Source organism: Azospirillum thiophilum (assembly GCF_001305595.1).
GTDB classification, from domain to species: domain Bacteria; phylum Pseudomonadota; class Alphaproteobacteria; order Azospirillales; family Azospirillaceae; genus Azospirillum; species Azospirillum thiophilum.
In genome coordinates this window covers 266,566-322,436 of record NZ_CP012402.1, presented here as the reverse complement: position 1 = coordinate 322,436, position 55,871 = coordinate 266,566, and the positions used below count along the sequence as shown (strand labels likewise).

At 66.6% G+C, this 55,871-nt stretch carries 51 protein-coding genes and 2 pseudogenes (1 of these 53 running past the window's edge); 27 read left to right on the top strand and 26 right to left on the bottom strand.

Features of this window, described 5'->3' with window-relative positions:
• Positions 1–140 precede the first annotated feature (140 nt).
• On the top strand, positions 141–707 hold the full coding sequence (locus tag AL072_RS15335; protein WP_045586205.1) for a cupin domain-containing protein: 567 nt from the start codon (positions 141–143) through the stop codon (positions 705–707).
• Between the two features lie 50 nt (positions 708–757).
• Here AL072_RS15335 and AL072_RS15330 read toward each other — a convergent pair whose 3' ends face one another.
• The 6 genes from AL072_RS15330 to AL072_RS15305 form a co-directional block, all read right to left on the bottom strand.
• Positions 758–1,039, bottom strand: coding sequence for a hypothetical protein (locus tag AL072_RS15330; protein ID WP_045586293.1), 282 nt, complete (start codon positions 1,037–1,039; stop codon positions 758–760).
• An 85-nt stretch (positions 1,040–1,124) separates the two neighbouring features.
• On the bottom strand, positions 1,125–1,955 hold the full coding sequence (locus AL072_RS15325) for an ABC transporter permease (protein WP_045586204.1): 831 nt from the start codon (positions 1,953–1,955) through the stop codon (positions 1,125–1,127).
• Positions 1,952–3,202, bottom strand: a complete 1,251-nt coding sequence (locus AL072_RS15320; RefSeq protein ID WP_045586292.1) for an ABC transporter permease — start codon at positions 3,200–3,202, stop codon at positions 1,952–1,954. The genes AL072_RS15325 and AL072_RS15320 overlap by 4 nt, the downstream gene beginning before the upstream one ends.
• Positions 3,203–3,372: 170 nt before the next feature.
• Positions 3,373–4,419: an ABC transporter substrate-binding protein gene (locus AL072_RS15315; RefSeq protein ID WP_045586203.1), complete on the bottom strand. Its 1,047-nt coding sequence runs from the start codon at positions 4,417–4,419 to the stop codon at positions 3,373–3,375.
• A gap of 66 nt (positions 4,420–4,485) precedes the next feature.
• The gene (locus tag AL072_RS15310; protein ID WP_045586202.1) at positions 4,486–5,595 is read right to left on the bottom strand and encodes an ABC transporter ATP-binding protein; all 1,110 of its coding nucleotides are present in this window, start codon (positions 5,593–5,595) and stop codon (positions 4,486–4,488) included.
• Between the two features lie 327 nt (positions 5,596–5,922).
• Positions 5,923–7,017: a TRAP transporter substrate-binding protein gene (locus AL072_RS15305; RefSeq protein WP_045586201.1), complete on the bottom strand. Its 1,095-nt coding sequence runs from the start codon at positions 7,015–7,017 to the stop codon at positions 5,923–5,925.
• A 436-nt stretch (positions 7,018–7,453) separates the two neighbouring features.
• On the opposite strand from AL072_RS15305, the gene AL072_RS15300 reads away from it, so the two are divergent.
• A complete protein-coding gene (locus AL072_RS15300; protein WP_052710492.1) occupies positions 7,454–9,133 on the top strand; it encodes a sensor domain-containing diguanylate cyclase in 1,680 nt (559 codons plus the stop codon).
• A 16-nt stretch (positions 9,134–9,149) separates the two neighbouring features.
• Here the strand turns inward: AL072_RS15300 and AL072_RS15295 are convergent, their stop codons facing one another.
• The 3 genes from AL072_RS15295 to AL072_RS15285 form a co-directional block, all read right to left on the bottom strand.
• Positions 9,150–10,220, bottom strand: coding sequence for a zinc-binding metallopeptidase family protein (locus AL072_RS15295; RefSeq protein WP_060721717.1), 1,071 nt, complete (start codon positions 10,218–10,220; stop codon positions 9,150–9,152).
• 56 nt (positions 10,221–10,276) lie between these two features.
• Positions 10,277–12,634, bottom strand: a complete 2,358-nt coding sequence (gene glgX / locus AL072_RS15290) for a glycogen debranching protein GlgX (RefSeq protein ID WP_045586200.1) — start codon at positions 12,632–12,634, stop codon at positions 10,277–10,279.
• 108 nt (positions 12,635–12,742) lie between these two features.
• Positions 12,743–13,690, bottom strand: a complete 948-nt coding sequence (locus AL072_RS15285; RefSeq protein WP_045586199.1) for a LysR substrate-binding domain-containing protein — start codon at positions 13,688–13,690, stop codon at positions 12,743–12,745.
• A 136-nt stretch (positions 13,691–13,826) separates the two neighbouring features.
• On the opposite strand from AL072_RS15285, the gene AL072_RS15280 reads away from it, so the two are divergent.
• The 3 genes from AL072_RS15280 to AL072_RS15270 all read left to right on the top strand — a co-directional run bounded on the left by AL072_RS15280 (position 13,827) and on the right by AL072_RS15270 (position 17,146).
• The gene (locus tag AL072_RS15280) at positions 13,827–15,278 is read left to right on the top strand and encodes a catalase (RefSeq protein WP_045586198.1); all 1,452 of its coding nucleotides are present in this window, start codon (positions 13,827–13,829) and stop codon (positions 15,276–15,278) included.
• A gap of 170 nt (positions 15,279–15,448) precedes the next feature.
• Complete coding sequence (locus AL072_RS15275; RefSeq protein WP_045586197.1) at positions 15,449–15,880, top strand: hypothetical protein; 432 nt, start codon at positions 15,449–15,451, stop codon at positions 15,878–15,880.
• A 198-nt stretch (positions 15,881–16,078) separates the two neighbouring features.
• Positions 16,079–17,146 (top strand): transglycosylase SLT domain-containing protein, encoded by a 1,068-nt coding sequence (locus AL072_RS15270; RefSeq protein ID WP_045586196.1) that lies wholly within the window; start codon positions 16,079–16,081, stop codon positions 17,144–17,146.
• Positions 17,147–17,275: 129 nt separating this feature from the next.
• Here AL072_RS15270 and AL072_RS15265 read toward each other — a convergent pair whose 3' ends face one another.
• The 3 genes from AL072_RS15265 to AL072_RS15255 are packed head-to-tail and all read right to left on the bottom strand — an operon-like array spanning position 17,276 to position 20,047.
• Positions 17,276–18,250 carry a DctP family TRAP transporter solute-binding subunit gene (locus AL072_RS15265; RefSeq protein ID WP_045586195.1) on the bottom strand — a complete coding sequence of 325 codons (975 nt, stop codon included), beginning with the start codon at positions 18,248–18,250 and terminating at the stop codon, positions 17,276–17,278.
• Between the two features lie 31 nt (positions 18,251–18,281).
• Positions 18,282–19,565, bottom strand: coding sequence for a TRAP transporter large permease subunit (locus AL072_RS15260; RefSeq protein ID WP_342669609.1), 1,284 nt, complete (start codon positions 19,563–19,565; stop codon positions 18,282–18,284).
• Positions 19,562–20,047, bottom strand: coding sequence for a TRAP transporter small permease (locus tag AL072_RS15255; protein WP_045586193.1), 486 nt, complete (start codon positions 20,045–20,047; stop codon positions 19,562–19,564). The genes AL072_RS15260 and AL072_RS15255 overlap by 4 nt, the downstream gene beginning before the upstream one ends.
• A gap of 421 nt (positions 20,048–20,468) precedes the next feature.
• Between AL072_RS15255 and AL072_RS15250 the strand changes: the two genes are divergently transcribed.
• Entirely contained in the window at positions 20,469–21,536 is a 1,068-nt protein-coding gene (locus tag AL072_RS15250) for a LacI family DNA-binding transcriptional regulator (RefSeq protein ID WP_200909865.1), read from the top strand.
• A 79-nt stretch (positions 21,537–21,615) separates the two neighbouring features.
• Here AL072_RS15250 and AL072_RS15245 read toward each other — a convergent pair whose 3' ends face one another.
• Positions 21,616–22,677 carry an L-idonate 5-dehydrogenase gene (locus AL072_RS15245; RefSeq protein WP_045586191.1) on the bottom strand — a complete coding sequence of 354 codons (1,062 nt, stop codon included), beginning with the start codon at positions 22,675–22,677 and terminating at the stop codon, positions 21,616–21,618.
• Between the two features lie 11 nt (positions 22,678–22,688).
• On the bottom strand, positions 22,689–23,636 hold the full coding sequence (locus AL072_RS15240; RefSeq protein WP_045586190.1) for a 2-hydroxyacid dehydrogenase: 948 nt from the start codon (positions 23,634–23,636) through the stop codon (positions 22,689–22,691).
• A gap of 98 nt (positions 23,637–23,734) precedes the next feature.
• Here AL072_RS15240 and AL072_RS15235 point away from each other — a divergent pair, with 98 nt between their 5' ends.
• From AL072_RS15235 to AL072_RS15220, 4 genes are read left to right on the top strand one after another with little or no spacing between them, the layout of a single operon-like run.
• Positions 23,735–24,493 (top strand): SDR family oxidoreductase, encoded by a 759-nt coding sequence (locus AL072_RS15235; protein WP_045586189.1) that lies wholly within the window; start codon positions 23,735–23,737, stop codon positions 24,491–24,493.
• Complete coding sequence (locus tag AL072_RS15230) at positions 24,462–25,004, top strand: gluconokinase (RefSeq protein ID WP_045586188.1); 543 nt, start codon at positions 24,462–24,464, stop codon at positions 25,002–25,004. Before AL072_RS15235 ends, AL072_RS15230 begins: the two co-directional genes overlap by 32 nt.
• Entirely contained in the window at positions 25,001–25,888 is an 888-nt protein-coding gene (locus tag AL072_RS15225; RefSeq protein ID WP_045586187.1) for an NAD(P)-dependent oxidoreductase, read from the top strand. The genes AL072_RS15230 and AL072_RS15225 overlap by 4 nt, the downstream gene beginning before the upstream one ends.
• Complete coding sequence (locus AL072_RS15220) at positions 25,885–26,217, top strand: hypothetical protein (protein ID WP_045586186.1); 333 nt, start codon at positions 25,885–25,887, stop codon at positions 26,215–26,217. The genes AL072_RS15225 and AL072_RS15220 overlap by 4 nt, the downstream gene beginning before the upstream one ends.
• A 213-nt stretch (positions 26,218–26,430) precedes the next feature.
• Here the strand turns inward: AL072_RS15220 and AL072_RS15215 are convergent, their stop codons facing one another.
• Positions 26,431–27,435 (bottom strand): LysR family transcriptional regulator, encoded by a 1,005-nt coding sequence (locus tag AL072_RS15215; protein WP_063840409.1) that lies wholly within the window; start codon positions 27,433–27,435, stop codon positions 26,431–26,433.
• A gap of 309 nt (positions 27,436–27,744) precedes the next feature.
• Between AL072_RS15215 and AL072_RS15210 the strand changes: the two genes are divergently transcribed.
• The 10 genes from AL072_RS15210 (at position 27,745) to AL072_RS15165 (ending at position 39,889) form a co-directional block, all read left to right on the top strand.
• Positions 27,745–29,067, top strand: coding sequence for a M20 family metallopeptidase (locus AL072_RS15210; protein ID WP_045586185.1), 1,323 nt, complete (start codon positions 27,745–27,747; stop codon positions 29,065–29,067).
• A gap of 41 nt (positions 29,068–29,108) precedes the next feature.
• Positions 29,109–29,900 carry a class II aldolase/adducin family protein gene (locus AL072_RS15205; RefSeq protein ID WP_045586184.1) on the top strand — a complete coding sequence of 264 codons (792 nt, stop codon included), beginning with the start codon at positions 29,109–29,111 and terminating at the stop codon, positions 29,898–29,900.
• 86 nt (positions 29,901–29,986) lie between these two features.
• On the top strand, positions 29,987–31,642 hold the full coding sequence (locus AL072_RS15200) for an ABC transporter substrate-binding protein (protein ID WP_052710491.1): 1,656 nt from the start codon (positions 29,987–29,989) through the stop codon (positions 31,640–31,642).
• A 164-nt stretch (positions 31,643–31,806) separates the two neighbouring features.
• A complete protein-coding gene (locus tag AL072_RS15195; protein ID WP_045586183.1) occupies positions 31,807–32,787 on the top strand; it encodes an ABC transporter permease in 981 nt (326 codons plus the stop codon).
• Positions 32,784–33,626, top strand: a complete 843-nt coding sequence (locus AL072_RS15190; RefSeq protein ID WP_082109437.1) for an ABC transporter permease — start codon at positions 32,784–32,786, stop codon at positions 33,624–33,626. The genes AL072_RS15195 and AL072_RS15190 overlap by 4 nt, the downstream gene beginning before the upstream one ends.
• 49 nt (positions 33,627–33,675) lie before the next feature.
• Positions 33,676–35,337, top strand: coding sequence for an ABC transporter ATP-binding protein (locus AL072_RS15185; protein WP_045586287.1), 1,662 nt, complete (start codon positions 33,676–33,678; stop codon positions 35,335–35,337).
• Positions 35,338–36,321, top strand: a complete 984-nt coding sequence (locus AL072_RS15180) for a ketopantoate reductase family protein (protein ID WP_045586182.1) — start codon at positions 35,338–35,340, stop codon at positions 36,319–36,321.
• A gap of 193 nt (positions 36,322–36,514) precedes the next feature.
• Positions 36,515–37,756 (top strand): Zn-dependent hydrolase, encoded by a 1,242-nt coding sequence (locus AL072_RS15175; protein WP_045586181.1) that lies wholly within the window; start codon positions 36,515–36,517, stop codon positions 37,754–37,756.
• A 154-nt stretch (positions 37,757–37,910) separates the two neighbouring features.
• The gene (locus tag AL072_RS15170; RefSeq protein ID WP_045586180.1) at positions 37,911–38,975 is read left to right on the top strand and encodes a histone deacetylase family protein; all 1,065 of its coding nucleotides are present in this window, start codon (positions 37,911–37,913) and stop codon (positions 38,973–38,975) included.
• A complete protein-coding gene (locus tag AL072_RS15165) occupies positions 38,972–39,889 on the top strand; it encodes a DMT family transporter (RefSeq protein ID WP_045586179.1) in 918 nt (305 codons plus the stop codon). Before AL072_RS15170 ends, AL072_RS15165 begins: the two co-directional genes overlap by 4 nt.
• Here AL072_RS15165 and AL072_RS15160 read toward each other — a convergent pair whose 3' ends face one another.
• Positions 39,890–40,915: a hypothetical protein gene (locus tag AL072_RS15160; protein ID WP_045586178.1), complete on the bottom strand. Its 1,026-nt coding sequence runs from the start codon at positions 40,913–40,915 to the stop codon at positions 39,890–39,892. It lies immediately after the preceding gene.
• Between the two features lie 181 nt (positions 40,916–41,096).
• Between AL072_RS15160 and AL072_RS15155 the strand changes: the two genes are divergently transcribed.
• A complete protein-coding gene (locus tag AL072_RS15155; protein WP_045586177.1) occupies positions 41,097–42,425 on the top strand; it encodes a GH1 family beta-glucosidase in 1,329 nt (442 codons plus the stop codon).
• On the opposite strand, the gene AL072_RS15150 is transcribed toward AL072_RS15155, so the two are convergent.
• Positions 42,358–43,131 (bottom strand): hypothetical protein, encoded by a 774-nt coding sequence (locus tag AL072_RS15150; RefSeq protein ID WP_045586176.1) that lies wholly within the window; start codon positions 43,129–43,131, stop codon positions 42,358–42,360. The two genes, AL072_RS15155 and AL072_RS15150, sit on opposite strands and share 68 nt — an antisense overlap.
• Before the next feature lie 295 nt (positions 43,132–43,426).
• On the opposite strand from AL072_RS15150, the pseudogene AL072_RS15145 reads away from it, so the two are divergent.
• A pseudogene (locus tag AL072_RS15145) lies at positions 43,427–43,924 on the top strand (ISKra4-like element ISAzba1 family transposase); the annotation flags it as partial.
• A 51-nt stretch (positions 43,925–43,975) separates the two neighbouring features.
• On the opposite strand, the gene AL072_RS15140 reads toward AL072_RS15145, so the two are convergent.
• Positions 43,976–45,010, bottom strand: a complete 1,035-nt coding sequence (locus AL072_RS15140; RefSeq protein WP_082109435.1) for an NAD(P)-dependent oxidoreductase — start codon at positions 45,008–45,010, stop codon at positions 43,976–43,978.
• Positions 45,011–45,579: 569 nt separating this feature from the next.
• A pseudogene (locus tag AL072_RS15135) lies at positions 45,580–46,844 on the bottom strand (ISKra4-like element ISAzba1 family transposase).
• 194 nt (positions 46,845–47,038) lie between these two features.
• Between AL072_RS15135 and AL072_RS15130 the strand changes: the two are divergent.
• Positions 47,039–48,154 (top strand): NADH:flavin oxidoreductase, encoded by a 1,116-nt coding sequence (locus AL072_RS15130; protein ID WP_045586173.1) that lies wholly within the window; start codon positions 47,039–47,041, stop codon positions 48,152–48,154.
• A 235-nt stretch (positions 48,155–48,389) separates the two neighbouring features.
• Here the strand turns inward: AL072_RS15130 and AL072_RS15125 are convergent, their stop codons facing one another.
• Positions 48,390–49,466, bottom strand: a complete 1,077-nt coding sequence (locus tag AL072_RS15125; RefSeq protein WP_045585403.1) for an IS5 family transposase — start codon at positions 49,464–49,466, stop codon at positions 48,390–48,392.
• Positions 49,467–49,797: 331 nt separating this feature from the next.
• Here AL072_RS15125 and AL072_RS15120 point away from each other — a divergent pair, with 331 nt between their 5' ends.
• Positions 49,798–50,205 (top strand): VOC family protein, encoded by a 408-nt coding sequence (locus tag AL072_RS15120; protein WP_045586172.1) that lies wholly within the window; start codon positions 49,798–49,800, stop codon positions 50,203–50,205.
• 67 nt (positions 50,206–50,272) lie between these two features.
• On the opposite strand, the gene AL072_RS34935 is transcribed toward AL072_RS15120, so the two are convergent.
• Both AL072_RS34935 and AL072_RS15115 read right to left on the bottom strand, forming a co-directional pair.
• The gene (locus AL072_RS34935; RefSeq protein WP_158511066.1) at positions 50,273–50,416 is read right to left on the bottom strand and encodes a hypothetical protein; all 144 of its coding nucleotides are present in this window, start codon (positions 50,414–50,416) and stop codon (positions 50,273–50,275) included.
• A gap of 22 nt (positions 50,417–50,438) precedes the next feature.
• Positions 50,439–51,164 (bottom strand): SDR family NAD(P)-dependent oxidoreductase, encoded by a 726-nt coding sequence (locus AL072_RS15115; RefSeq protein ID WP_045586171.1) that lies wholly within the window; start codon positions 51,162–51,164, stop codon positions 50,439–50,441.
• Positions 51,165–51,278: 114 nt separating this feature from the next.
• Here AL072_RS15115 and AL072_RS15110 point away from each other — a divergent pair, with 114 nt between their 5' ends.
• Positions 51,279–51,671 carry a winged helix-turn-helix transcriptional regulator gene (locus AL072_RS15110; RefSeq protein WP_045586170.1) on the top strand — a complete coding sequence of 131 codons (393 nt, stop codon included), beginning with the start codon at positions 51,279–51,281 and terminating at the stop codon, positions 51,669–51,671.
• A 189-nt stretch (positions 51,672–51,860) separates the two neighbouring features.
• On the top strand, positions 51,861–52,460 hold the full coding sequence (locus tag AL072_RS15105; RefSeq protein WP_082109434.1) for a GNAT family N-acetyltransferase: 600 nt from the start codon (positions 51,861–51,863) through the stop codon (positions 52,458–52,460).
• 433 nt (positions 52,461–52,893) lie between these two features.
• Here AL072_RS15105 and AL072_RS15100 read toward each other — a convergent pair whose 3' ends face one another.
• Positions 52,894–53,526, bottom strand: coding sequence for a LysR substrate-binding domain-containing protein (locus AL072_RS15100; RefSeq protein ID WP_245636902.1), 633 nt, complete (start codon positions 53,524–53,526; stop codon positions 52,894–52,896).
• 100 nt (positions 53,527–53,626) lie between these two features.
• Here AL072_RS15100 and AL072_RS15090 point away from each other — a divergent pair.
• A protein-coding gene (locus AL072_RS15090; RefSeq protein ID WP_425388601.1) for an IS3 family transposase occupies positions 53,627–54,786 on the top strand; the annotation gives its coding sequence in 2 pieces (ribosomal slippage) (positions 53,627–53,906 and positions 53,906–54,786; 1,161 coding nt in all).
• Positions 54,787–54,808: 22 nt separating this feature from the next.
• Here AL072_RS15090 and AL072_RS36000 read toward each other — a convergent pair.
• The 3 genes in view from AL072_RS36000 to AL072_RS15075 are tightly spaced (at most 55 nt apart) and all read right to left on the bottom strand, a layout consistent with a single transcriptional unit that may run on beyond the window.
• Positions 54,809–55,099, bottom strand: coding sequence for a LysR family transcriptional regulator (locus AL072_RS36000; protein ID WP_045586168.1), 291 nt, complete (start codon positions 55,097–55,099; stop codon positions 54,809–54,811).
• Positions 55,100–55,154: 55 nt separating this feature from the next.
• On the bottom strand, positions 55,155–55,565 hold the full coding sequence (locus AL072_RS15080; RefSeq protein ID WP_045586167.1) for a cyclophilin-like fold protein: 411 nt from the start codon (positions 55,563–55,565) through the stop codon (positions 55,155–55,157).
• Positions 55,566–55,608: 43 nt separating this feature from the next.
• Positions 55,609–55,871 carry the final stretch of an alpha/beta hydrolase gene (locus tag AL072_RS15075; RefSeq protein ID WP_082109432.1) on the bottom strand. Its footprint extends 850 nt past the window's final position, so 263 of the gene's 1,113 nt are visible here — the last part of the coding sequence; its start codon lies off the right edge, out of view; the stop codon is at positions 55,609–55,611.

Here is a 55,871-nt window from a genome sequence, read left to right as displayed (position 1 = left end):
CCGGCTCAGGGGCCTCGATGTTGGAAAGAAGCGTACCATGTTTAATAAATTAAACAACCCCTGTTTAACTGTTCATATTCTAATGACGGGGTTGTGCGAATCGGCTATTGCGTTAACCGGAGTGGAGCAGGAGTCCGGTGATGGAATTCGATGTCGGCGCCAGGTTGAAGCAGATCCGCGAGCAGCATGGGCTGTCTCAGCGGGCGCTCGCCCAGCTGGCCGGAGTGACCAACGGCACCATCTCGCTGATCGAGCAGAACCGCAGCAGCCCGTCGGTGTCGTCCCTGCGCAAGGTGCTGCAGGGCATCCCGATGACGCTGGCCGAGTTCTTCTCCTCCGACGACCTGCCGCCGCCCGAGCAGATCTTCTTCAAGGGCAGCGAGCTGATCGAGCTGGCCGGCGAGTTGAAGGGCACGGTCGGACAGGTTTCCTTCCGGCAGGTCGGCGACCTGCGCAGCCGCAACCTGCAAATCCTCCATGAACGCTACGCCCCCGGTGCCGATACCGGCCGGACCATGCTGCAGCATGAGTCCGAGGAGGGCGGCATCGTCGTCAGGGGCCAGATCGAGCTGACGGTCGGCGACCGCAAGCAGTTGCTCGGCCCCGGCGACGCCTATTTCTTCGACAGCCGCATCCCGCATCGGTTCCGCAACATCGGCGACGTGGAGTGCGAACTGATCAGCGCCTGCACGCCGCCGTATCTGTAAAGTGGCACCGCCTAATTTCTAATTTTTCCCTATTGCCAGCTCCCACAGGGCTAGACGAATTTGACGATCGCCGTGGCAATGCCAAGCAGCCCGGCGATGGCCGTCAACTGCCATGCCATCATTTTGCCGAACCAGATTTTCAGGTCGCGCTCCATGATCTGCATGTCGTTGCCCAATCCAGTGCGCAACGCCGCGATGTCCGATTTGGTGGCGATTTCCTCACTGGTTGCTTCGGCAAAGGCTTCAGCCGCCGCACGTGCCTGCTCGACCGAGAAGCCGCCGGCTTGCAGTTTCGTCGCAAAACGGAGTGTATCGAACGGCACGGCAGACATGCGCGGCTCCCTGACGACATGGCCATCCTGAAGGTAGGGCAAAAGCGGCGCGGTTTCCAGATTACCTACGCCGCACGCCACTCCCCTACCCCGCGTTCCCCTTCAGCCGCTCGTTGCGCCGGCGCAGGAGCTCCAGCGTCGACAGCATGCAGACTGAGATCACCGTCAGCACCACCGCCACCGCGGTGATGGTCGGGCTGATGTTCTCGCGGATGCCGCTGAACATCTCCCTGGGCAGGGTGCGCTGCTCGGGCCCGGCGAGGAACAGCACGGTCACCACCTCGTCGAAGCTGGTGGCGAAGGCGAACAGGGCGCCCGATGCCAGGCCCGGCAGGATCAGCGGCAGGATCACCTTGCGGAAGGTCAGCAGCGGCGGCGCCCCCAGCGAGGCCGCGGCGCGCGCCAGCGTCATGTCGAAGCTCTGCAGGGTGGCCGACACGGTGATGACGACGAAGGGTGTCGCCAGCGCGGTATGCACCAGGATCAGGCCGAGATAGTTGCCGGTCAGCCCGAGCGGCGCGAAGAAGAAATAGACGCCGACCGCGGTGATGACGACCGGAACCACCATCGGCGACAGCACGATGGCCAGCACCAGCGGCTTCCACTTGCTCTTCCACTGCGCCAGCCCCAGCGAGGCCAGGGTGCCCAGCACCATCGACAGCACGGCCGAGGCCACGCCGATGATCATGCTGTTCTTCAGCGAGTTCATCCAGCGCGCCGAGCCGAGGAACTCCTCGTACCAGCGCAGCGAGAAGCCCGGCAGCGGATAGGTCAGGTAGGTGCTGGAACTGAAGGACAGCGGCACGATGGCCAGGATCGGCGCCATCAGGAAGATGAACACCAGCGTCGCCGACACGATGGTCGCGATCCAGGCGATGCGCTGGCTGGCGGTCTGCGGGGAGTGGTTCGCGCTCAATTCTTCAGACCTCCCGTCGTCTGGCGGCCGAGCGCCAGCTTGCCGTAGAGCACCGCCAGCACCACCGTGGAGAGCAGCAGCACCGCGCCCAGCGCCGAGGCGAGGCCCCAGTTGACAGTTTCCGTGGTGTAGAAGGCGATGAAGGCGGAAATCATCTGGTCCGCCGCCCCGCCGACCAGCGCGGGCGTGATGTAGTAGCCGATGGCCAGGATGAAGACGAGCAGGCAGCCGGCGCCGATCCCGGGGATGGTCTGCGGCAGGTAGATGCGCAGGAAGGCGGTCGCCGGCGGCGCCCCCAGCGAGGCGGCGGCCCGCATATAGGCCGGCGAGATGCCGCGCATGACGCTGTAGAGTGGCAGGATCATGAAGGGCAGCAGCACATGGGTCATCGCCATGTAGACGCCAAACCGGTTGTAGATCAGCCGCATCGGCTCGTCGATGACGCCCAGCCATTGCAGCGAGCCGTTGACGATGCCCTCGCTCTGCAGGATCACGATCCAAGCGCAGGTCCGCACCAGCAGCGAGGTCCAGAAGGGCAGCAGCACGAAGATCATCAGCAGGTTCGACTGGCCGGTCGGCAGGTTCGCCAGCAGATAGGCCACCGGGAAGCCCAGCAGCAGGCACAGCGCGGTGACGCCGAAGCCGATCTCGAAGGTGCGGCCGAAGACGTCGCGGTAGATCGACTGGTCGGCCGGAGCAGCGACGATGGCGCCCTCCGCGTCGCGGGTCAGGTCGACGGCGGCCAGCAGGTAATAGCTGGTGACCGGGCCGCTGGCGCTCTTGATCGCGGTCCAGCTCTGCCGCTCGCCCCAGGCCGGGGCGATCTCGATCATCGTGTCCTTCGCGGTGCCGGGCGCCGGCTGCTCCTTCAGCTTGCGTCCGGTGGACAGCAGCGTGGTGCGGTAGCCGTTGACGACATAGTTCAGCCGCTTGGCCGCGACGGCCAGCGTCCCGGCCTCGCGCGCGGTGCGGATGTCGGCGGCCAGCGCGGCGAAGGCGGCCTCGTCCGGCAGGCCTTGGCCGTTCCAGCGCTCCAGTGCCGCCACGGTCTGGGGCAGCACCTGCGGCACCTCCCAATCGTCGACCGACTTCCAGATCATGCCGGCCAGCGGCACGACGAAGGTGAACAGCAGGAAGGCCAGCAGCGGCAGCACCAGACCCAGCGCGCGGAACTGCCGGGCGCGCTCGGCCCGTTTCAATCGACGCTTCAACGGCACGTCGGCGCCGGCAACGAAGGCGGCTGTCATCGGCATTGTCCTGTTGAAAAATCCCTTCCCTCTCCCGCCCCGGGAGAGGGTGGCGCCGAAGGCGCCGGGTGAGGGGTAATCCAAGGAACCATGCGGTTCGGGATTCTTGTGGTGCCCCTCACCCTTCCCTCTCCCGGGACGGGAGAGGGAGATACTGCTTGCTCAGACGCTTACTTGGCCGCCCACTTGTTGAAGCGCTCGGTCAGGCGGTCGATGTTCTCCAGCCAGAAGTCGGTGTTGATCTCGATCGCGTTCTTCATGTTGTCCGGCGCGGTCGGCAGGTCGGCCAGGACGGCCTTCTGCAGCAGCGACGGGGCCTTCTTGTTCGACGTGCCGTAGGCGATGCCTTCGGACAGCTTGGCCTGGTTCTCGGGCTTGCCGACGAAGCTCAGGAACTTGTAGGCGGCGTCCTGGTTCGGGCTGCCCTTCAGGATGACCCAGCTGTCGATGGTGAACAGCGCGCCGTTCCACACCATGCCGAAGTTCTTCTTCTCGTTCTTGTTGGCGGCGTCGATGCGGCCGTTGTAGACCGAGGTCATCGCCACCTCGCCGGAAGCCAGCAGCTGCGGCGGCTGGGCGCCGGCCTTCCACCAGACGATGTCGTTCTTGATGGTGTCGAGCTTCTTGAAGGCGCGGTCGATGCCGGCATCGGTGCCCAGCACCTTGTAGACGTCGGCAGGCGCCACGCCGTCGGCCATCAGCGCGATCTCGAGCGTGGTCTTGGCGCCCTGGCGCAGGCCGCGCTTGCCCGGGAACTTCTTGGTGTCGAAGAAGTCGGCCCAGCTCTTCGGCGCGTCCTTCAGCTTGTCCTTGTCGTAACCGAGCACGAAGTCATAGACGATGGCGCCGACACCGCAGGCGTTGACGGTGGCCGGCAGATAGGCCTCCTCGCCGCCGATCTTTGAATAATTGATCTTCTCGAACAGGCCCTCGTCGCAACCCAGCGCCAGCTCGTCGCTCTCGACCTGGACCACGTCCCAGGTGGAGGCGCCGCCCTGGACCTTTGCGCGCAGGACGCCGACGCCGCCGTCCCAGGATTCGTCGTTCATCGCCGTGCCGGTGGCCTTGAACGGCTCGAAATAGACCTTCTTCTGGACATCCTGATAGGCGCCGCCCCACGACACGACGGTCAGGTCGCGGGCGCTGGCGGCGGAGGCCAGGGCCGTGAGGGCGGTGAAGGTCGCAGCGAAACCGAGAGCCACCTTAATCTTCGACATTTTCCCCGTCCTTATCAATCGCGGTTGTTGTTGGTGGAGGGCACCCCGACCCGAGGAACCACGTCCTCAGACCGGATCCAACGCCCGGCAGTCCTCCGGGCGGAAGGCGATGAACACGTCCTGGCCCGGCGCCAGCCCGGCATAGGAGCCGGCCGGCAGCTTGACCATGAATTCAGGATTGGCCGGGGTGGCGAGCACCGCCAGCGTGTGGTCGCCGAGATAGATCAGGTCGGTCAGGGTGGCCGGCAGGCGATTCATGGCGGTGTCGCCCGAATCGCCGGTTTCGATCGCCACGCGCTCCGGCCGGAGCGACAGCGAGGTGCGGTTGCCGGCGCCGCCGATGTTCACCGCCTGCGCCACCACCGAACCGCCGGCGTCCAGCGCCACGCGGGCCCAGCCCTGTTCGATATTTTCAACAACCCCGCTCAGAACATTGTTCTCGCCGATGAAGTTGGCGACGAAGCTGTTCACCGGGCGCTCGTACAGCGCGTCGGGGCGGTCGATCTGCTGGACGATGCCGTCGTTGAAGACCGCGATGCGGTCGGACATCGTCAGCGCCTCCCCCTGGTCGTGGGTGACGTAGACGACGGTCAGGCCCATCGTCTCGTGCAGGCGCTTGATCTCGAGCTGCATATGCTCGCGCAGGCGCTTGTCCAGCGCACCCAGCGGTTCGTCCATCAGCACCAGCGCCGGGTTGAACACCAGGGCGCGCGCCAGCGCCACGCGCTGCTGCTGGCCGCCGGACAGCTGGCCCGGCCGGCGGGCGGCGAGGGAGCCGAGCTTGATCATGTCGAGCGCGGCGGCCACGCGTTCCTTGACCTCCGCCTTCGGAACACCGCGGACCGACAGCGGAAAGGCGACGTTCTCCTCGATCGTCAGATGGGGAAACAGGGCGTAGTTCTGGAAGACCATGCCGATGTCGCGCTTGTGCGGCGGCACGTTCTTGATCGGCCGGTCGCCGATGAAGATTTCGCCCTGGGTCGGCACCTCGAACCCGGCCAGCATCATCAGCGTGGTGGTCTTGCCCGACCCCGACGGCCCCAGCAGGGTCAGGAACTCGCCCTTGCGGATGTCGAGATCCAGGCTCTTCACCACGAGATGCTCGCCATCGTAGGTCTTCTGCACCCCGGTGAAGCGCACCAGGGATTGTGTCGTCGCGATCATCCCGCCGTCCATCCGTCCGCTCCCGTCAGAAGGGACCGGGCATCCGGGAACGCCACCCCGGTCCGGTCCGTCTTTCTGGCCCTGACGGTACCATGCGTTTAAGAAAATAGACAAGAGGAATGGCTATGTCGTGATCAATTCAACAGCTTGCCAATTTTTTGTGCAATTGCGAAGCCCCTGCCCACGCTTCGACCGACAGTGTGCTCCATTCGCATGCGATTGAGAAGGCCGATGATCGCCGATGCGGACTGAGGAAACCGCGAAAATCCGCCATCTGCACGGCGAGCGGGGCGAATCGCCGCACGGGATCCGCCCCCAAAGCCTGTTCCGGAACCCCGGTCAGCGCTGCAGCGCCGACTGGCTGTAGACGAAGCTGTCGAAGCCGTTCTCGGCGACGCGGAACCACAGGCGCTCCTGCTCCAGGAACGGCTTCCAGCCGTCATAGACCTTCTTGAAGCGCGGATTGCCGGCGGCGAGCTTGTCGTAGAATTCGAACGACGCCTTCTCGCAGGCCTGCATCATGTCGCGCGGGAACGCACGCAGCACGGCGCCGCCGCCGACCAGCCGCTTCAGCGCGGCGGCGTTCAGCGTGTCGTACTTGGCGATCATCCAGGTGTTGGCCTCCCAGCAGGCCTGCTCCATGATGGTCTGGTAGGATTTCGGCAACTGCTCCCAGGCCTGCATGTTGAACATCAGCGGGATCTGGGCCGACCCTTCCCACCAGCCGGGGTAGTAGTAGTATTTGGCGACCTTGTGGAAGCCGAGCTTCTCGTCGTCATAGGGGCCGACGAATTCCGCGGCGTCGATGGTGCCGCGCTCCAGCGCCGGATAGATGTCGCCACCGCCCAACTGCTGCGGCACCAGCCCGAACGGCGTCAGGATCTGGCCCACCAGACCGCCGATGCGCATCTTCAGGCCCTTCAGATCCTCCAGGCTCTTGATTTCCTTGCGGAACCAGCCGCCCATCTGGGCACTGGTGTTGCCGGCGGGGATGTGGTGGATGTTGTAGTCCTTGAATACCTCGCGCATCAGCTCCAGCCCGCCGCCATGCATCATCCAGGCGATGTGCTGGCGGGTGTTCAGGCCGAACGGCATGGCGGTGTCGAAGCAGAAGGTCGGATCCTTGCCGACATAGAAATAGGCCGCCGACTGGCCGCACTCGACCGTTCCATTCTGGACCGCATCCAGCACCTGGAGCGCCGGGACGATCTCGCCGGCGGCGAAGGTGCGGATCTGGAACTTGCCGTCGGTGGCGTCGGAAACGCGCTTGGCGATGAACTCTGCCGCGCCATAGATGGTGTCGAGGCTCTTGGGATAGCTCGACGCCATGCGCCACTTGATCTCGGGCTGGGTCTGGGCGATGGCCGGAGCCGCGACGGTTCCGGCGGCGGCAAGGCCGACGCCGGCGCTGGTGAGGAACGCACGCCGTTTCATGATGGGGTTTCTTCCCGGCTGTATGGTTCGTTGGGCCGACATGATAGCGCAACCAACCGTTCGGGGAATCCCCCATCCACCGGGGCAACACGGAATATGCGATGGATCCTTGCGCCGGAAACGAAAAATCCAGCCGCAACGGGCTGGATTTTCGGCGACGCAGCATTATTTGTTGTTTTGATCGCCTTTCAGGCGTTTCCTCCCTAAACTCGGGCCGCGGCTTCATTGCTAGCGGCCTTTTCCTTTTTTAGCAATACGCTGAAAGTCAGCTTTGCAAACTTTTTCGGCGAATTCGCAACCCTGCCCGGCGCATCGCCGCGACCGGGCCATGGACGCCGTCCAACCGAGATATTTTAGGGATTCCCCAGGGTTTTCCTTGACCCTGCATTTCGGGGTAGGATGATCGCTTGGCAGCATTGACTGAGATCATCCGACCGTGACCGCGACGACGCCCACCGAAGTGCCCGGCGAAATGGCCGCTCCTGACCGCCGCCGTCCGCTCGGCCTGCGCGCAACCGTGGCCGTCACCATCGCCATTCTGGTGCTCGGCTCGGCACTCGCAAAGGGTCTGTTCGTCGGCAACAGCGCCGCCGACGCACTGGCGCAGGAGGTCGGCAGTTCGATGACCGGGCTGGCGCAGTCGCTGGCACGGCAGCTCGATTCGACCATGTGGGCACGCGCCAACCAGATCGCCGCGCTGTCGCGGATCGACGCGCTGAAGGATCCGGCGGTGGCGCAGTCGACCATCGACGAGTTGAAGCGCCGCGATACGACCATCGCCTGGATCGGCATGACCGACGCCGGCGGCCGGGTGGTCGCCGCCTCCAACGGGCTGCTGCTGGGAGCGGACATCTCCAGGCGGCCGGTCCACCAGGAGGGGATGAAGGGGCTGTTCGTCGGCGACGTCCACGAGGCGGTGGCGCTCAAGGGCCAAGTGCCGTACCTGCAAGGCGAAACACCGAAATTCGTCGACGTCTCCGCCCCGCTGCAGAAATCCGACGGCACGGTGGTCGGCGTGCTCGCCACCCATTACAGTTGGGAATGGGCGCATGCCTCGATCCGCCAGTTGATCGAACCGCTGGCGGACCTCAAGGGCCTGTCGCTCTTCATCCTGTCGGCCGACGGCACCGTGCTGATCGGCCCGGACGGATCGGTCGGCAGGCCGCTGCCCGTGCCGGTGCTGTCCACCAGGACGCGCGACGGCTGGAGCGCCGATGTCTGGCCGGACGGCGTCACCTACGTGACCGGGGTGGCGCACGGCAAGGGGCTGCACGACTACGCCGGACTGGGCTGGACAGTTGTCGCCCGGCAGCCCGCCGACATCGTGTTCGCACAGTCCGGCCGGCTGCAGCAGATCATCGTCGGCTCGGGCATCGTGCTGGCCCTGCTGTTCAGCCTGGCCGGCTGGTTCGCCGCCGGGCGGATCTCCCGTCCGCTGAGCGCCATCGCCGACGCGGCGGCACGGATCGGCAGCGGCGAACGCGGTGTAGAGATCCCCGACGTCGGCGGCGCGGCGGAGATCCGCCGGCTGTCCGCCTCGCTGCGGGACATGGTCGACAGCCTGACCAACAAGGACGCCGCCCTGATGCGGCTGGAGGACATCGCCTACGAGGACCGGCTGACCGCGCTGCCGAACCGCCGCTATTTCGAACAGTATGTGGAAGCCTCCACCGGCGGCAACGGCTCGGCGACGGTGATGTACATCGACCTCGACGGATTCAAGCCGGTGAACGACCGGCTGGGCCACGACGCCGGCGACGCCGTGCTGCGGCAGGTCGGCAGCCGGCTCGCCGCCATCTTCCGCGACGACGACGTGATCGCCCGCCTGGGCGGCGATGAGTTCGCCGCCGTGTTGCCGCGCCGCCCCGGCCGCGCCGCCCCGGACACCGGCGAGCTTGCCGCCCGCATCATCGCCGCCGTCAACGAACCGGTGTCGATCGACGGCGAGAAGGTGCGCGTCGGCTGCTCCATCGGCATCGCCGCATGGCCGGAGGATGACGGCGACATGGCGACCGTCATGCGGCATGCGGACGCCGCGCTCTACAAGGCCAAGCGCGACGGCCGCAACCGCGCGGTGCGCTGGGTCCGGCAGGTGGCGGAGCGGGCGGCGGAGTGAGGCGGCGGACCCGCGGCTACAGATCCCGCATCATCCTGTTCATGAAGCCGAGCTTTTCGATGACAGACGGCGACAGGATGAAGGGGTAGAGATCGGGCTGGCCCATGCTGCGGTTCAGGCTGTTCACCGCGTAGGTCAGGGGCAGCCAGGGCTCGATCAGGTCGTCGATGTCCCTCGCCTTGTGCGGGTTGAAGTCGATCTCCGATTCCAGGTCCGCGCCCTCGGTGATGCGCGGACGGATCCGCAGGCCGAAGGCACGGGCGGTTTCCAGCGTGTCGACGATGTGCAGGTAATGAGCCCAGGTCTCGGCGAAATCCTCCCACGGGTGGGCGGTGGCGTATGAGCTGACATAGTTGGCCTGCCAGTCGGGGGGTGCGCCGTTGGCATAATGGCGTTGCAGCGCCTCGCCGTAATCCTCGCGCTCGTCGCCGAACAGCGCGCGGAAGCGCTCCAGCACCGCCTCGTCGTCGCGGACCAGCCGGTCCCAGACATAATGGCCGATCTCGTGGCGGAAATGGCCGAGCAGCGTGCGGTAGGGTTCGCCCATGTCGGAGCGGCGCCGTTCGCGCTCCGCGTCGTCGGCTTCGGCGATGTTGATCGTGATGAGCCCGTTGGCATGGCCGGTCAGCACCGGCGTCACCGTGCCGTCCGGCGCCACCGTATCGGTCAGGAAGTCGAAGGCCAGTCCCTCCTCCGGATTCTCCGTCCGGGTTTCGAGCGGCAAATTCAGGTTGGTCAGCGTGTAGAACAGATGATGCTTCGCCAGTTCCAGCTTGCGCCAGAGCGTGAGGTTGGCGGTGTCGGACAGGTCGGGAATGGTGCGGTTGTGGCGGCAGGCGGCGCAGTGCGTCTCCGCAGAATCGGCGGGCAGCATCCAGTTGCAGGCATCGAGCTCCGCATTCGCGCAGAATTTGTAGAGCGGTTCGGTGGTGGCGAGCGCGCTCCACACCCCGTCATCGCTGGTGGGGTCGATGGCCGACAGGGTACGGGCGTCCGGCAGATAGCCCAGCCGGTAGCCGCAGCGCTCGCACAGCGTGTTCTCGAAATAGAGCGGCTGGTGGCAGTTCTGGCATTCGAAGAGTTTCATGACGGTCGGATCCTGAGGTCCCTCCCCCGGCGGGCGGGGGAGGGAGATGCGGCGGGTCAGCTCGGCTTCTTGCCGTCGGGCTTGGCCGGATCGGGGTTCGCGGCGGCTTCGGCCGCTTCCGCCTCGTCCGCCTCCGCCACGACCGGCTCCTTCTCCTCGGGGGCCGCGGACGGCGCGGCGGTGATTTCCGCCTCCGCGCCGTCGTCGTTGAAGGTGAGGGTCGGGCTTTCGGCGACGTTGCGCAGGGCATGGGCGGCACGGCGGAGCGCGAAGGAGGTCTTGCCTTCCGGCTCCAGCGCCAGCAGCAGCAGCGACCGGCCGGTCACCATATAGGTGTCGCCGGTGTCGACGCGCGGCGCCTCGTCGGGGTCCGGCAGGTTGGTGTCGACCAGACAGCGCCAGACATTGCCGCCCGTCACCTCGGGCAAGGTGAAGCCGACCACGTCATGGTGCGAATTGATGACCAGAAGCAGCGTGGCATCCATCGCCGGCCGCTTGATGCCGCTGGCCTGGGCGCGGCCGTCCAGCAGCATGCCCATGCAGCGGGCATTGCCGTCATGCCAATGGCTCTCGTCCATCTCGTCGGCGGCGGGGGTCAGCCAGGTCACATCCTTGATGTCGAACTCGGCATTGTATTCGCCGGACAGGAAGCGCCCGCGCCGCAGCATCGGAAAGGACTGGCGCACCGCGATGACCCGGCGGACGAACTCGATCAGCGCCTGCCCGTCCTCGTCGATGCCGTCCCAGTTGAGCCACGCCGTCTCGTTGTCCTGGCAATAGGCGTTGTTGTTGCCATGCTGGGTGTTGCCGAACTCGTCGCCGGCCAGCAGCATCGGCGAGCCTTGCGACAGCAGCAGGGTGGCCAGCAGGTTGCGCTTCTGGCGCTCGCGCAGTTCCCTGATCTCCGGATCCTCCGTCGGCCCTTCCTCGCCATGGTTCCAGGACAGGTTGTGGGAATGGCCGTCGTTGTTGTCCTCGCCATTCGCCTCGTTGTGCTTGTCGTTGTAGGAGACGAGGTCGTTCAGCGTGTAGCCGTCATGGGCGGTGATGAAGTTCACGCTGGCCCAGGGCTTGCGCCCGCGCTTGTCGAACAGGTCGGCGGAACCGCACAGCCGCGGCGCCACCTCCGGCAGCTTGCCCTCGTCGCCCTTCCAGAAGGCGCGGACGGTGTCGCGGAACTTGTCGTTCCATTCCGCCCAGCCCGGCGGGAAATTGCCGACCTGATAGCCGCCGGGACCGCAGTCCCACGGCTCGGCGATCAGCTTGACGCTGTTGAGGATCGGATCCTGCAGGCAGCTGTCGAGGAAGCCGCCGCCCTCGTCGAAGCCGTAGGGCTCGCGCCCCAGGATGGTGGCGAGGTCGAAGCGGAAACCGTCGACATGCATCTCCGTCGCCCAGTAGCGCAGGCTGTCGGTGACCATCTGCAGCACGCGCGGGTGGCTGAGATTGACGGTGTTCCCGGTCCCGGTCTCGTTGATGTAGTAGCGCTTCTGGTCGGGCAGCAGGCGGTAGTAGGACGCGTTGTCGATCCCCTTGAAGGACAGGGTCGGGCCGCGCTCGTTCCCTTCCGCTGTGTGGTTGTAGACGACGTCGAGGATCACCTCGAGCCCGGCATTGTGGAGATGCGCCACCATCTCCTTGAATTCCTTGATAGCGTTGCCCGAGGCGGCGTAGCGCGGCTCCGGCGCGAAGAAGCCGATGGAATTGTAGCCCCAGTAGTTGGCCAGGCCTTTGTCGACCAGATGCTGGTCCTGGACGAAGGCATGCACCGGCAGCAGCTCGACCGAGGTGATGCCCAGCGACTTGATGTAGTCGACGACCTCCTTGACCGCCATGCCGCCATAGGTGCCGCGCAGGCTGTCGGGCACCGCCGGATGCAGCCTGGTGAAGCCCTTGACATGCATCTCATAGAAGATGGTGCGGTCCCAGGCGGTGCCCGGCTTGTGGTCGCGGCCCCAGGTGAAGGCGGGATCGATCACCTTGCATTTCGGCATGAAGGGCGCGCTGTCGCGCTTGTCGAAGGTCAGGTCGTCGCCCGATTCCATCACATAGCCGAAATGGGCCGGGTTCCACCGGATCTCGCCGACCAGTTCCTTGGCATAGGGATCGAGCAGCAATTTGTTCGGGTTGAACCGGTGCCCCTGCTCCGGCTCGTACGGCCCATGGACGCGGTAGCCATAGAGCAGGCCGGGGCGGGCGTCGGGCAAATAGCCGTGCCAGATCTCGTTGGTGAATTCGGGAAGCTCGATCCGCTCGAGCTCCTCTTCGCCATTCTCGTCGAACAGACACAACTCGACCTTGGTCGCGTTGGCCGAAAACAAGGCGAAGTTGACGCCCAGCCCATCCCATGTCGCGCCCAGCGGAAAGGGCAATCCCTCACCGAGCCGCGTCGCCTGCCTCAGGATATTCGCCATGATCGCCCAATTCTCCGCCTGGATCGAAAGTCGTGCCCGTGCCCCAGGATAGTGAGAAGCACGAGCCGAGCCTTCAACCCGGCCGATGGGCGCTTGTTCCTTCCGCCGTCAGTCGACCTTTTGGGATAGGAGCGGCTCCGTGCCGGCCGGCGTGCCGCGCCGCAGCAGGTCCGCCAGCTCCCGCAGGCCACGGTCGCGCGGGTCGCTGGCCCGCCAGACCAGACCGACGACACGGCCGGGGGGCTTCCCGCCATCGAAGGGCCGGTACTCCACCAACCCGCCGACGCCGGCGGTGCTGCCATCCACCCCGCGCGTCGCCAGCAGCGGCATCAGCGTGCAGCCGGCCCCGGCCGCCACCATATGGCGCAGCGTCTCCAGCCCGGTGGCGTGGACGCCGCCGCCGCGCGCGGTCAGGCCGCAGGCGGCCAGCGCCTGATCGCGCAGGCAATGCCCCTCCTCCAGCAGCAGAAGCTCACCGGCGTCCAGATCGCCCAGCAACAGGTCGGGCGTTCCGCACAGCCGGTGGCCGATGGGATGGGCGAGCAGGAAGGGCTCGAAGAACAGCGGCTCGGCCACCAGGCCGTCGCTCTCCACCGGCAGGGCCAGCAGCACGGCGTCGATCCGGCCGTCGCGCAGTTCCTCCAGCAGAGCGTCGGTCCGCCCCTCCGACAGGATCAGCGTCAGGTCGGGCCAGATGCTGCGCAGCGGCGGCAGGATATGCGGAAACAGGTAGGGGCCGAGCGTGTGGATCGCCGCCAGCCGCAGCCGGCCGGTCAGCCGGCCGTCCGACCCGTCGGCCAGCGCCATCAGCCGGCGCGCCTCGTCCAGCACGACGCGGGCCTGCGCCACGATGGGCTCGCCGCGCGGGGTCAGCAGCACCTTGCGGCTGGTCCGCTCGAACAGGGCCAGCCCCAGCGTCTCCTCCAGCTTGCGGATCTGGGCGCTCAGCGACGGCTGACTGACGGCGCACCGCTCCGCCGCCCGGCCGAAATGGCGCAACTCGGCGACAGCGACGACATATTCCAGGTCACGCAGGGACAGGCCGGCAAGAGTCATAGGGAGAGCCTATTGGAGCATTTCCTTCAATGTCTTGGATATATCGTTCAAGACGCCGGATAACCAGAGGCGAGACAATGACGCCGCCTCGATCGACGCAGCATCGAGCGACACCGCCTTCGAAAGGACGACCCGGATGAGCATTCTGACCACCAGCTTCGGCCAGCCCGTTCCCGACAACCAGAATTCGCTGAGCGCCGGGCCGCGCGGTCCGCTGCTGCTCCAGGATTTCCACCTGATCGAGAAGCTGGCCCACTTCAACCGCGAACGCATTCCCGAGCGCGTGGTCCACGCCAAGGGTGCCGGCGCCTATGGCAGCTTCCGCGTCACCCGCAACGTGACCGGCTGGACCAAGGCCGCCTTCCTGTCTTCGGTCGGCAAGGAAACGCCGGTCTTCCTGCGCTTCTCCACCGTCGGCGGCGAGAAGGGCTCGGCCGATGCCGAGCGCGACCCGCGCGGCTTCGCCCTGAAATTCTACACGGAGGAGGGCAACTATGATCTGGTCGGCAACAACACGCCGGTCTTCTTCCTGCGCGATCCCCTGAAGTTCCCCGACTTCATCCACACCCAGAAGCGCAACCCGGCCACCAACCTGAAGGATCCCATCGCCATGTGGGACTTCTTCTCGCTGTCGCCGGAGACGATGCACCAGCTGACCATCCTGTTCAGCGACCGCGGCACCCCGCGCAGCTATCGCCACATGGACGGCTTCGGCAGCCACACCTTCTCGTGGATCAACGCGGCCAACGAACGCTTCTGGGTCAAGTATCATTTCAAGACCCGCCAGGGCATCGAGAACTTCACCGCCGAGCAGGCGGTGACGATGGGCGGCATCGATCCCGACCACGCCACCCGCGACCTGTACGCCTCGATCGAGGACGGCGACTTCCCGGCCTGGACCGTGTCGGTGCAGATCATGCCGGAGGCCGAGGCCGAGGCCTACCGCATCAACCCGTTCGACCTGACCAAGGTGTGGCCGCACGCCGACTATCCGCTGATCGAGATCGGCGAGCTGGTGCTGAACCGCAACCCGGAGAATTTCTTCGCCGAGACCGAGCAGGCCGCCTTCAGCCCGGCCAGCGTGGTCCCAGGCATCTCCTTCAGCCCGGACAAGATGCTGCAGGGCCGGCTCTTCGCCTATGCCGACGCCCACCGCTACCGGCTGGGCGGCAACTACGCGCAGATCCCGGTGAACAAGCCGCAGGGCTGCCCGGTCCACAACCATCAGCGCGACGGCGCCATGCGCACCGACGGCAACGGCGGCGGCCGGCCCAACTACGAGCCGAACAGCTTCGGCGGCCCGGCCCAGACCGGCGTCGCCAGCGAGCCGCCACTGCGCATCAGCGGCGATGCCGCCCACTATGACCACCGCGAGGACAACGACGACTATGCCCAGGCAGGCGCCCTGTTCCGCCTGATCGGCGCAGAGGCGCAGGACCGGCTGATGGGCAACATCGCCGGCACGCTGGCCAAGGCCCCGCTGTTCATCCAGCAGCGCCAGCTGAAGCATTTCCTGGCCGCCGACCCCGCCTATGGCGAAGGCGTCGCCAAACGCCTGGGGCTGACGGTGTCGCAGGCGGCCGAATAAGGGCCGCGCGGTGTGATGAACGGCCCCTCTCCACACGGCCGGGGAGGGGCCGTTTCGCGTCCGGACGGCGCTCCTCCTTTATCCAAACGGCGTGGTCCCCGCTTGGGGGCAGACAAAGCGGCAGCCAGCGTCCTAAAGTCCGCTTTCAGCGCGACGGCGACGAAGGCGGCATGGCACGCGACGGGAAGAGTGACGGGACCACCGGCGGGCTGACCGGGAAGGGGCTGGATACCCTGCTGGCGGCGGCGGAGACCCTGCCGCATGCGCCGGACGATGCGTGGCGGCTGGATCTGTTCCGGGTGGCGCTGCGCATCGCGCGGTCCACCGAATCGATGGCCGACCTGGAACGCGCCAACCTCGCCTTCAAGGCGCTGCCGCGCCGGCTGCGCAACCCCCTGGTCGACCGTGCGGCCATGCTGGCCCGGCGCGAGGCGGAACGCGCCCAGACCACCGACGAGCCGGAGGAGGAGCCGCGGCCCGGCGGGCTGCTGGGCGGGCTGTTCGGACGGACGGCCGGACGCCCGAGCCGGCGCACCGCCAAGGAGCGGCTGCTGCGCGAGTTGGCCACCCGCCGCGACCCCGACGACGACCGTGAGAGCTGAACCGTGAGAGCTGACCGGCATGGTTCCTGACGGTAGATGCCCGTCCGGCCGCTTGCCCGCCGAAGGACTCCTCCGCCCTCCCCCCTCCGCGTTCTCCGGCCGCGTCGAAGGTCACAGCCGGGACGGTTTACGGCGGGGCTGGAATGTGCAAAGGTCGCTACCTCCAAATCGGGCTTATCCAAACGATAGAAACGAACGATGACCGGGGGTTCCGTGCGTCGCCTGAAGCCGTTGCTGACCTGCGCCGCCCTGTCTGCCCTGCTGACCGCCTGCGCCGGCGGCGGCGGCGGCGGGACACCACGCGCCGTATCCCAGGCCGAGATCGACACCCATGTCGCCGAGGCGTCGAAGCGGTTCGACATGCCGGAACTGTGGATCCGCGAGGTGATCCGCCAGGAAAGCGGCGGGCGCACCATGGCCAACGGCAAGCCGATCGTCAGCAAGGCCGGCGCCATGGGCCTGATGCAGGTGATGCCGGCGACCTATGACGAGATGCGGCGCAAGCACGATCTGGGCTCCGACCCGTTCGACCCGCATGACAACATCATCGCCGGCACCGCCTATCTCCGCGAGATGTACAATCTGTTCGGCGCGCCGGGTTTCCTCGGCGCTTACAATTGCGGCCCGGGCTGCTATGGCGACTATCTGGCCGGCAAGCGCAACCTGCCGGGCGAGACCCGGCGCTATATCGCGTCGGTCGGGCCGCGGCTGAACCGCACCCCGGCGCCCAACGGTGCCGACATCGTGCTGGTCAGCGCTCCGTCGTCGGACTCCTCCCCTGATTTCGGCTCGTCCTACGCAGCGTCGCGGCCGTCCTCGTCCAACTCCGTTCCTTCCTATGCACCGCCCGCCGGCAATCGCCCGGCGGTGAGCCGGCCACCGATCAGCGTGGCGGCGCTCCCTGCCCCGGCCGCAGCACCGGCACCGGCGGTGCGGGTCGTCGCACCCGATACCTCGACCCCCGATGCCCCGGCACCGCGCCCGGTGACGGCGATGCCGGCGATCGCCAGCGCCGGCGGGGGTGTGTGGACGGTGCAACTCGGCGCCTTCCGCTCGCCCGACGACAGCCAGCGCGTGATCGACCGCGCCCGGACCTCGATGCCGGTGCTGTCGCGCTCGCAGCGGGTCGTGCAGGCCGTCGATACCCAGACCGGGCCGCTCTACCGTGCCCGCCTGTCCGGCCTGTCGCAGCAGGATGCGGCCAGCGCCTGCAACGGGCTGGTGACTCTCGGCATGGCCTGCTTCGTGGTGGCGCCGGGGGCGTGAGCCCCGGGCGTCTTCCCGTGCCCCCCGCGGCCCGGTGCTGTGCTGCGGCTGCAATATGAAAAGCGCTGCAGCCGGCTCCTGCTGAAGCCGGCTGCAGCGTCTCGAATGGCCGCGCTGCCCGCGCCCCGATTACTTCGACATGCCGACGATGGCGTTGACGAGCTTGTCGCCGTTGGCCTTGGTGAACCCGTCCCAGACTTGGCGAACCGCGGTCTGGAAGGCGGCCGCATCGACATCGCGATTGACCTTCATACCCTCCTTCTCCAGCTCCGCGAGCATGCCCTCTTCCTTGGCGATGTTCATCTCGCGCTGCTTGGCGACGGCGTCCCTCGCGGACTCGACGATGATCTTGCGGTCGGCCTCGCTCAGGGATTGGAACTTCTTGTCGTTCATCACCATGGCCAGCGGCGAATAGGCGTGCTGGGTCAGCGACAGGTACTTCTGCACCTCGTTGAACTTGAAGGAGACGACGATGCCGACCGGATGGTCCTGGGCGTTCACGACGCCGGTTTCCAGCGCGGTGTAGAGCTCGGCGACCGGAAGCTGCTGCGGGTTGGCGCCGAGCAGGGCGAACATGTCGTTGAGGGCGCGCGAATTGTTGACGCGCATCTGCAGGCCCTTGAGGTCGGCGGGAACGCGAATCGGGCCGCGGTTGTTGGTGATGTTGCGGTAGCCGTTCTCGGGGAAGCCCAGGACCTTGAGGCCATGCTTGCCGAACTGGCCGGCGATCCCCGCGCCGATCTCGCCATCGAGAACCTTGTAGGCCACCTGGCGCGTCGGGAAGATGAAGGGCAGCTCGAACACGCCGGACTCGGGAACCAGGCCGGTGAAATTATTGAGACCCGAGATGGTGATGTCGGTGATGCCGGACCGGGTTCCGTCGATCATCTGGGCGTCGTTGCCAAGCTGCCCCTGCGGGAACACGGTGATGCTGATCGTCCCCTTGGAGCGGCTTTCCACCTGCTCCTTGAAGTAGAGCGACATCGCCTGCTGCAGATCCGTCTCCGGCGCCGCATGGCCGAGCTTCAACTTGGTCTGGGCGGAGGCGGAAAAGGACGCCAGCACCAGAAGGGCCGTCATGCCCAGAGTCTTGAGCTTGTTCATTGGTATTCCTCCCTTGATTGACCGGACTTGATTAGCCGGCGAAGAACTTCATCGGGGCGATGATGAGAGATGGGAACAGGATGAAGAGGATCAGCAGAAGCGAGTAAGCGGCGATGAACGGCAGCGCTCCCCTGACCGCGGTGCTCATCTGCGCATGGCCGACGCCGCAGACCACGTTGAGAACCGTTCCCACCGGCGGGGTGATGAGGCCGATCGACGTGTTGATCACGAACATCAATCCGAAATAGACCGGGTCGATTCCCGCCATTTTCACGATCGGCATGAAGAGCGGCACCAGGATCAGGATCGTCGGGCTCAGATCCATGACCATGCCGACCAGCAGCACGATCAGCATGATCACGGCCATCAGCACGCGCGGATGGTCGACCAGCGGGCCGAGAAGCAGCGCCAGCTGCTGGGGAAGCTGTGCCACCGTGATCAGCCAGGCGGCGACCATCGCGGCACCGACGAGGAACATCACCATGGCGGTGGACCGGCCGGCCACGATGAGAATGTCGTAGAAGCCCCGCAGGGTCAGCTCGCGGTAGACGAGCGTGGACACGGCGATGGCGTAGACGGCGGCGACCACCGCCGCTTCGGTCGGGGTGAAGATGCCGAAGCGGATGCCGCCGATGATGATGATCGGCAAAAGCAGCGCCCACACGCCGTCGCGCAGGGCGGCGAGGCGCTCCGCCGCCGTGGCGCGCGGCGTGGTCTCCACCGTCTCCTTGCGCATGATCATCCACCAGACGACCATCAGGGTCGCGCCCATCATGAGGCCGGGGGCGATGCCGCCGAGGAACAGCTTGGCGATGGAGATGTTTCCAGCCACGCCGATGATGATCAGCGGCAATGACGGCGGAATGACCGGCGCGATGATGCCGCCCGACGCCAGCAGGCCGATCGAGGCTCCTTCCGGATATCCGGACTTCCGCATCATCGGGTAGAGGATCGACACCAGCGCCGCCGCATCTGCCACGGCCGAGCCCGACAGGCCCGCCAGCAGAACCGAGGTGATGATCGCCACATAGCCCAGCCCGCCCTTGCGATGGCCGACCAGGGTCGCCGCCAGCTGGACGATGCGCCGCGACAGGCCGCCATGCGCCATCACCTCGCCGGCGACGAGGAAGAAAGGAACGGCGAGCAGCGGAAAGCTGTCGACGCCGTTCATCAGGGACTGGGTGAGCACATCGGCGCTGAACAAATCCATATGCAGCATCAGCGCCATGGAGGAGAGAAGCAGCGCGAAGGCGACCGGAAGCCCCGCCAGGATGCTGATGAGAAGAACCGAGAGAAACAGGATCAAAACCATCATTTGTTCTCCGGTGCGGTCTTGACGGTTTCCGGAGGGCCGAAAAGCCGCGAGATCGCCACGAACGCCATGAGGAGGCCGGAAACGGCGCCAGCCAGGTACATCACCCCGGTCGGCAGCCCGGTGAGCGGTGAAATGTTGCTCCAGTTCGCGATGGTCTGCCGTAAGGCGCCCCAAAAGAGCATCGAAACAGACACGAGAATGACGAGCCATGCGAAGCGGCGCAGGATGGGGACGGCCCGCGGAAAGAAGACCTCGGAAAATTCCGAGACCGCGAGATGCTCCCCCCGGCGCAATGCGACGACGGCGCCCAGCATCACCACCCAAACGAATCCCAGGCGGGACAGCTCGACGGACACCCGAAGTCCGGACGAAAAGCCGTACCGCATGACCACGTTGGTAAACACCAGGACGATCATCGACGCCATCAGTATTGCCATGATGGCGTCGATCCAGGTCCAGAGGAACGACACAAGTCGGCCCATGGCACTCCCCCCTTTTGTATTCTTCTCCTGCCCTGATTACCGTGCTGTGCACTTGACAACCGGGCATACCTTAAACTGGACATCCAGTGTTATCGATAACACCGGACTCGTCAAGGGGGAATGGAGCCGCAGGGAGCCAATTTATCGGTGGCGCGCGTGCTCCGCCAAGTTGGAACCAGGATCAACGATGCAAGCGGTCGCCGGGCTTGAGGCCGGTCCCGATCCAATGATATCTATGACTGATTCTTCGTGCCAAAGCGCCACGGTATGATATCGTTAACACCCGCGACAGGAAAATCAGTTTCTGTGGATGGCAGCGATGGTGGGCAGCCGTCCGCGACACCCGTCGACGACGCCATCACCGGCAAGCCGTGATTTTCGGTGACTGCCCAAGCCAGATGCCCCAAGCCAGAAGAGGCACATGACCAAACGCCGAGCAAAACCCACGATGCGCGATGTGTCGCGCCTGGCCGGTGTATCCACCATGACGGTGTCGCGTGTCCTCACCGACCCCAGCCTGGTGGCGGAGGAAACCCGGCAGCGCGTCCTCCAGGCGGTGGAGCAGTTGCGCTATGTTCCGGACCGGGTGGCGGGCAGCCTGTCGTCGCGTCGAAGCGGGTTCGTCGCACTGATCCTGCCGACTCTCATGAACTCGAACTTCGCCGACACTGCGCAGGCGTTGAGCGAGGGACTGCACAGCGCAGGCTACCAGCTGCTCATCGGCTACACGCTCTACCGGCTCGACGAGGAGGAGCGCGTCATCCAATCCGTGCTGACGCGGCGTCCGGAAGCGATCGTGCTGACCGGGATCGAGCATTCCCGGAAGACAACGGGGATGCTCTTCGAGGCCGGCGTGCCGGTGGTGGAAATCTGGGATCTGCAGGACCGGCCCATCGACTATGTGGTGGGCTATTCCAACTTCGAGGTCGGCCGCGCCGCGGCCCATCATCTCGTCGGGCTGGGGCACCGGCGGGTCTGCGCCGTCGGCCCCTGCGACACCGGGGAGGCGCGCGATTTCCGCGCCGAACAGCGGCTGGCCGGCTTTGCCGCCGGCTTGCGGGAAACAGGCACGCCCGACGATCTGATCTTCCGGCACTCCCATGTCCCGCTGTCCTTCACCGAAGGGGCCGACGCGATGGAAATGGTGGCCCGTGAAGCCCCGGACGTGGAGGCCATCTTCGCAGCGTCGGACCTGCACGCCGTCGGCGTGCTGATGGAGTGCCAGCGGCGCTCGATCCGCGTGCCGGACGACCTGTCCATCATGGGCTTCGGCGATTTCGAGATCGGCCGGCAGTGCGTTCCGTCGCTGACGACGATGCGGGTCGATGCGCGGGCGATCGGCCTCAGGACCGCCGAGGTGATCCTTGGAGCCCTCGGCGTGCAGCCGTCCGAGGAGAGCCAGTCCCCGGACCGTCCGACGAGGGTTCACGACCTGGGATTCGAGGTGCTCACCCGCGGCAGCACGCGCCCTGGAAAATGGAAGCGATGATACTGACCGGCGGTTGATAGGGTGGGCGGCGGCGGGGGGCACCCCGCCGCCATCGTCGCCGACCCGATCAGCGACCGCTTCAGGCCTGCAGGCTGGAGCTGGAAAGCGACGGGTCGAAGGCGATCTGCACCTTCATCGCCCGGCCGCGGTCGGAGGCGAGGTCGAAGGCCGCGCGGGCGTCGGGCAGCGCAATGGTGTGGGAGATCAGCGGCTTGACGTCGATCAGGCCCTTGCGCATCAGATCGACACCGATGGCGAATTCCTCGTGGAAGCGGAAGGAACCGCGCAGTTCAAGCTCCTTGGCGGTGATCGCCATCATCGGCAGCGACATGTCGCCGCCGAGGCCGAGTTGGACGATCACCCCGCGCGGCCTGAGCGCCCCGATCCCGGCCGTGAGCGCGGCAGCCGCGCCGGAACATTCATAGAGCACGTCGAAGGTGCCCTTGTCGGCCGAATAGGCCGAGAGCGCCTCCGGCTCCTCCCTCGAATTGATCACGCGGTCGGCTCCCGCGGCTTTCGCGATGTCGAGCGTGAAGTCCATCAGGTCGACCGCCACGATCTCGCCAGCGCCGGCGCGGCGCGCGGCGAGGATCGACAGCACGCCGATCGGACCGCAGCCCGTCACCAGCACCCGTTTCCCCAGGAGATCGCCGGCCCGCCGCGTGGCATGCAGGGCCACGGCGAGCGGTTCGGCCATCGCCGCCTCGCCGGCGCTGAGCCCGTCGGCCGGAACGCATTGGACGGCATCGGCGACCAGGGTTTCCCGGAAGGCCCCCTGGATGTGGGGAAAGGGCATGGCGCTGCCGTAGAAGCGCATGTTGAGACACTGGTTGTGCAGGCCCTGCTGGCAGTAGCGGCAGGTCCGGCAGGGCCGCGATGGCGACACCGAAACCAGCTGGCCGACCTCCAGCCCGGTGACGCCGGGACCGATCTTCGCAACCCGGGCCGAAACCTCGTGACCGAGGATCATCGGCTGTTTCAACCGGACGGCCCCAAAGCCGCCATGCTGGTAATAATGCAGGTCGCTGCCGCAGATGCCGCCTGCGGCGACCGCAAGCCCGACCTCGCCTTCAGCCGGCTCCGCATCGGGATGGTCCTCGATGCGGAGATCCTTCGCGGAATGGGCGACGATGGCTTTCATGGACGATCTCCTCAGAGAACCGGGGTCGGAAGCGGCTGCCCGGCGAACTGGGCGGCGATGTTGTCGCGGACGAGCTGGCCCATGGCCTTGCGCGTCTCGATCGTGCCCGACGCGTGGTGAGGCTGGAGCAGCACGTTGTCGAGGGCCAGGAAGCGCGGATTGAGCTTCGGCTCGCCTTCGAAGACGTCCAGGGCGGCCGAGCCCAGCGTCTTGGCTTCGAGCGCGTCGAGCAGCGCCTCCTCGTCGATGTTGGACGCGCGGGATATGTTGATCAGCATCCCATCCGGCCCGAGCGCGGCGATCACGTCGCGGTTGATGATGTGACGGGTGGCGGCAGATGCGGCAAGCGTCACGAACAGAAAGTCCGAGCGCTCCGCGAGGGCGACCGCATCCGCGACATACTCCATGCCCGCCGCATAACTCTTCGGACCGACGTCGCTATAGGCGATCTGCATACCGAACCCCTGGAGGCGCTTGGCCACCTCGAAGCCGATGCGGCCCAGCCCGACGATGCCGGCGCGCCGGCCCCAGACGCGGCGCTTCAGCGGATAGAGGCCCTTGGCCGCCCAATCGCCGTTCCTGACCCAGCCTTCCGCGCCGATCATCCCGCGCGACTGGCAGAGCATCATCGCGACGCCGAGATCGGCAACGTCGTTCGTCAGGACATCGGGGGTGTTGGTCACCCGGATGCCGCGTTCGCGGCAGGCATCCAGATCGACGGCGTCATAGCCGACGCCATAGACCGCGACGATCTCCAGCTTCGGGCAGGCCTCGATCATGGCGCGGTTGGCGCCAAGCTCGCCCCGCGTCGCGATGGCGCGGACCGACGGCCCGACCTGGGCCAGGAAGGCCGCCTTGTCGACCGCCTCGAAATAGCGGTGCGTCCGGTAGGCTTCGTTCAGCGGGCCCTCGTCCCAGTCCGGATAGGGGCCCACCTGCAGGATATCGGGTTTTTCCATTTTAGTTTCCTCCCTCGGAAAGCTCTTGACCGTCGTGTTATCGATAACATAAACAGGGGTTGCGATGCCTGTCGAGGCAAAAAAATCGGGAGGAAACGGTGTCTCTGGAACTTTTCAGCCTGAAAGGCCGGCGCGCCCTCGTGACCGGCTCTTCGCAGGGCATCGGGCTCGCCCTGGCCAAGGGGCTTGCCGCGGCCGGCGCGGCGGTGGTCCTGAACGGCAGGGATGGCGACAAGCTGGCGCGGGCCGCCGCGCAGATCGGCCAGGACACCGACATCCTGGCCTTCGACGTGACCGACCACCAGGCCGCGCGCGAGGCGGTCGACCGGTTCGAGGTGGAAAGCGGGCCGATCGACATTCTCGTCAACAATGCCGGCATGCAATTCCGTGCGCCGCTGGAAGAGTTCCCGGCCGACGCCTTCGAGCGCCTGATGCGGACCAACGTCTCCAGCGTCTTCAATGTCGGGCAGGCCGTCGCCCGCCATATGATCGGCCGCCGGGCCGGCAAGATCATCAACATCGCCAGCGTCCAGACCACGCTGGCCCGCCCGTCCATCGCCCCCTACACCGCGACCAAGGGCGCGGTCGGCAACCTGACCAAGGGCATGGCGACCGACTGGGCGCGCTACGGCCTCCAGTGCAACGCGATCGCGCCGGGATATTTCGACACTCCCCTCAACGCCGCTCTGGTCGCCGATGCGGACTTCTCGGCCTGGCTCGAGAAGCGGACGCCGGCAGGACGCTGGGGCCGGGTCGAGGAACTGGTCGGCGCCTGCGTGTTCCTGGCTTCCGAAGCCTCCTCTTTCGTGAATGGGCATGTGATCTATGTCGACGGCGGCATCACGGCTTCGCTCTAGCGCGGGCGGCGTCAGCCGCTTCGTGCTGATGGGGGTATCGGGCTGCGGAAAATCCTCGGTCGGGAGTGCGCTGGCCGAGAGGCTTGGTGCCACCTACGTCGATGGGGACGATCTTCATCCCGAACCCAACATCCGCAAGATGGGCGCCGGCCTCCCGCTCTCCGACGAGGATCGCTGGCCCTGGCTCCTCCGCGTCGGCCAGGTGCTGGCCCAGGACGGGGCGATGACCTTCATCGGCTGTTCGGCGCTCAAGCGCGCCTATCGCGACAGGATTCGCGAGACGACCGGCAAGCCGGTGCGCTTCATCCACCTGGCGGGAGCCAAGGACCTGATCCTGGCACGCATGAATGCCCGACCAGGCCATTTCATGCCATGCTCGCTGCTCGACAGCCAGTTCGCGGCGCTGGAGCCGCCAACGGCCGACGAAGGCGCCGTTATCGTTAACATCGACCAGCCACTTGACCATATCGTCACGGCTGTGATCGCAGCGTTGGAGGAGGGGGAGCGATGAGCAGGACGATTGCGCTGATCGGCGCGGGAGCCATGGGCAGCGCCATCGGTGCGCGATTTCTGGAGACCGGCAACAGCCTGATCGTCTTCGATCTCGATCCCGCGAAGATCACCGTGCTGGAGGCGAAGGGTGCCGTCGCGGCCACCAGTGCCGCCGAGGCGGCACACTCGGCCGATTGCGTCATTCTCAGCCTCAATTCGCCCGGGATCGTCCGTGCCGCCGCGTTCGGTCCGGGCGGCGTCGCCGGGGGCGCGAAACCCGGGACGCTGATCGTCGACATGTCCTCGATCGATCCCGACGCGACCAGGGCGCTTGCCGCCGATGCGGCGGACAAGGGACTGCGCTGGGTCGACAGCCCGCTATCGGGCGGGGCGCCGAAGGCCCACATCGGCCAGCTCACCCTGATGGTCGGCGGGGCGGATCGCGACGTGGCCGACGCCCGGGAAGTGCTCAAGGACGTCGCGAGCAACATCACCCACATGGGACCGTCCGGCGCCGGCCAGACGACGAAGCTGATCAATCAGGTTCTGTGCGGGCTGAACTTCCTGGCGGTGGCCGAGGCGACCCAGCTGGCCATCGACGCCGGCGTCGATGCCGCCAGGATCCCCATGGCGCTGAAGGGAGGCAGGGCCGACAGCGCCATCCTCCAGGAATACATGCCGCGCTATGTCGCCAAGGATTACCGCCGTACCGGCCGCATCGACAACATGGTCAAGGATCTCAACGGAGCCCAGGACCTCGCGCGGCGCACCGGCACCGCCATGCCGCTGACCGCCGTCTGCGCGGAGGTGCACCGCATGCTGACCGCCGCCGGCCTCGGCGGGGAGGATCAGGCGGCGCTGATGGAGTTCTTCAAGGGCGCAAAGAAGGAGATTCCGCAATGATCACGCGTTTTGCCCTGTTCGAGGGCACGGTCAAGCCCGGCCAGACCGAGGCCTTCCGGGCGGCGGTGCTGGAGAGCATCCTGCCGAGATGGAAAGCTCTCCCCGGCGCGCTGGATGTCCGCGTGGCCTTCACGGAAGACCGCGATGCCGGCGCGCCGGAAATCCCACTGATCCTGGCGATCAACTATCCCGACCGCGAGACGGTCGAGACGGCACTGGCAAGCCCGGAGCGCGAGAAGGCGAAGGAAGCAACGGAGGCCGTGCTGGCCCGCTACTTCGATGGCCGCATCCATCATCACGTCACGCTGGCCAACGAATTTCCCCTCTGAGCAGCTTGCGTGTGACAGGCGGATCGGTTGACGGTGGGGAGCATCGTGGCAACGGCTCCCCTTCCCTCCCCGCCCAGCTCATGGCGCAGCCGGGGATCGCATTGGACGCTGACTTCCAACCGATTTAGGCTCCAACGTCGACGGGGACGGTTCCGGCTGCCGGTGGCGAAGCAGCTGCTGCTGGAGCGATTACCACAGCACCTCTGACAGCCTCTAAGGCGAGGCCGCATCCCCCGCCAAACCGCCCGACGCCCCTGCCAGTTCCCGTGCCGGCGCGGTCGCGATGCCGTTCTGCAGATATTCCAGGAAGGCCCGCTCTGCACGGTTCAGCTTGGCCTGTTCGTTCCAGATCAAATGGACGTTGACCGGGGCGATGCCTTCATAGGGCGGCAGTTCCCACAACATCCCGTCATCCACGTCGCGCGCGGCGATGTGCTCCGGCAGGGGGCCGATGCCGAGGCCGCACAGGATCATGCGCCGCACTTCCTCCAGATTGGCGGAGGAAGCGACGACGCGGCCGGCGAAGCCCTCTCTCGCGCGGAACAGGGTCAGCGGCGACAGCGCCCCGTCGATCTGGTCGGAGGTGAAGGACACGAAGCTCTCGTGCCGCAATTCCGCGATGTCGATGTCGCGCTGGCCGAACAGGCGGAAATCCGGGCCGCAATAGAGCCGGTAGGTCTGGCGCAGGAAGACCTGGCTGGACAAGCCGGGGATCGGCTCGCGCAGCAGGCAGATCGCCATGGCGCCGACCCGCTGCTGCAAGGCGATGTGCGCGTCGGCCGAGGCCATGACGTCGATGCGGAAAGTCACCAGCGGGTACATCCGGTGGAATTCCCGCAGCGACCGGTCGAGCAACGGGGTCTGGATGCGGCTGGTCATCAGGATATGGACATGGCCGCTGATCTCGTCCTTGGCGTCGCGCACCAGGGCGCCCAGGCGCGACACCGTGGCGTGGATCGTCACCGCCTCGTCATAGACCTGCTCGCCGGCGGCGGTGACGATGAAACGGCCGGGGCCACGGTCGATCAGCGTGCGGCCCAACTGCTCCTCCAGCCGCTTGAGGGCAAGGCTGACCGCCGGCTGCGTCAAAAACAGGCGGACGGCGGCCCGCGTGATGCTCCCCTCCTGCACGATCACCATGAAGGTGCGCAGCAGGTTCCAGTCCATCTGTTGGCCCAGACGGGCCAAAGCCTGCCGTTCCGCCTCGGTTTCGTTCACCGCACTCCCCTCTTTTCCGCTGCCCTTATGCGATGCAGGCACCTGTCCGCCCAAATTCTACGCACATGATCGCCCACTGAGCAACTGCGACATAAATCAAACTCATGATCGAAATGAAAAATGCTTATTTGCGTCATCGCTTTCATCACCGCCTAATCGACACATGGCGGCTTTCAAACATCGCCACGCCAGAACAACTCAGACCCCCGCCATGGCGGCCATATCCATTTGATATGGGCCGCATCGCAATTGCTTCGTCTTTTTCCAGCGGCCCGCGCGACCGTCCCGCAGCGGCGAAAAGGATTTGGAATGACACGGGAACCGGAACACCGTCTCGACCATGCGTTGCCGGACGCCGGCCTGCGTGCCGCGATCCTGGAGGCGGCGGACGCCATGCAGGATGATTGCGTGGCCCTGCTGTCCGATCTCGTGCGCCAGCCGTCGCTGCTGGGGGACGAGGCCGGGGCGCAGGCGCTGATGGCCGACCGCTTCGCCGCGCTGGGGCTGGAGGTCGACCGGTTCGAGGTGGACGAGGATGCCATCTCCCGCATGCCCGGCTTCTCGCCGCCTGTCCGCCCCGGCGCCTATGCCGGCCGCGAGAATGTCGTCGGCATCCACAGGCCGCGCGAGGCCAAGGGCCGCTCACTGATCCTGAACGGCCACATCGACGTGGTGCCGACTGGACCGGCCGAATTGTGGACCGCCCCGCCCTTCGAACCGCGCATCGCCGAAGGCCGCCTCTACGGCCGCGGGGCCGGCGACATGAAGGCGGGAATCGCCGCCTACACCGCAGCCTTCGCCACGCTGCGCAAGCTGGGCTACCAGCCCGCCGCCCCGGTCTATCTGCAGTCGGTGATCGAGGAGGAATGCACCGGCAACGGCGCGCTCGCCTGCCTGCACCGCGGCTACCGCGCCGACGCAGCGGTGATCCCGGAGCCGTTCAACCATTCCATCTCCATCGCCCAGGTCGGGGTGATGTGGCTGCGGCTGGTGCTGACCGGCACGCCGGCCCATGTGCTCGACACCTCGGCCGGCACCAATGCCATCGAGGCAGCCTATGCGCTGGCCGCCCACCTGAAGGCGCTGGAGGTGCGGTGGAACGAGCCGGCCTGCCGCCATCCGGCCTTCTGCGGCCATGCCCATCCCGTCAACATCAATCTCGGCCGGATCGAGGGCGGCGAGTGGCCGTCGTCAGTCCCGACGCGCTGTGCGCTCGACCTCCGGCTCGGCTTCTTCCCCGGGCAGGAGCCGGAGGCGGTCCGCGCCGAGGTGACCCGGGCGGTGGAGCAGGCCCGCTCCACCGACCCGGCACTCGCCGGCGTCGGCATCGAGCTGGTGTGGAACGGCTTCCAGGCCGCCGGCTGCGAGATCGACCCGGCCCACCCGCTGGTGACCATGCTGGCCGACAGCCACCGCGCGGTGCGCGGCGGCGACCCGGAACTGGTGGCGCTGACCTGCACCACCGACGCCCGCTTCTTCCAGCTCTACGGCGACACCCCCGCCACCTGCTACGGCCCGGAGGCGACGCGCATCCACGGCATCGACGAATCGGTGTCGCTGGACAGCCTCCGCGACGTGACCCGCGTGCTGGCACTGTTCATCGCCGGCTGGTGTGGCCTGGAACCCGTCTGATCCGTCTTTCGCAAGCCCCTCATTCCACGAGACGCCGCCCGATGATCGCCGCAAAGCTGACCGCAAACGCCGCCCACCCGCCGCGCGCCACCCGCGACTGTTCCGACGTCGAGTGGAAGGCCCGCACCGATCTGGCCGCCGCCTACAAGCTGTTCGACCGGCTGGGCATGACCGACCTGATCTACACCCACATGTCGGCCCGCATCCCCGACACCCCCGACCATTTCCTGATCAACCCCTATGGGCTGATGTTCCACGAGGTGACGCCCGACAACCTCGTGAAGGTCGACATCGACGGCAATCTGGTGGACGAGCGCGAGGGCGACGCCATCAACCCGGCCGGCTTCACCATCCACAGCGCCGTCCATCACGCCCGCCCCGACGTCGGCGCCGTCATCCACCTGCACACCGATGCCGGCATGGCGGTCAGCGCCCAGGCCGACGGGCTGCTGCCGATCACCCAGCATTCGCTGCGCTGGTACAACCGCATCGCCTACCACACCTACGAGGGCATCGCGCTCGATCTGGCAGAGCGCGAGCGGCTGGTCGCCGACCTTGGCAGCCACCACAGCATGATCCTGCGCAACCACGGCCTGCTGACCGTCGGCCAGGACGTCGCCGAGGCGGCGGTGCTGATGTACTACCTGGAACAGGCCTGCAAGCAGCAGGTGATGGCGCTGGCCGGCGGCCGTCCGCTGGTCTACCCCGCTCCGGAGGTGTGCGAGCACACCGCCCAGCAATATGAACGCGCCTATCCCCGTGCCGGCGTCCTCGAATGGGATTCGCTGCTGCGCTGGCTGGACGGCACCACCGGCCCGACCGGGCCGCGGTGAACATCGGTCGACACCCCCCGGCCAAGAACAATCGACACGACAGGGTCGCTGACCACACCGACAACTTCTGGAGACGAGGACACCCGATGACACGACGCCTTTCCGGTATCCCCGCCAGCTTCCAACGCGGTTTCCGCCGCAGCGTCCACCGCGCCGCCGCCGCCGGCCTGCTGGCAGCATCGCTCGCAATTCCCGGCACGGCCGCGCTGGTCGCCGCCCCGGCCATGGCGCAGGAAACGCCCGTCCGCGGCGGTGTCCTCAACTCCATCGTCCAGCCCGAGCCCCCGACCCTGATGCTGGGCCTGAACCAGCAGGGCCCGACCCAGACGGTCGCCGGCAAGATCTACCAGGGCCTGCTGACCTACGACCAGAAGCTGAACCCGCTCCCCTCGCTGGCCGAGAGCTGGACGGTGTCGCCGGACGGCCTGACCTACACCTTCAAGCTGTTCCAGAACGTGAAGTGGCATGACGGCAAGCCCTTCACCGCCAAGGACGTCGTCTTTTCCACCTCCAAGTTCCTGATGGAGGTGCATCCGCGTGCCCGCGCCGTGTTCAGCCGCTGCGAGAGCATCACCGCGACCGACGATTACACCGTCGAGTTCAAGCTGAAGGAACCGTTCCCGGCATTCATCCAGTCCTTCGAGGTGTCGTCCGCCCCGATGATCCCCGCCCATCTCTACGAGGGCACCGATTATCGCGCCAACCCGGCCAACAACACCCCCATCGGCACCGGCCCGTTCAAGCTGAAGGAATGGGTGAAGGGCAGCTACATCCAGCTCGTCCGCAACGACGAGTATTTCAAGAAGGACCTGCCCTATCTCGACGGCATCACCTTCCGCGTGATCCCGGACGCCGCCAGCCGCTCGCTGGCGCTGGAAAGCGGGCAGGTGCAGCAGACCCAGTACAGCGACCTGGAGCCCTTCGAGGTTCCACGCATGAAGGCGCTGCCCAACCTGACCATGACCACCGCCGGCTACGAATTCGTCGCGCCGATGTCGTGGCTGGAGATCAACCATCGGGTCAAGCCGCTGGACGACAAGCGGTTCCGCAAGGCGATCGCCTACGCCATCGACCGCAAGTTCATCCGCGACAAGATCTGGTTCGGCCTGGGCCGCGTGCCGACCGGCCCGATCAATTCGGTCGTCAAGTTCTATGACCCGAAGGTCACGACATACGAGCAGAATCTCGACAAGGCCAAGTCCCTGCTGGACGAGATGGGGCTGAAGCCCGACGCCAAGGGCGTGCGCGCCACCGTCAAGCTGATGCCGATGCCCTATGGCGAGACCTGGACCCGGCTGGGCGAGTATCTGAAGCAGGCGCTGGCCAAGGTCGGCGTCAGCGTCGTCCTGGAAAGCACCGACGCCGCCGGCTGGGCACAGCGCGTCTCCAACTGGGACTACGAGATCACCACCAACTTCCTCTACCAGTACGGCGACCCGGCGCTGGGCGTCGCCCGCACCTACATCTCGTCGAACATCCGCAAGGGTGTGCTGTTCACCAACACCATGGGCTATTCCAACCCGAAGGTGGACGAGCTGTTCGCCAAGGCCTCGCAGGAGATCGACCCGGCCAAGCGCCAGGAGCAGTACAGCGAGGTCCAGCGCATCCTGTCCGACGACCTCCCGGTCGTCTGGCTGCTGGAGATGGAGTTCCCGACCTTCCTCGACAAGCGGGTGAAGAACGCCAACACCACCGCCATCGGTGTCAACGACACCTATGAGAGCGTCTGGCTGGCGAAGTAACGAGACGCACTGCTTCCCCCTCCCTGGCCCTCCCCCGCTTTGCGGGAGAGGGGACTGCCGCCGAATCGCAAATCCGCCCCCCTCCCGTAAAGCGGGAGAGGGAGGGATCCGCGGCGAAGCCGTGGGAGGGAGGGGGGCATCGTCCGCAAGTTAGGAATCTGCCCATGCTGGGATTCGCCCAACTCTTCGCGAGCCGCCTGGTCAAGGCCGCCGCGATCCTGATCGCCATCGTGGTGATGAACTTCTTCCTCGTCCACGCAGCCCCCGGCGACCCGGCCATGGTGATGGCCGGCGAAGCGGGAGCCGCAGACGAGAGATTCGTGGCGCAGCTGCGCGGGCAGTTCGGGCTCGACCGGCCGCTCCACGAACAGCTCGCCACCTATGTCGGCAAGATCGTGCAGGGCGATCTCGGCTTCTCCTACCGGCAGCAGCGGCCGGTCTGGGACATCCTGGCGGAACGGCTGCCGGCGACGCTGGTGCTGACGCTGACCGCCTTCCTGCTGGCGCTGGCGCTGGGCGTCGCGCTCGGCACGCTGGCGGCGGTGACGGTCGGCACCTGGGCCGACAGTGCGATCACCGTGGTCGCCCTGCTCGCCTACGCCACGCCGATCTACTGGATCGGCCTGATGCTGAGCCTGCTGTTCTCCATCCAGCTCGGCTGGCTGCCGGCCTTCGGCTATGAGACCATCGGTGCCGGATACACCGGCTTCGCCCATGTCGCCGACGTGGCCGCCCACCTGATCCTGCCGGTCATCACGCTGGCGCTGTTCTACATGGCGGGCTATGCGCGCCTCACCCGCGCCTCGATGCTGGAGGTGCGCGGCCTCGATTTCATCAAGACCGCCAAGGCCAAGGGCCTGTCGCAGAGCCGCATCGTCACCCGCCACGTCCTGCGCAACGCCATCCTGCCGGTCATCACCGTGGCCGGCATCCAGGCCGGGCAGCTGGTCGGCGGCTCCATCCTGATCGAAACCGTGTTCGCCTGGCCCGGCATCGGCCGGCTGGCCTTCGAGGCGGTGCTGCAACGCGACTATCAGGTGCTGCTCGGCATCTTCCTGGTCACATCGATCATGGTGATCCTCTTCAACATCCTGACCGACATCCTCTACGGCCTCGTCGATCCCCGGATTCAGGTGTCCCAATGATGAAGTCGGATTTCTGGCGGGCCTTCGCCCGCAACAAGGGCGCCGTCCTGGGCCTCGTCCTCCTCGCCGCCATCGTGGCGCTGGCGGCCTTCGCCTCCATCCTGTTCCCCGCCGACCCGTGGGAGATGGCGACGGCTCCCTTCCAGCCGCCGCTGTCGGAGGATGCGCTGCTCGGCTCCGACATGCTGGGGCGCGACATCGCGTCGGGCATCGCCCACGGCGCGCGGGTGTCGCTGCTGATCGGCCTGACCTCCACCGCCGCGGCGCTCGCCATCGGCGTCACGCTGGGGGCGCTGGCCGGCTTCCATGGCGGGCGGGTCGACGACGCCATCATGCGCTTCACCGAGCTGTTCCAGACCATCCCGAACTTCGTGCTGGCGGTGGTGCTGGTCGCCATCTTCACCCCAAGCCTGACCACCATCGTGCTCGCCATCGCCGTCGTCAGCTGGCCGCCGCTGGCCCGGCTCGCCCGCGCCGAATTCCTCAGCCTGCGCTCACGCGAGTTCGTGCAGGCCGCCATCACCACCGGCCAGAGCAACGGCACCATCATCCTGCGCCAGATCCTGCCCAACAGCCTGTCGCCGATCATCGTCTCGGCCTCGCTGATGGTGGCGACCGCGATCCTGCTGGAAAGCTCGCTGAGCTTCCTCGGCCTCGGCGATCCCAACGCGATGAGCTGGGGCTACATGATCGGCGCCGCCCGCACGGTGATCCGTCAGGCCTGGTGGATGAGCGTCTTCCCCGGGCTGGCCATCGTGCTGACCGTGCTGGCGCTGAACCTCGTCGGCGAGGGGCTGAACGACGCCCTGAACCCGAAGCTCGCCCGGTCGCGGGGCTGAGCCGATGAGCCAGTCCGAATTGACCCGCACCCTGCCGGAGTCCGCCGCCATGACCACGCCTCTCCTCGACGTGCGCGGCCTCAGCATCGCGCTGCCGCCGGGCGCCGACCGTCCGCTGGCGGTGGAGGATCTGACCTTCACCCTGAACCCGGACGAGATCCTCTGCGTGGTCGGCGAGTCCGGTTCCGGCAAGTCGATGACCGCGCACGCCATGATGGGCCTGCTGCCCGCCCCGCATGTCCGGGTATCCGGCGGCAGCCTGCTGTTCAAGGGCCGCGACGTGCTGGCCATGCCGGAGGCGGAGCAGCGTTCCCTGCGCGGGGGCCGCATCGCCATGGTGTTCCAGGAGCCGATGACCGCGCTGAACCCGCTGATGCGGGTCGGCCGCCAGATCGCCGAGAGCTTGCGCGAACACACCGACCTGCCGGCCCAGGCCCGCAACGCCCGCGTGGTGGAGCTGCTGGCCCAGGTCGGCCTGCCCAACCCGGCGGAGCTGGCCGACGCCTACCCCTTCCGCCTGTCGGGCGGCCAGCGCCAGCGCGTGATGATCGCCATGGCGCTGGCCTGCCAGCCCGACATCCTGATCGCCGACGAGCCGACCACCGCGCTGGACGTCACCACCCAGAAGCAGATCCTCGACCTGATCCGCTCGATCCAGGCCGAACGCCACATGGGCATGATGTTCATCACCCATGATTTCGGCGTGGTGGCGGAGATCGCCCACCGGGTCGCGGTGATGCGCCATGGCAGGATGGTGGAATACGGCCCGGCGGCGGACGTGCTGAACCGGCCGCAGCATCCCTACACCCGGCAGCTGATCGCCTCGGTCCCGCATTACATCGAGCATCGCGACGACCACGCCAGGGCCGGCGCGCCGCTGCTGGTCGCCGACAAGGTGCGCAAGGTCTTCAATGTCGGCGGCGGCCTGTTCAAGAAGTCCAAGCAGGTGGTGGCCGGCGACGACCTGTCGCTGACCATCCATCCCGGCGAGACGGTCGGGCTGGTCGGCGAGTCGGGTTCCGGCAAATCGACGCTGGGCCGCTCCATCGTCGGGCTGATCAAGCCGGATTCGGGGCGCATCCTGTTCGAGGGCACCGACCTGCTGGCGCTCGACCGCAAGGGCTTCCGGCCCTACCGGCGGGCGGTGCAGATGGTGTTCCAGGATCCCTACGCCTCGCTGAACCCGCGCCACCGCGTCGGCGACATCGTGGCGCAGGGGCCGGTGGCCTTCGGCGAGGACCGGAGCAAGGCGCTGGCCCGCGCGCGGGAACTGCTGGCGATGGTCGGGCTCGACGGCTCGGCCGCCGAGCGCTACCCGCACGAATTCTCCGGCGGCCAGCGCCAGCGCATCGGCATCGCCCGCGCGCTCGCCATGGAACCCAGGCTGCTGGTGGCGGATGAGCCGGTCTCGGCGCTCGACGTCTCGGTGCAGGGACAGGTCCTCGAACTGCTGGACGACATCCGCAAGCGGCTGAACCTCGCCATGCTGTTCATCACCCACGATCTGCGCGTCGCCGCCCAGGTCTGCGACACCATCGCCGTCATGCGGCGCGGCAGGATCGTCGAGATGGGAACCGCGCGGGAGGTCTTCACCCACCCGAAGGACGCCTACACCCGCAGCCTGCTCGACGCCATTCCCGGCAAGGCGTGGCACATCCCCGACGACCTGCAGGCCGGCAAGGCGCAAGCCGGCCGGGCGGGAGCGCACTGAATGAAGGTCGCCATCATCGGGGCCGGCGCGGTCGGCGGGCTGCTGACCGCCCGGCTGGGCGCCACCGACGCCGAGGTCACGCTGGTCGCCCGGCCGAACGCGGCATCCGCGATCCGCCGCAACGGCCTGACCATGGTGACGCCGCTGAACCGCGTTGCCCGAATCACTCCGCGCGTCACCGACGACAGCCTGTCGCTAGGGCCGCAGGACGTGGTGTTCCTCTGCGTCAAGGCGCATGCGCTGCGCGGCACCATCGACACGCTGGCGCCGCTGCTCGGCCCCGAGACCGCCATCGTGCCGATGATCAACGGCGTTCCCTGGTGGTATCCGCACCGCCAGCCGGAACCGCTGGCCGACCGGCCGCTCGCCAGCGTCGATCCCGACGGGCTGCTCTGGCGCTCGATCGATCCCGACCGGGTGGTCGGGGCGACGACCTTCGTCGCGGTCGAGGGCGACGGCCCCTGCCGCCTGCGCCATGTCAGCGACCAGCGCTTCGTCTTTGGCGATGCGGCCGACCGGGACAATCCGGCGGTGGACCGCATCGTGACCCTGTTCGGGCAGGCGGGGTTCCAGCCGGCCAGGACCGCCGACATCCGGCAGGCGATCTGGGTGAAGCTGTGGGGCAACCTCGCCTTCAATCCCTTGAGCGTGCTGACCGGATCGACGCTCGGCCGGCTGTGCAACGACCCCGGCACGCGGGAGGCCGGCCGCGCCATGATGCTGGAGGCCAAGGAGGTCGCCGAGCGGCTGGGCGTCGCCTTCGCCACCAGCGTGGACGAGCGCATCGCCATGGCCGCCGGTGTCGGCGACTTCAAGACCTCGATGCTCCAGGACTATGAGGCCGGCCGCCGGCTGGAGCTGGACGCGATCCTGGGATCGGTCATCGAGCTGGCCGAGCGCACCGGCGTCGCGGTGCCGATGCTGCGCGCCGTGCTGGCGATGGTCGACCTGAAGGCGCGGGAGCGGCGGGAGGCGGCGGCTTAAGTTGGCCCACTCAACCGATGCCCCCTCCCCATCCCTCCCCCGCTTCGCGGGAGAGGGGGTAGGACGCTTGCCGGCGTGAACTTTTCGCGAAGCGGCGGAGTTCCCTCTCCCGCGAGAGCGGGGGAGGGTTAGGGAGGGGGCAACCGCAACACCCACTCCTCCAGAAACCAACAAACCCCACCCGGAGCCACCCATGTCCCTCCCCTCCAACCTGCCGATCGATGGCGACCGCCTGTGGGACAACCTCGCCGAGATGGCGAAGATCGGCGCGACGCCCAAGGGCGGCAGCTGCCGCCTCGCCCTGTCCGACGAGGACAAGGCCGGCCGCGACCTGTTCGTCTCCTGGTGCGAGGCCGCCGGCTGCACCGTGACGGTCGACCGCATCGGCAACATCTTCGCCCGACGCGCCGGCCGCGACCCCAGCCTGCCGCCGGTGGTGATGGGCAGCCATCTCGACACCCAGCCGACCGGCGGCCGCTTCGACGGCGTGTTCGGCGTGCTGGCGGCGCTGGAGGTGGTGCGCTCGCTGAACGACCGCGGGGTCGAGACGCTGCACCCGGTCGAGATCGCGGTGTGGACCAACGAGGAGGGATCGCGCTTCTCCCCGCCGATGATGGGATCGGGCGTCGTCACCGGCGTCTTCGCCCTGGACGAGATCCTCGACAAGGTGGCGCAGGACGGGGCGCGGCTGGGTGATGAGTTGGTCCGCACCGGCTATGCCGGCGAGGCGGCGGTCGATCACCCGATGCACGCCTATCTTGAGGCCCACATCGAGCAGGGTCCGGTGCTGGAGGTCGAGGGCAAGGAGATCGGCGTCGTCACCGGCGCCCAGGGCCAGCGCTGGTACGAGGTGACGGTGACGGGGGTCGAGGCCCATGCCGGCCCGACGCCGATGCGCCTGCGCCGCGACGCGCTGGTCGCCGCCTCCACCATGGTGCAGGCGGTGCAGCAGGTCGGGCTGGAGACGGCGGGCGATCCTTGCGCCACTGTCGGCATCCTCGACGTCCATCCGCATTCGCGCAACGTCATCCCCGGCCGGGTCTTCTTCACCGTCGACCTGCGCCACCCGGATGCCGACACGCTGGCCGACATGGACCGCCGCTTCCGCGCCGCCGTCGCCGCGATCGCCGAACGGAACGGGGTGAGCGCCGAGATCGCCGATTTCTGGCACTTCCCGCCGACGCCCTTCTCGGCGGAGCTGGTCGACCGGGTGCGCGACGCCGCGGCGGGCTTCGGCTTCAGCCACCGCGACATCGTGTCGGGCGCCGGCCACGACGCGGTCTATGTCGCGGGCAAGGTGCCGACCGCGATGATCTTCATCCCCTGCGAGGACGGCATCAGCCACAACGAGGTCGAGAACATCGCCCCCGCCGACGGGGCCCGCGGTGCCGCCGTGCTGTTCGAGGCGCTGGTCGCCACCGCCGGGCGGCCGTAAAGGCGCCGGCCCTTGCCCCCACCCTGACCCTCCCCCGCTGGGCGGGGGAGGGGATGCGCCCTTTCCCTCCCCTGCCCAGCGGGGGAGGGAGGGACCCGCGCGGCAGCGTGGGAGGGTGGGGGCACCACGTCCACAAGTCTCCCGGAGTCCTCCCATGAAGTTCGTCCACCATCCCGACACCGCCCTGCACCGCCCCGCCACCTACTTCAACAAGGGGCTGCTGCGCGCCCTGCCGGAGAAGCCGGAACGGGTCGGCGCGCTGGCCTCGCTGATCGAAAGCCGTGGGGAGCAGCTGATCCGTCCCGACGATTACGGCCCGGCCCCGCGCGCCGCAATCCACACCCCGGCCTATCTGGCGTTCCTGGAGACAGCCCATGCGCGCTGGGTGGCGGCCGGCGACATGGGCGAGGTGGTGCTGCCCAACGTCCACCGGATGCAGGCCTCGCCCAACTACCCCACCGGCATCGTCGGACAGGCGGGCTGGCACATGTTCGACACCGCCTGCCCGATCGGCGCCGGCACCTGGGCCGCCACCTGCGCCGCGACCAACGCCGCCATCCATGCGGCGAAGCTGGTCGCCACCGGGGCCGACCGCGCGGCCTACGCGCTGTGCCGGCCGCCGGGTCACCATGCCACCCGCGACATGGCCGGCGGCTTCTGCTACCTGAACCATGTCGCCATCGCCGCCGAATCGGTGCTGCCGCTGCTGCGCGCCCAGGGCCGGCCGGCGCGGGTCGCCATCATCGACGTCGACGTCCATCACGGCAACGGCACGCAGGACATCTTCTATGACCGCGACGACGTCTATTTCGTCTCGGTCCATGGCGATCCGGCGGAGTTCTATCCGCACATGGCCGGCTACGCCCAGGAGCGCGGCACCGGCCGCGGCGAGGGCTACACCCTGAACCTGCCGCTGCCCATCGGCAGCGACGAGGCAACCGTGCTGGCGACCATCGGCCATGGGCTGGCGGAGATCGGGCGCTTCGCCCCCGACATGCTGTTCGTCTCGCTCGGCTTCGACACCTTCATCGACGACCCGCTGGCCGCCTTCGGCGTCACCACCCCCGGCTTCGCCCGGATGGGCGCGCTGATCGCCGCCGCCGGCCTGCCGACGGTGCTGGTGCAGGAGGGCGGATACGCCATCGACGCGCTGTCCGCCAACCTGTCCAGCTTCCTGGATGGCTTCGGGGACGGCTTCGGCGGCAAGGCCGCGGCATGACGGCAATCGCCGCCGCCGGGGCGGGCCGCGATCCGGTCAAATACATCCTGATCGCCGCCATCAGCCTGTTCTGGGGCCTGAACTGGCCGGCGGTGAAGACCATCCTGACCCAGATGCCGATCTTCAGCCTGCGCGCCATCGGCTTCACCGCCGGGGCGGTGCTGCTGCTGGGAGCGGCGAAGCTGGCCGGGCACCGGCTGCGGGTCGAGCGGGCGGAATGGCCGGCGCTGGCGGCGGGCGGCCTGTGCAACGTGCTGGTCTTCAACCTCTGCACCGCGCTGGGCCAGAGCCTGATGCCGACCTCGCAGGCGGCGATCATCGCCTTCACCATGCCGGCCTGGGCGACGCTGCTGGCGATCCCGCTGCTGGGGGAGCGGCCGGGGCGGCGGCAGATCGTCGGGCTGGCCTGCGGGCTGGCCGGGCTGCTGGTGCTGCTGGGGCCGGAGGCGCTGTCCGCCCCCCCATCGGCGCTGGCGTCGGCGTTGGCCGGACCGGCGGTGATGCTGGTGGCGGCGCTGGCCTGGGCGCTCGGCACCATCGTGATGAAGCGGCGGGTCTGGCGCAGCAACCCGATGGTCATCACCGGCTGGCAGTATGTCCTCTGCGCCCTGCCGATGATCGTGCTGGCGGGGAGCGAGGCGCGGCCGGCTCTGTCCGAGCTGCATGCCGCGGTGTGGGCCGGCTTCGCCTGGCACATCGTCTGCTCGATCTGCGTCGCGCAGGCGCTGTGGTACGTCACCGTCCGCCGCCTGACCGTGGGAGAGGCGGCGGTCAGCACCCTGCTGATCCCAGTGGTCGGGGTCGGCGGCGCCGTGCTGCTGCTGGGCGACCCGGTGACCCCGCGGCTGGCGGCGGCGCTGGTGCTGATCCTCGCCGCCGTCGCCTGCGTGCTGATCAGGCCGGCGAAGCGCTGATCAGACCGTACCCACCCGGCGGCAGCGCCGCTTCATCCGGGCGATCGCCTCGGCAGCGCGGTCGCCGGTGAGGTCGAAGCCGCGTTCGTCGAGCAGCAGCCCGTCGGAGTTGAAGGCCCGGACCTGCAACCCGTCGGGCGTCTCCTCCACCGTCAGGTCGAGGATGCCGTCGCCGGTCTCGTTGCCGGTGATGTCGAGGAAGTCGTCGACCTCGTCGAAGTTGGCGTCGAGATCGTCCGGCCACACCCCTTCGGCGGTGAAGTCGAGCAGGTCGTTCAGCCCGCCGACCGGCTCGCAGCGCCGCACCCGCGGGTCGGCGGCCGACACCGCCTCGGCGAAGGCGGCCATCGCCTGGCGGATGCGCTCCTGCTCGATGGGGTCGGGCTCCACGTCCTCCGGCTCGCCGCCGAAGCCGAGATTCAGCGGATCGGGCATCCCCTCGCCCGCCTGCTCCGGATCCTCCTCCATCACCAGCCCGACGACGCCGACGAGGCGGGTGCCGCCCTCCTCCGGATCGGCCAGCAGATCCTGTTCGCGGACGAAGGCCTCGGCCTCCGCCGCCGAGGAGAGCAGGCGGCGCAGCAGGACGCGGCGGTCGGCCGCCTCCAGGTAGGACAGCGGTTCCGGGTCGAGCCACAGCGGCAGCAGCCGCATGTCGGTGGCCTTCTCCAGCAGCCCGGCCGAATCGAGCCCCCGCTCGATGGTGTCGACCGGCGGCGGCGCGTCCAGCCGTCCCTCGACCTCCAGCACCAGCCAGAACAGCGTCGTCATGATCGGGTCGCCATGCTCGTCGGTGCCCATCACCGCTTCGGCGAAGGTCTCGACCTCGTCGAGGAAGTCGTAACCCTCCTCCTCGCGCATCTTGCCCAGCGCCGCCTCGATCACGCCCTGGCGGTTGGCGTCGAGCACCTCGTCCAGCAGCGCCGGGAAGCGCTCGTCGTTGTTGCGCCACAGCCGGACCAGCCGGTCGGCCGGCGTCCCGGCAAATTGGCCGCCCTTGCCGTTGGCCCCGTCCTTCTTCGCCATGATGCGCCCGTTCCTTTCTGACATCTCGCGTCAATCCGCCGTGACCATAGGAGCGGCGAACGATCCTGTCGACCGCGATATCGTGACGGTCGCCCGCCGGGGCCGGGGTGACGATCCGCCCCCTTCCCCACCGCCGGGAAAGGGGTAGAGTCGGGGGGCTTCCCTTCCCCGGTGAACCGCCATGGCCGACCGTCCCGCCTTCCCGAAAGACTTCCTGTGGGGGGCCTCCACCTCCGCCTACCAGATCGAGGGGGGCGCCGGGGCCGACGGGCGGGCGCCCGGCATCTGGGACAGCTTCTGCCGGCTGAAGGGCCGGGTCGACAATGGCGACAGCGGCGACGTCGCCTGCGACCATTACCACCGGATGCCCGAGGACGTGGATCTGATGGCCACGCTGGGCTTGCAGGCCTACCGCTTCTCGGTCTCCTGGCCGCGGGTGCTGCCGCGCGGGCGTGGGGCGCCCAACGGCAAGGGGCTGGATTTCTACGACCGGCTGATCGACCGGCTGCTGGAAAAGGGCATCGAGCCCTGGCTCTGCCTCTATCACTGGGATCTGCCGCAGGCGTTGCAGGATCTCGGCGGCTGGACGGTGCGCGACAGCGCCGGCTGGTATGCCGACTATGCCGCGCTGTGCGCCCGGCGCTATGGCGACCGGGTGAAGCGCTGGGCGACCTTCAACGAGTTCTCGGTCTTCACCCTGTTCGGCTGGGCCTTCGGCTGGGGCGCCCCCAGCATCGCCGACCGCGCCGCCCACCTGAAGGCGATCCACCATGTCAACCTCGCCCATGGCGCCGGGGTCGACACGCTGCGGGCCCTGGTGCCGGATGCCTCGATCGGCGCCGTCCACAGCGTCCAGCCGATGCGGCCGGCGACCGGCCGGCCGGAGGATGTCGAGGCGGCGGCCCTGTTCGACGAGCATTGGAACCGCGCCTTCCCCGAGCCGCAGCTGCTCGCACATTACCCGCCGCGCATCGCCCAGGCCATCGAGCCCTATGTGCAGCCCGGCGACATGGCGCGCATCGCCCGGCCGGTGGACTGGTTCGGGCTGAACCACTACGCCCCGGTCTATGGGCAGAAGGACGACAGCCTGATCTGGGGCTTCGGCTTCGGCGCACCGCCGCCGGAAATGGAGCGGACCGCCATCGACTGGCCCTTCGACCCCGGCTGTTTCCGCGACACGCTGCTGGATCTGACCCGGCGCTACCGCCTGCCGATCTACGTCACCGAGAACGGCTACGGCACCAAGGCGGACGAGACGCCGGACGCCGAGGGCCGCGTGATGGATGGGGACCGGCTGGCCTACCTCCAGGCCTATATCGCCGCGATGGCTGAGGCGAAGGCGCAGGGCGCCGACGTGCGGGGGTATTTCGTCTGGTCGCTGCTGGACAATTTCGAATGGGGCGGCGGCTATGGCACCCGCTTCGGCATCGTGAGGGTGGATTTCACGACACAAGCGCGGATCCCGAAGGAGTCGGCGCGCTGGTACGCGGAGCTGATCCGGGGGGCGTGAGCCGCCGGCCGTCCGCCCCGCCGGGAGCAGAGACGGGAGCGGCGGCGGCCGGGGCGGAGGATGGAACATCGTGGAACATCTTCCGGCCGGTGTTCCATCCGGCGGTCGGGGCGGAGTCCGGCGCGGCGGCAGGGGCAGAGATCGGCGCGCTGGCTGGCCGGGCCGCGGGCGGCGTGCCGGGATGCTCATCGGACCGTTCCACGTCCGGCCCGGCGGGCACGGGGGATGCAACCTCGGGATCGGGCCGCGGGGGTGAGGTTGGGGCCGGGGCTGGGGCCGGCATGCCGCGGTGGGCAGGCCTGGGCGGTGCGTCGAGGCCGGCGAACAGGCCGAGCCGCTCGGCCAGCCAGCGCACCGTCGGGGGATCGCCGGCCGAGACCAGCCGTTCGATCTGTTCGGCCACCAGGGCGCGCAGCGAGGCGAGGCGCAATTCCGCCTCGCGGTTCAGCGCCTCGCGCTCCCACCACACCCGGATGCGGAAATCCTTCGAGCCGTAATAGGCCCGCCACAGGGTGGTGCGGCTGCATCCCATGGCGCGGGCGACATGAAGGAAGGAGCTGCCATGGGCCAGCATGCCGGCGGCCATGATCCATTGCTCCTCGTGGAACTGCGATCCGGGAACCAGCGAGCCGCTCGCCGGGGCCGGCGGCTCCTCGGCCCAATGGGGAAGACGGTCTTGCGGAAGGGTGCGGGCGTCGAGGGGCATGGCGCGGCTCCATGGGAAATGGGACTGCGCGGCAGGTTATAGGATTATTTTCTGATACGAGGATTTTTTGCTTACGGATTGGCGTTCCCGGTTGTCGCGCAGGAGGAACGCGCTTGCGGGGGCGGTGTGCCGAGGAACGGCATGCCATCCTGTCAGCCCCGGTCCTGCGACGGCAAAAATCCGGCACGTCCCATGGCGTCAAAAACGGTGGCAGAAACCGTCTCAAACCTGGGGGGAGGATGGTAAAGCGCACTGGGAAAGCAGCGAACCCGGGGGCGCAACGAAGTGGCGGGTGATGGTGGAAGTGACGGGCGAGGACGGCGCCGTGACGCAGCACGTGACCTCCGAGGGTGAGCGCTCCACCGTCGGCCAGGCAGCGACGCTCGGGCTGAGCCTGGCCGAGAGCAAGGTGATCCTGGCCGGCATACAGCACGTCCTGGTAACCACCCAGGCCGACGCGCACTGTCGCCACCGTCGCCGGTGCAGCCACTGCGGCGCGGCGTGCCCGCTCAAGGACCACCGCTCCCGCCGTCTGGTGTCGCTGTTCGGCACGGTGGAGGTGCGCGCGCCCCGCTTCGGCCCCTTCCGGTGCGGCGTCGCCTGCCGGCGCAGCCTGACCCCGGTGGCGGAGATCATGCCCGACCGCTGCACCCCGGAGTACGAATGTGTCCTGGCCGGTCTGGGCAGCGCTTTGCCCTACCGGCGGGCGCGAACGTTGCTGGCCGAACTGTTGCCGCTGGACACGGTCCCGGCCCAGGCGATCACGCTGGCCATCGACGCGGGGCACGTTAAATTCCGGCGGGCGGCATGATGGCCCCCCAGGTTTGAGACGGTTTCGTCGCAACTATAGCTGTGCGCTGTCCTGTTTTCTCAGCCACGTTTCGATCACAGACGGATTGACAACGTATTCAGGCACCCGCCACTCTGCCACCGCTAGAAGGTTCTCGCAGAATGCCTCCGGCAGGCGCATCTGAGACTCTACTGTATGTCCTACCATGTGTGGGGTAAGGATGGCGTTTGGAAGGTCGCGCAGCGGACTATTCTCTTTCAACGGCTCTGGGTCGAACACATCGAGGGCGATGCGCATAGCAGGTCGCTCTGCGGCGAGCGCGGCGAGTGTATCGTCGGGGACGATGCCGCCCCGCGTGATGTTGACAAACACCACGTCCGGTTTCATCCGTCGCAACGCGTCAAGATCCAGCATTCCTCGTGATTCAGGATTGAGCGCAGCAGCCATAATAACGACATCGCTTGTCGCGAGCACCTCATCGAGGCTCTGCGCGGCGACATATGCGGGCATCGGTCGCGTCGTGCGCACCGAGGCGACGAGCCTCACACCCCATGCAGACAGCCGTTCCGCGATAGCCTGTCCAATTTTGCCAAAGCCTATCAGGCCAACTTTCTTTCCCATGAGCATCCGCGCACGGACCTGCGAGGGACGCGGCAGGTTTTCGCGAAGGTAGCGCTCAGTGCCATGAAGGTCATAGAGCGAAGCCAGCGTGAAGAGAACTGCGGCCTCGGCCATGCTGACGGAGTTTTCCGTAATTTGGCCATTCGCCACGAGTATGCCGTTTGCTGTCGCGGCCGAAACATCGAACCCTTCGACCCCTGTGAACGGGGAAACCAATGCGCGCAAACGCGGCATCTTGGCAAACAACTCCCGGTCGGCTGTAAAGCTTGAGGACGCGCCAAGGATTTCCAAAGACTGCAGCGCGTCAACGGCGGCAAGCAGGTCCTTTCGCGTTAAGAACCGCGCCACACTATGGCCGCGCCGTTGCAACTCGTCATGGGCTAGATTGAAGAATCGATCAAAGGATGACGTTCCAACTAAAGCAACAACCAAGATTTTAACCTCCACATGAGTTACCCGGACAATCATAGTTGTCGGGTTCAACCAGTCAAGGCCGCGCGTACGTTAGAGTCGCAGACTGAGACTAAATCTGTCTAAATCGCACATCTTCGTTTAGTGTGTAAGAACACAGCAATCCAGTGGATCTCACGGCCGATCACACCGTCGTCCATGAAACCTATTTCGCTACCTCGCCGAGCCACTTATCAGCGGCAACGTCAATGTGATCCACCACTGTTTCGAAAAAGAACTGTCAACGAGTCATATTTTGTCGACACCGCCTTGATTGTCCCGCGGGACAAGATCGATTTGCCTGCCGCCGTTTCCGGCGACCGGCTTTTTTGCCCTGCTAACCCTTGCAATTGGCACGAGAAGATGGCAATCCCGAAAAATCCAGCTTCTAAGCCAATTCATTTAATCTAGTACCGGCAACCTCGCGCCTCACCTTCGGGCCATGATTGGCTGGAGAACTCAAAGCATCTGCTGACCTATAGAAACGGATAGCTCGGCTCCTGATCAACGGACTTAATCTACCACAACTGCACCGTCTATCGATACCTGTCCTGGTGGCTGAAACCGTCTCAAACCTGGGGGGGCCATCATGCTGCCCGCCGGAATGGTCGGCGAGCGTATGGCTCGGCGGCAGTGTGGTCCGAGGCCAGCGTGCCGTTCATCGCGGCGGTGCGTACCTTCAGCATCCGGTGGGCGCCGCGCGGAGACCAGCGCATCTGCTGGTTGGCGCCCATGCGCCGGTGCAGCGGGCGCTGAACCGTGCTTTCGGTCGGCGCCGTGGAGATGGGCTCGCCCCGGTGCCGGGCGGCGGCGTAGTCGATGATCAGGTCGGCCTGTCCGGCGACATTGTTTCCAGGGCGCGCAGCAGTGTTATCGTCTTGCGAACCGGCGGGCTATTGACGGTTTCCAGGTTGGCGTCGAGGTCGGCCAGGAGGTCGCCGATCAAGCTCAGCGCCCGTTCGGTCTGGCCATGCCAGAGCCGCCAACGAACGTGGGCTACGGCATCGTCCAGTATCGTGATCCGCTCCGCGGCGGCCGGCTCCGCCGCGGCCCAGCCCTTGACCGCCTGCGCCACATGCTGGACCCGCATCGACAGGTGGAACCAGTCGAGGACGTTGCGGATCGGGCCGCCGCTGGCTGCGGCGCCCAGCGACCGCGGGCCTTCCGTGCCGTCGCTGAGGATGATGACCGGCGTGGTCGCCGTCGCTCCCAGGCCGCGCAGGACGTGATGAAGCTGTCGTGCCTGGCGATCCGCCTCGGCCGGCATGCTGCTGAAGACGACTTCGAGCCCCTGATCGTTGCCCACCCGCGCGATCATCACCTCGAACGAGCGCATCTGGTAGGTCCGCACCGACTTAACGTGCCCCGCGTCGATGGCCAGCGTGATCGCCTGGGCCGGAAACGTGTCCAGCGGCAACAGTTCGGCCAGCAACGTTCGCGCCCGCCGGTAGGGCAAAGCGCTGCCCAGACCGGCCAGGACACATTCGTACTCCGGGGTGCAGCGGTCGGGCATGATCTCCGCCACCGGGGTCAGGCTGCGCCGGCAGGCGACGCCGCACCGGAAGGGGCCGAAGCGGGGCGCGCGCACCTCCACCGTGCCGAACAGCGACACCAGACGGCGGGAGCGGTGGTCCTTGAGCGGGCACGCCGCGCCGCAGTGGCTGCACCGGCGACGGTGGCGACAGTGCGCGTCGGCCTGGGTGGTTACCAGGACGTGCTGTATGCCGGCCAGGATCACCTTGCTCTCGGCCAGGCTCAACCCGAGCGTCGCTGCCTGGCCGACGGTGGAGCGCTCACCCTCGGAGGTCACGTGCTGCGTCACGGCGCCGTCCTCGCCCGTCACTTCCACCATCACCCGCCACTTCGTTGCGCCCCCGGGTTCGCTGCTTTCCCAGTGCGCTTTACCATCCTCCCCCCAGGTTTGAGACGGTTTCAGCGCTGCTAGAGCGGTTTACTTGCATATACCTAGGCGACTCTAAGTGCGTTATTGTAACCTAGTGTCTCCTGTATATCTTGGAGGTCTTTCCAAAGGAGGCATGTACTCTGATGACCGCTACTGATGTCCTGTTTCGCCCGTTCCGTATTGGCGCCATGGAACTGACGAACCGCATCGTCATGGCACCCATGACCCGCAGCTTCGCAGTGGATGGGATCCCCGGCGCGGCGCATGCGGCTTACTATCGCCGTCGGGCGGACGGCGGGGTGGGCCTCATCCTCTCCGAAGGCACGGTGATCGATCGGCCAGCGTCGCGGAACGACCCGGGCGTCCCGTTCTTTCACGGCGAGGCGGCACTGGCGGGTTGGAAGGGCGTGATCGATGCGGTTCATGATGGCGGTGCCAAGATGGGCCCACAGCTTTGGCACACCGGAGCGCTCAAGAGCTTCCTGACGGAGTGGGTGCCGGGCTCGCCCGTCGAAAGCCCGTCTGGATTGGAGGCGCCGGGCGTCGAGCGCGGCGTCGCCATGACCGATGGCGATATTGCCGACACGATCGCCGCCTTTGCCCGCGCCGCCAGCGACGCAAAGCGTCTTGGCTTCGACACCATCGAGCTGCACGGGGCGCACGGCTACCTGTTCGACCAGTTCTTCTGGGCCGCCACCAATCGTCGGACCGACCGTTACGGTGGTGCCACGATCGGCGAACGCTCGCGCTTTGCCGCAGAGGTCGTCGCGGCGGTCCGGGCGAGCGTCGGCCCCGACTTCCCGATCATCCTGCGTCTCAGCCAGTGGAAAGTGCAGGACTTCACCGTGCGGCTCGCGGAGACGCCCGATCTCATGGCCGACTGGCTGGTTCCCCTGGTAGAGGCCGGCGTTGACGTGCTGCACTGCTCGCAGCGCCGATTCTGGGAGCCTGAGTTCCCGGACATCGATGGCGGGCAGGGCCTGAATTTCGCCGGCTGGGCCAAGAAGCTGACCGGCGCGGCTACGATCAGCGTCGGCTCGGTCGGCCTTGCGGGAGACTTCATGGGCGCGTTCGGCGGCGAGGGCTCGTCTACGGCCAAACTCGACAAACTCGTGGAGCGGATGGAGCGCGATGAGTTCGACCTGATCGCCGTCGGCCGCGCCCTGATCGCCGATCCGGCATGGGTAGAGAAGGTCCGGACCGGCAATAGCAGCGCCTTGAAGGACTTCGACGCAGCCGCGCTCGCCGAACTGGTGTAGGAATTGGAAGCGCCGTTCACCACGTCGAGCCAAGCGGACCCGAGACGCGGAACGATCAAGCATCGGCCCCCAAAAACCGAGACCTAGCAGGACACGGAAAAACGAACATATTCCGGCTTTTTTCCTCGGCTGAGGCTTGGAAATGGGGTTTCCGACGCCCGTTTTTGTCAGAATGGAGCGCCTTTTCGCGCTCTGTGGCTCCCGGAACCGCCATTCAGGCGGATTCCGGGCGTGATTATGCCGCCGCCAGCAGCTTGGGCAGGCGGATCAGGTTGTAGGCGGTGGCGGTCAGTGTGAACATCCAACCGACGCGGGCGGTGCCGCGATGACGCGTTTTGCGCAAGCCGGCTCCCTTGATCCAGCCGAACACCTCCTCGATCCGTTTGCGGATTCTCAGGCTGACGGCGTAGCCGGGGTGACGGGTGGTCCGGCCGTCGATCGCCGAGCGGCGGTTGCTCGTGTTCTGCGCGACATGCGCAGCGGCGCCCAGGCTGCGCATGTTCGCCACGAAATCCTTGGTGTCGTAAGCCTTGTCGGCACCCACCGTGATGCGGTGGCGGCCGGGGATGGCCTCGACCATGGAAACCGCCGCTTCGCGCTCAGCCAGACCGGTGGCCGCGGTGAGCCGGACATTCACCACCAGAGCGTGACGGTTTTCCATCAATGCATGGCCCATGAAGGCCAGCTTCGCCGGCTGCCCGTTGCCTTTGCGATACAACCGCGCCTCAGGATCGCTGGTCGACGCATGGGTCTCGTTGGACCGCTTCTCACCATGGAAGTCGCGGTCGCCGTTGCGACCCGGCCCCGGCGGCTCGCCGCTGCCGTCCTTGGGCCGGAAGCTCTTCACCGACGCCCAGGCTTCGATCAGCGTGCCGTCCACCGAGAAATGCTCGTCCGACAGCAGCGCCTTGACCTTCGGCTGGCCAAGCACGGTGGCCAGGAACTTGGCCGCCACGTCGCCGGCCAGCAGACGCTCCCGGTTCTTGGTGAAGACCGTCGCGTCCCACACCGGGGCGTCCATCGACAAGCCGACGAACCAGCGGAACAGCAGGTTGTAGTCGAGCTGTTCCATCAACTGGCGTTCCGAGCGCACCGAGTAGAAGGCCTGGAGCAGCAAAGCCCGCAGCAGCTTCTCCGGTGGGATCGACGGTCGCCCGATCTTCGAGTACAGCCCCTCAAAAGCCGGCGACATCACCTCCAGCGCTTCGTCCACAATGGCCCGGATCGGCCGCAGCGGATGATCGGCCGGAACCCGAGCCTCGCAGCTCACATAGCTGAAAAGACCCTCGCTGCGTTCGTCCGAACCCCGCATCGCCCCCTCACCAGCCGCATTCTCTTCGACCAAAGAGAATCACGACCGAACTGCCGGGAACAGACCTTTTTCCGCATCCTGCTAGATTAAGGCCCAGTCCATGATCAGGCTGCTCGACGCCGGGCGTCGAGCGGTCGTCCGTGCCCTGCATGTCGCGCAGATGCTGTTCCTCCTGCAGCATGGGTTTGCCGCGTCGCATGCTCGCCGTGCACCCCAGGTTGAACCTGACGATCTACCCGGAGACCGGTCACTCACTCTTCTACCAGGACGCTGAGCGTTTCAACCGCGAGCCAGCCTTCTCGACCTTCACCACCAGCAGAAAGGCATCCTCATGATCCTCAAGACCTACACCCGCATCTTCACGACGGACCTCGAGTCCACCGTGGCAACGCTCAAGGCAGTCCACGGCACGGAGCCGCATCTCAAGCTCAACTACGACCCCTTGACTCTCGTCGGAATTGGCGACGTGCTCGCGATCGGCGGAACGGACGAGGCGCTGGAGCCGATCCGCGGCAGCCTCGGTCCTTGGATCGTGGAGGACATCGACGACGCCAAGGGCAAGCTCCTCGCGAACGGCGCATCCGTGATGCGCGACATCAAAGACATCCCGACCGGACGAATGATGTACATGAAGCATGCGGACGGCAGCGTGGTCGAGTACGTCCAGTGGGCGCCCGAACTGGTCGAGCAGCACATCTCCGCACCGCTGCGCGCCGGGACGCCGGCCTCGCAGATCTGACCGGGAGGAGAGACGCCATGCTGCTCTAGCAGTTTCGTAAAGGCACCAACGCGCGCCGCGTGATCATCTACCTTTCGGAGACCGTCGCCGACAGTCTGGCGAGGATCGAGGCGCTCGACGAGCGGCGCCCCGACCTCTGAGCGGTCAGTCTCCACCAGGCGGTGAAGCCGGTCATGCCGAGGACGCCGAGCGCCTGCGAGGGCCACGGCATGTCGTTCTGCAGGCGAAGAAGATCAGACCTGCGCCATGCCGCCGTCGACCGGCAGCTCGGCCCCGGTGATGAAGCTGCTTTGGTCGCTGGCGAGGAACAGCGCGGCCGAGGCCACATCGTCGGCACGACCCATACGGCCGAGCGGGATCAGCTTCGTCAGCGTCTCGCGCACCTCGTCGGACGCCGCCGCCATCATGGCGGTGTCGGTTGGTCCCGGTGCCACGACGTTGACGCGGATGTTGCGGGGCGCCAGCTCGTTGGCCCAGGTCCGCGCGAACGAGCGCACGGCGGCCTTGGTTGCCCCGTAGACGCCATAGCCTTTGGTGCCGATCGCGTCGGCGATCGAGCCCACCAACACGATCGAGCCACCATCCGGCATGATCGCCGTCGCAGCCTTGGCGGCAAACAGCAGCGCGCGCACGTTGAGGTCGAAGGTCCGGTCGAAATGATCCTCGCTGATGTCGTCGAGGGTCGCGAACTCGGAGATGCCGGCGTTGACGGCGAGCACGTCCACCCGTCCGGCCTCGCTGCTCACCGCCTCGAAGAAGGCAGCGAGCGCCGTCAGATCGGCAGCATCGACGCGGCGCGCGCGCAGCCTGCCGTCCCCAAACTCGACCTCCCCCTCTTCGGCGCGACGACTGGTGGCGTAAACCGTGGCGCCTTCCGCCGCGAACCGCTCTGCGATGGCGCCACCGATACCGCCATGGCCACCGACCACGACGGCGATTTTTCCTGAAAACCTGCTCATACGTCCTCACATCGCTGGTGATGACAAACAGATATCATCCCTATATCTAATCACAAGAAGGCACTGGATGGTGCTTAGATACCAGATAGCTCTTAGATATTGAGGCGTATACCGATGTCCAAAGACGTGCTCGAACTGCCGCTTGATGTCACCGCGACGCGGCCCATCCTCGAACATATCGCCAACAAGTGGACAGTGCTGATCCTGAGCGTCCTCTGCACGCAGCCGGCGCGGTTCAACGACCTCAAGCGCCGTCTCGACGGCATCACTCACAAGGCTTTGTCCGAGGCATTAAAGCGTCTGGAGCGCAACGGCCTTGTCAGTCGCAAAGTCTTGCCGACGCAGCCGATCGGCGTCGAGTACACTATTACCGCTCTTGGATGCTCGCTACGCGAACCCTTTGCCGCCCTTTACAACTGGTCGCTCGCCAACGGCTCCGCGATGGAAAGAGCACAGCGCGCCTATGACACATCGAGAAGGGACGAAAGGTTGGAGGAGGAGATCTAGCAACCAGAGGGCATGCTGCCTCCTTCGCACACCGTCCCAAATTGCGATCCCTTGCGAGACGGGCTGCAGGGGAGGGTTGGCCTTTTTCAACAGTCCCGGCGATAAATCGGACACTCTGATTTGCGGGAATTCGGGTGTCGAGAAAAGGAGTGGTCGAAGCCCGGCCGCTGTCATAAATGGGGGTGACCAGTGCATGCTCAGGCTCTCATATCCGAACTGTTTACAGACAGATTGGTCCTGCGCGGCCTCACTGAAAACGACATCGAAGCCTACGAGCGGCATTTCATCGACTACGAGGTCATCCGCCATCTGTCCGCCGTTATCTCCTGGCCCTACCCCAAGGGGGGCATTCGTTCGTTCATTTGCGATCAGGTCCTCCCCATGCAAGGAAAGGATCGCTGGGTCTGGGGTCTACATCTCAAGGAAACGGAGGAGCTGATTGGCTCCATCGACCTGCGGCGGGAAGGGAGCCGGGGAAATCGGGGCTTCTGGCTTGGGCGGCCGTTCTGGGGGCGCGGGTACATGACCGAAGCCGTTATTCGTGTCACCGATTTCGCGTTTCAGGATTTGGGTTTCGACCATCTTGTGTTCACGAATGCCGTAGGCAACCAGCGATCCCACAATATCAAAGCTCGGATGGGTGCCGTCCTGATGGGGGTAGCTCCGACGGCCTTTGTGACCCTGCCTACACGGAGCACGAGGTCTGGCACCTCACCAAAGAGGACTGGTCGCGTTGGCGTGGCTCGCTCGGCCAAGTCAAAGTCCAGCTGTCACGATAGCTCAGATTAAATCCGGCGCTCTCGGCCATTGGCTGTCGCGAAAAAGAGCGGCCGGGAGCGTCCGGCCGCTGGTGCGAAAGGGGCCGCTATCGTCACGGAGAGGCCCACAGCCTTCCTTCCTGAAGGCAATCAGGCTTGTCCGGAAAGCCGTCATCAACGCGGGTTTCCGGACACTCGGGCAGCTGGCCATCAAAGGGCCGATTAGCGGACAGAGCAGTTGGCCCTTGAGAAGGCTTCAACGCCACAAGCAAGGAGGAGGCACTGAAACCCTACACCCCTCACAAGCCGGGACGACCACCTGCACGGCATTCAGAGCTACCAGTGGCGCCGCAGATTTGGCGTTGATTATAGCTCGTGCGTCTGGAGAAAGGCCCGGCTCTCCACGCCCCTAACCGACCAACGCGGACCCGGTCAGGTGCATGTCGATGCTGGACGCACCGGCGTCACGCGCGGTGGCGCAAGGCCTCGACCAAGGCGACGAATGCCGGTGAGGATTGCCGGCGGCTCGGGTAGTAGAGATGATAGCCAACCCAATAAGGCGACCATTCCTGAAGGACGCGTACTAGCCGGCCATTGGCGACGTATGGCAAGATGATTTCCTCGGGAATGTAAGCGATGCCGAATCCATCCAGGGTCGCGTCGAGCGAGTTGAAGATGTTGTTGAAGATCAGTTGACCCTCGACGCGGATCTTGAGCTCGCGCCCATTCTCTTCGAACTCCCACGCATAGAGCCCGCCGAAACTTGGAAGGCGGAAATTGATGCAGGTGTGGCCGACGAGATCCTTCGGGTGCGTCGGCGTCGGGTGGGCGGCGAAGTAGGATGGAGCCCCGACGACAGCCAGACAGAAATCCGGACCGATCCGGGTGGAGATCATGTCCTTGGCGAGGTGCTCACCCATGCGCACGCCGGCGTCGTAACGCTCGGCGACGATGTCGGTCAACCCGTTGTCGAGCACCAGCTCGACCTTGATGTCGGGATACTGCGGCAGGAACTCTCGCAGCTTCGGCCAGAGGACATGCTTGATCGCGTAGTCGGCCGCCGCGATGCGGATGGTGCCCGCCGGCTTGTCACGCAACGCGCTGAGCGCCTCCACCTGGGTTGAGCTGGTCCCCGTATCCTGGACAAGTCCGTTGGCTCTGGTTCTGATGTCGCCGACGCGAGAAGGACCGGACGAGATGAGCAAGGGCACGCGCCGCAATCATGGAGCGGCGTTCAAGGCGAAGGTGGCGCTGGAAGCGCTGCAAGGGGAAACGACGGTTGCGGAGATTTCCGCCAAGTACGGGATTCACCAGACGTTGGTGAACGAATGGAAGCGCCAGCTTGTGGACGGCGCATGCGGCGTTTTTGAGAAGGGCGGCGGCCGGGCCGAGAAGGCGACGGAAGCGGTGACCGACGAGTTGTACAAGCAAATCGGTCAGTTGAAGGTCGAAAACGATTTTTTGTCGCGCAAGCTCGGTCGTTGAGCCGGGCGGAGAAGAAGACGATGATCGACCCGACGCACCAGACGCTGTCGGTGACGCGGCAATGCGGGCTGTTGGGGCTAAGCCGCTCCACCTTGTATTACAAGCCGGTCAACGACAACAGCGAGGATCTGGCCATCAAGGCGCTGATCGACCGGCAGTTCCTGGAGACGCCCTATTACGGCTCGCGCAAGATGACGGCGTGGCTGCGGCGCCAGGGGCAGAGCATCAACCGCAAGCGGGTCCGCCGCCTGATGCGGGAGATGGGGCTGGCGGCGATCTGGCAAAAGCCGAACACCAGCAAGCCGGCTCCCGAGCACCGGGTGTGGCCGTATTTGCTGCGCCATCTCGTCATCGACCGGCCCAACCAGGTGTGGACGGCCGACATCACCTACATCCCGATGCCCAAGGGCTTTTTGTACCTGGTGGCGGTGATGGACTGGCACAGCCGTAAGGTGCTGGCGTGGCGGCTGTCCAACACCATGCACGCCGATTTCTGCGTCGCGGCGCTGGAGGAGGCGATCACCCGGTTCGGGACGCCGGACATCTTCAACACCGATCAGGGCGCCCAGTTCACCGGTTCCGCCTTTACCGGCGTGCTGGAGGCCGCCGGGATCCGCATCAGCATGGACGGCAAGGGGCGCTGCATGGACAACATCTTCATCGAGCGCCTGTGGCGCAGCCTGAAATACGAGGACGTCTATCTGCGCGCCTACGCCACGGGCACCGAAGCCCGTCAGGGCATCGGCCGCTGGATCGACAGCTACAACCGGTTGCGCCCCCATCAGGCGCTCGGGTACCAAACCCCCGACGAAATTTTTTCCGCGCCGCGGGTGCCGGGGCTCGCCCCGGCACCCGCGGCCGTCGCCGCATAGAAAACAACCAACCGACCATCGGTCAGAGCCAACGAACGCTATTCCGCCGTCCAGCCCGTGGGGGCCAGCTCAGGGTCTCGATCTCGTCGAAGTGCGGACCGATGCTGTCGAGCAGGCGTTGACCGGCCTCGGTCGGGGAGACGGCACGCGTCGTGCGGGTGAGCAGACGGATGCCGAGCTTGGCCTCGAGCTGGCGGATGGTGTGGCTCAACGCCGACTGCGAGACCCCGACCTTGGCCGCGGCCCTGGTGAAGCTGCGCTCCCGGGCGACCGCCAGGAAGGCGAGCAGGTCGTTGACGTTCTCGCGCGCCATTCATGAAGCTCCCTCATGGTGAGGCCCTCATTATACGCACGATGGGGTGCGCTGTTCACCGCGCGTGCCGCACCTGCACGGAAACCGGACCGGGGCGGTCGAAAATTGACACATCGCCCGTCACCGTGCCGAGGATGACGATCCCCGGCTGGGGGACGCGGCCGTCGCGATAGTAGATCACGAAATGATCGGGACCCCACAGGCCGAGCGTCCCGACCGAAAAGTCGCGCTGCCGCGCGACCTCCGGCAGGGCGGCCGGCAGGGTGCCGGTCTTTTCCTGGCGCAGGTGATCCCGCATCTCAAGTGTGACCGGCAACATCCGCGCCAGCACCCTCGCGGCGGCGTTGTCGGCCAGTTCGGCTGTGACGGTTCCCCAGTCGGAGGAGATCAGGATGCGGTCCTGTGCCATGGCATGTCCTGTCGCGAGGAGTATGAGGCCGGCGGTAATCGACGGCAGGCGTTGCATGGCGCTCTCCCTGGGTCTTGACGCCGGGTGGGATACGGGAAGCCTACGCGGTGAGGTGCTGGCTGAAGAAGCTGGCCAGTTTGTCGAACGGGATCAGGTCCACGCGGTCGTAGAGATCGACGTGGCCGGCACCCGGAACCCAGACAAGCTCTTTCGGCTCAGCGGCACGCCGGTACGCGTCCTCGCTGAATTCCTTGGAGTGGGCTTGATCACCGGCGATGAACAGTATCGGACGGGGGGAAATCGTCTCGATGTCGCTGAACGGGTAGAAGTTCATGAACTTGACGTTGCTGGACAGCGTCGGAT

Excerpts from the sequence above, each read along its gene's own strand:
- AL072_RS15335 (WP_045586205.1), top strand. The coding sequence starts at position 141 with ATGGAATTCGATGTCGGCGCCAGGTTGAAGCAGATCCGCGAGCAGCAT.
- AL072_RS15330 (WP_045586293.1), bottom strand. The coding sequence starts at position 1,039 with ATGTCTGCCGTGCCGTTCGATACACTCCGTTTTGCGACGAAACTGCAA.
- AL072_RS15320 (WP_045586292.1), bottom strand. The coding sequence starts at position 3,202 with ATGACAGCCGCCTTCGTTGCCGGCGCCGACGTGCCGTTGAAGCGTCGA.
- AL072_RS15315 (WP_045586203.1), bottom strand. The coding sequence starts at position 4,419 with ATGTCGAAGATTAAGGTGGCTCTCGGTTTCGCTGCGACCTTCACCGCC.
- AL072_RS15310 (WP_045586202.1), bottom strand. The coding sequence starts at position 5,595 with ATGGACGGCGGGATGATCGCGACGACACAATCCCTGGTGCGCTTCACC.
- AL072_RS15305 (WP_045586201.1), bottom strand. The coding sequence starts at position 7,017 with ATGAAACGGCGTGCGTTCCTCACCAGCGCCGGCGTCGGCCTTGCCGCC.
- AL072_RS15295 (WP_060721717.1), bottom strand. The coding sequence starts at position 10,220 with ATGAAACTCTTCGAATGCCAGAACTGCCACCAGCCGCTCTATTTCGAG.
- glgX (WP_045586200.1), bottom strand. The coding sequence starts at position 12,634 with ATGGCGAATATCCTGAGGCAGGCGACGCGGCTCGGTGAGGGATTGCCC.
- AL072_RS15285 (WP_045586199.1), bottom strand. The coding sequence starts at position 13,690 with ATGACTCTTGCCGGCCTGTCCCTGCGTGACCTGGAATATGTCGTCGCT.
- AL072_RS15280 (WP_045586198.1), top strand. The coding sequence starts at position 13,827 with ATGAGCATTCTGACCACCAGCTTCGGCCAGCCCGTTCCCGACAACCAG.
- AL072_RS15275 (WP_045586197.1), top strand. The coding sequence starts at position 15,449 with ATGGCACGCGACGGGAAGAGTGACGGGACCACCGGCGGGCTGACCGGG.
- AL072_RS15270 (WP_045586196.1), top strand. The coding sequence starts at position 16,079 with ATGACCGGGGGTTCCGTGCGTCGCCTGAAGCCGTTGCTGACCTGCGCC.
- AL072_RS15265 (WP_045586195.1), bottom strand. The coding sequence starts at position 18,250 with ATGAACAAGCTCAAGACTCTGGGCATGACGGCCCTTCTGGTGCTGGCG.
- AL072_RS15260 (WP_342669609.1), bottom strand. The coding sequence starts at position 19,565 with ATGATGGTTTTGATCCTGTTTCTCTCGGTTCTTCTCATCAGCATCCTG.
- AL072_RS15255 (WP_045586193.1), bottom strand. The coding sequence starts at position 20,047 with ATGGGCCGACTTGTGTCGTTCCTCTGGACCTGGATCGACGCCATCATG.
- AL072_RS15250 (WP_200909865.1), top strand. The coding sequence starts at position 20,469 with ATGACCAAACGCCGAGCAAAACCCACGATGCGCGATGTGTCGCGCCTG.
- AL072_RS15245 (WP_045586191.1), bottom strand. The coding sequence starts at position 22,677 with ATGAAAGCCATCGTCGCCCATTCCGCGAAGGATCTCCGCATCGAGGAC.
- AL072_RS15240 (WP_045586190.1), bottom strand. The coding sequence starts at position 23,636 with ATGGAAAAACCCGATATCCTGCAGGTGGGCCCCTATCCGGACTGGGAC.
- AL072_RS15230 (WP_045586188.1), top strand. The coding sequence starts at position 24,462 with ATGTCGACGGCGGCATCACGGCTTCGCTCTAGCGCGGGCGGCGTCAGC.
- AL072_RS15225 (WP_045586187.1), top strand. The coding sequence starts at position 25,001 with ATGAGCAGGACGATTGCGCTGATCGGCGCGGGAGCCATGGGCAGCGCC.
- AL072_RS15220 (WP_045586186.1), top strand. The coding sequence starts at position 25,885 with ATGATCACGCGTTTTGCCCTGTTCGAGGGCACGGTCAAGCCCGGCCAG.
- AL072_RS15210 (WP_045586185.1), top strand. The coding sequence starts at position 27,745 with ATGACACGGGAACCGGAACACCGTCTCGACCATGCGTTGCCGGACGCC.
- AL072_RS15205 (WP_045586184.1), top strand. The coding sequence starts at position 29,109 with ATGATCGCCGCAAAGCTGACCGCAAACGCCGCCCACCCGCCGCGCGCC.
- AL072_RS15200 (WP_052710491.1), top strand. The coding sequence starts at position 29,987 with ATGACACGACGCCTTTCCGGTATCCCCGCCAGCTTCCAACGCGGTTTC.
- AL072_RS15195 (WP_045586183.1), top strand. The coding sequence starts at position 31,807 with ATGCTGGGATTCGCCCAACTCTTCGCGAGCCGCCTGGTCAAGGCCGCC.
- AL072_RS15190 (WP_082109437.1), top strand. The coding sequence starts at position 32,784 with ATGATGAAGTCGGATTTCTGGCGGGCCTTCGCCCGCAACAAGGGCGCC.
- AL072_RS15185 (WP_045586287.1), top strand. The coding sequence starts at position 33,676 with ATGACCACGCCTCTCCTCGACGTGCGCGGCCTCAGCATCGCGCTGCCG.
- AL072_RS15180 (WP_045586182.1), top strand. The coding sequence starts at position 35,338 with ATGAAGGTCGCCATCATCGGGGCCGGCGCGGTCGGCGGGCTGCTGACC.
- AL072_RS15175 (WP_045586181.1), top strand. The coding sequence starts at position 36,515 with ATGTCCCTCCCCTCCAACCTGCCGATCGATGGCGACCGCCTGTGGGAC.
- AL072_RS15170 (WP_045586180.1), top strand. The coding sequence starts at position 37,911 with ATGAAGTTCGTCCACCATCCCGACACCGCCCTGCACCGCCCCGCCACC.
- AL072_RS15165 (WP_045586179.1), top strand. The coding sequence starts at position 38,972 with ATGACGGCAATCGCCGCCGCCGGGGCGGGCCGCGATCCGGTCAAATAC.
- AL072_RS15160 (WP_045586178.1), bottom strand. The coding sequence starts at position 40,915 with ATGGCGAAGAAGGACGGGGCCAACGGCAAGGGCGGCCAATTTGCCGGG.
- AL072_RS15155 (WP_045586177.1), top strand. The coding sequence starts at position 41,097 with ATGGCCGACCGTCCCGCCTTCCCGAAAGACTTCCTGTGGGGGGCCTCC.
- AL072_RS15150 (WP_045586176.1), bottom strand. The coding sequence starts at position 43,131 with ATGCCCCTCGACGCCCGCACCCTTCCGCAAGACCGTCTTCCCCATTGG.
- AL072_RS15140 (WP_082109435.1), bottom strand. The coding sequence starts at position 45,010 with ATGATTGTCCGGGTAACTCATGTGGAGGTTAAAATCTTGGTTGTTGCT.
- AL072_RS15130 (WP_045586173.1), top strand. The coding sequence starts at position 47,039 with ATGACCGCTACTGATGTCCTGTTTCGCCCGTTCCGTATTGGCGCCATG.
- AL072_RS15125 (WP_045585403.1), bottom strand. The coding sequence starts at position 49,466 with ATGCGGGGTTCGGACGAACGCAGCGAGGGTCTTTTCAGCTATGTGAGC.
- AL072_RS15120 (WP_045586172.1), top strand. The coding sequence starts at position 49,798 with ATGATCCTCAAGACCTACACCCGCATCTTCACGACGGACCTCGAGTCC.
- AL072_RS34935 (WP_158511066.1), bottom strand. The coding sequence starts at position 50,416 with ATGCCGTGGCCCTCGCAGGCGCTCGGCGTCCTCGGCATGACCGGCTTC.
- AL072_RS15115 (WP_045586171.1), bottom strand. The coding sequence starts at position 51,164 with ATGAGCAGGTTTTCAGGAAAAATCGCCGTCGTGGTCGGTGGCCATGGC.
- AL072_RS15110 (WP_045586170.1), top strand. The coding sequence starts at position 51,279 with ATGTCCAAAGACGTGCTCGAACTGCCGCTTGATGTCACCGCGACGCGG.
- AL072_RS36000 (WP_045586168.1), bottom strand. The coding sequence starts at position 55,099 with ATGGCGCGCGAGAACGTCAACGACCTGCTCGCCTTCCTGGCGGTCGCC.
- AL072_RS15080 (WP_045586167.1), bottom strand. The coding sequence starts at position 55,565 with ATGCAACGCCTGCCGTCGATTACCGCCGGCCTCATACTCCTCGCGACA.